The following is a 47,463-nucleotide window of genomic DNA, read 5'->3' on the forward strand; positions in this document are numbered from 1 at the left end:
CAACTCTTTTTTCTGTTATGGATTCTTGGCGAAGGATACCGGATACAGACCAGCCTATTCAACTCCCTTGCGCCGTACACCTCCCAATTACCAACTAACTAATCTAAATTCCCATCTACTTCTGATTTCTGAACTGCATTGGTGTCATGTTATAAGCTTTCTTAAACATTCGATTAAAATGCTCAACATTCTGGTAACCAACCGACAAGGCAATATTCTCTACCGTCATATTGCTGCTCTTCAAAAGTGCTTTTGCCTTTTTCATTCGAATCTTCTTAACCAGCTCACCAAATGTCATTCCTGACTTCTCTTTGATATATTTAGAAATATATGGTTTGGACAGATAGAATTTTTCTGCCAGATCATCCAAAGTAATGTCAATATAATTGGCCTGAATATAATTCATGATTTCAATCATTCTGGCATCTTTACATGGATCAGCAGATCCCAGTTCTTCTATCTTATTAACAGCTACAATTAATGCCTCAATGGAAGCACGGATAATATCTGCATCAATGCCAACGCCCCAGAAAGTCTTGCCTTTACAGATGATTCCAACATATGCTACTGCCTTAGAAGAAGATCCTTTAGTGAGTGAATGCTCCTCATAAAATGTAAGTTCATAACTAATGTTAAAATACTGCTTAATCGCGTTGCTGACAGCATCCAGACGTCCATTACCATTGGCAGTAATCACTCTACTCTCACCGGCATGATTAATCGTTACTTCTGCAGTGATTCCGTCAACTTGCTTGAAATGGCACTCATCCACATGGAAGATACTCTTCGTATTAATATAATTGTCTGCAAATATCTGATATACCCACTCTGGTGTAAGTTCTTTGTGTGCCTTGTCAGATACATCTTTTACGAGATATCCAACTTCTTCTCTCATCTTCTGTGGCAGATTAATACCATGACTTTGCTTCAGGATATAATTGACACCGCCCTTGCCAGACTGACTATTGATACGAATAACATCAGAATCATACTTTCTTCCAACATCCTGCGGATCAATCGGCAGATATGGAACTGTCCATGTATCACACTGTTTCTCTTCTCTCCAAGTCATACCTTTAGCAATTGCATCTTGATGAGATCCTGAAAATGCTGTAAATACCAAATCTCCAGCATATGGCTGACGCTCATATACATGCATTCTTGTCAAACGCTCATAAGACTCTCTAATCTTCTGCATATTTGAAAAATCAAGTCCCGGATCCACACCATGAGAATACATATTCATTCCCATTGTAACAATATCTACATTACCGGTACGCTCTCCATTTCCAAATAAAGTACCTTCAATACGGTCAGCTCCTGCCAGAACTCCAAGTTCTGCCGTTGCCACACCACATCCCCTGTCATTGTGAGGGTGTAAACATAAGATAACGTTATCTCTATATTTCAGGTGCTTATTAACATATTCCAGCTGGCAGGCAAATACATGTGGCATTGCATTTTCTACGGTTGTTGGGATATTAATAATTGCTTTATTATCTGCTGTTGGTTTCCATACATCCAGGACTGCATTACACACCTCAACCGCATAATCCACTTCTGTTCCTGGGAAACTTTCCGGACTATACTGAAATGTAAAATTTCCATCCGTCTCAGACGCCAACTTCAGAAGCAATTCTGCTCCATCAATCGCAATCTTCTTGATCTCCTCTTTACTCTTTCTAAATACCTGCTCTCTCTGTGCAACAGATGTAGAATTATATAAATGGATCACTGCATGTGGTGCGCCTTTCACTGCCTCAAATGTCTTCTTAATAATATGTTCTCTTGCCTGAGTCAGTACCTGTACTGTAACATCATCCGGAATCATATTCTTTTCAATCAAGGTTCTCATGAATTGGTATTCCGTCTCAGATGCTGCCGGAAAACCAACTTCAATTTCTTTAAATCCTATTTCCACCAGCATCTGGAAAAATTCCAGCTTCTCATCCAAACTCATTGGTTCAATTAATGCCTGATTTCCATCTCTCAGATCCACACTACACCAAATCGGCGGTTTCTCAATATATTCTTTTTTCACCCAATCATAAGTAACCTCCGGTGGCATAAAATATGTTCTTTCATATTTCTTACAATTTTTCATACAAATACCTCTCCTTCTATGACAATTCGAATAAAATTCATCAATTTAATTGTTTTATTTTAATCATAACCTATCCTAACATATGTCAACAAAAAAGGAAAGTGATGATTTTAATCACTTTCCTTGATGTATTTTAATATTATGTCATTTCATTTTTCTTCATCTGGAATCAGACGAGAATCACTTCTAATTTACCTCCAAAGAACGCTTTTTTGTAATGGTTACTTTCTCTTCATAACATTCAAATATGTCATCCACTTGCTTTTTGTTCATCTTTGGTGTGATCAGACTAACAATCGGTACAATAACCAAACCAACAATCATTGCAATTGCACCTGCATTGATTGGGGATGCAATATAATGCAAGAACATATTGGAAACTGTGATTCCAACACCTGATGCAAAGCTTGCCCATACCGCAGCTTTTGTAACGCCTTTCCAATATAATCCATACATAAATGGTGCCAGAAATGCTCCGGCAAGTGCTCCCCAGGAGATACCCATAAGCTGAGCAATAAAGGTCGGTGGATCCAATGCGATTACTACAGATAATACAATAAAGAATACAACCAATACCTGCATTGTACGTACTTGTTTCTTTTCGTCCATATCTTTCATCACATTACCTTTCAGAAAATCAAGCGTCAATGTAGAACTAGACGTCAGCACCAATGATGCCAGAGTCGACATGGATGCAGATAACACCAATACTACAACAATACCAATCAAAATATCCGGTAGCGTTGACAGCATATATGGAATAATTCCATCGTAGATCATACTTCCGTCTTCTGCATAAATGGTTGGATTATCGAATAATCTTCCAAATCCGCCGAGGAAATAACATCCACCAGAGATGACAACAGCAAATAAAGTGGAAATAACTGTACCTGTGTTGATAGATTTCTCATCTTTGATTGCGTAGAATTTGCCGACCATCTGTGGAAGTCCCCATGTACCAAGCGATGTCAGAATAACAACTCCCAGAAGATTCAGCGGATCTGGTCCAAAGAAAGAAGTAAATGCACCTGGCTGTCCCATCGTAACCGGCACATCACTTGGGATCTCTGCCATCTGACGGATTGCTGCAATAAATCCGCCCTTTCCGCTTAAAACAGCTGCAATAACAGCAATGATACCGCCAAGCATAATAATTCCCTGGATAAAATCATTGATAGCTGTTGCCATATAACCACCAAGAATAACATAAATTCCAGTAAATACAGCCATTACAAGCACACAATATGTATAAGGAATATTAAACGCCATCCCGAATAATCTAGATAATCCATTATATACAGATGCAGTATATGGAACCAGAAAGATAAATACGATTGCTGATGCTGTGATCTTAAGCGCCTTACTGTCAAATCTCACTCCAAAGAAATCCGGCATTGTCTTGGAATTCAAATGTTGCGTCATAACTTTGGTACGTCTTCCTAAGACAACCCATGCCAAAAGACTTCCAATGATTGCATTTCCCAAACCGATCCAAGTGGAAGCAAGACCATATTTCCATCCAAACTGTCCGGCATATCCAACGAATACAACCGCTGAAAAATAAGAAGTTCCATATGCAAATGCCGTAAGCCACGGCCCTACAGAACGTCCTCCTAATACATAACCATCCACACTCGTTGCATGCTTTCTTGAATAAATTCCTACCGAAACCATAACGGCAAAGAAAACAATAAGCAATAACACTTTAATAACCATATGCTTCTCCTCAACTTTCATTCCCTTTTTGTTGCTTTAAACCGCAACACTTTAACGTATTAAAGTTTAACCTGAAAGTAGTTTATCATATAGTCTATTATATGTCAATGAAAGAATGCTCTGTTTATTTCAATTTCTCCACACGTTCCTGAACAGTCTTATTAAAATTCTCTACTTTTCTGCTGTATACACCATTCATATATTTAGAACTCAACATAAAATCTGCCGTTGCCAGATTATTCGCAACCGGAATATCATATACAACCGCAATACGCAGTAATGCTTTTACATCTGGGTCATGTGGCTGAGCTTCCAGTGGATCCCACAAAAAGATCATAAAATCAATCTGCCCTTCTACAATCTTTGCACCAATCTGCTGATCACCTCCAAGGGGACCACTATTATATCCTTTTACTGGAAGTCCTGTCTTCTCAGATATTAATCTTGCAGTCGTTCCTGTTCCACATAAGAAATGTCCTTTTAAGATCTCCTTATTCTTATCACACCACTCTACCAGTTCTTTTTTCTTACCATCATGTGCGACCAATGCAATATGTTTTGCTTTTCCAGTCTCAAATGTTACATAGTTATCATCTAACATATACTACTCTCCTTTCTATGAGTCCTTCCTATCGTACTACATTTTTTCACCATATACAAGAAATTATCATTCTTCTCCCGCTTCTGCATAGTATTTCATAAGAGCCTGCGTTCCAAGATTGCCGTAGCCGGCAGCCTCTAATTCTTCATAGTTTGCAAGCACGAGACTCAACACTTCCAAACTCAGTTCGCTCATATTAGCCTCTGTAAGCGCAAGTTTCATATCCTTTACAAAATGTTTCAGAAAAAAACCTGGTTCATAATCTCCTGCCAGAATCTTTGGCCCGAATATATCTAACTGCTTACTTCCTGCAGCTCCTGTAGATACCGAATCCAGGAATACTTGTGGATCTAATCCTTTTGCTTTTGCATAAGTCAGAGCCTCACAGACACCAGACAAAGTTCCTGCAATCATAATCTGATTAGCAAGTTTGGCATGCTGTCCACATCCTGCATTTCCTTGATAATTTATATTTGTTCCCATTGCCTGGAATAATGGCATACATTTTTCAAAATCCTCTTTCAGACCGCCAACCAATATAGAAAGAGTTCCTGCCTTTGCCCCGGTATCTCCACCAGTAACAGGTGCATCAAGTACGTGATACCCCTTTTCTGTCCCCTCTTTATATATCTTCTCAGCAAGCATCGGACTTGTTGTCGTCATATCAATCAGATATGCTCCTGACTCTGCACTATCCAGAATATTTCCTTCCTCAAAGTATACTTCCTCAACATCCTTTGGAAAGCCTACAATTGTAATTACTGCTTCACAATCTTTTACACAATCCTGAATCGACTCATGGAAATTTGCCCCTTCACTGATTACATCCTTTACCTTTTCTTTATTTCTGGCATAAATATGAAGTTCAAATCCCGCCTTCATGAGATTACGCACCATAGATTTTCCCATAATGCCAACGCCAATAAAACCTATTTTATTCATAATACATTCTCCTTTCTCTATCTCTTTTCTACTATCTCTCCTTGTCTTTTATAGATACTATTTGCCGGCACATAGCCTCTGACACTTGAAAGCGGATAGATATTGGAATGGCTTCCTACCACACTTCCAGGATTCAAAACAGTTCCACATCCAACCTCCACCTCATCGCCAAGCATTGCACCAAATTTCTTGATTCCTGTCTCAATATTCTCTTCTGGTGTTTTAACCACGACCAGTTTTTTATCTGACTTAACATTAGATGTGATAGATCCTGCTCCCATATGAGCTTTATATCCCAAAATGGAATCACCAACATAATTGTAATGAGGGACCTGTACTTTATTGAATAAAATCACATTTTTTAACTCCGTGGAATTACCAACAACAGCACCTTCCCCTACGATAGCATTCCCACGAATAAATGCACAATGTCTTACCTCAGCATTTTTGCCAATAATCGCAGGTCCATGTATGTAAGCTGATTCAAACACTTTGGCAGACTTAGCAATCCACACATCATCACCTATTTTATCATAGTCCTCCTCCGGCAATGTCTCTCCCAACTTTAGAATAAATGCACTGATTTTTGGAAGAACTTCCCAAGGATAGGTCACTCCCTCAAAAATATCTTTTGCAATAGTCTCATCCAACGTATACAATTCCTCTACTGTCAATTCTTTCATATGATTCTAACTCCTTTATTTATTTTACTTTTTATTTGAATATTTTCGCCCTTGATTAGATTTTTTATAAAATTGTGCTGTTTTATCATAACAGGCACGTAACTGATTCTGATTATAAAGCTCTTTAACTCCTTGCGTCCTACTTACAATAAAATGATCCAGTTTACGCATATATTCATCTGGCGTAATCTCGCCTTCTGCAACATAATTCAATCCCTTTTCCCAGCTCGCAGTCAATTCTGGATTTAAAAGAGATTTGATAGAATGATCCACCACATCATAGATCATTTCTCCAAGCATCGTCGGCGTCACAATCTGCGTCTTCTTATTCAAAGCCAGATATTTATTATGGAACAGCTTCTTAAGTATCTCTCCTCGTGTTGCACTGGTTCCAATACCACTTCCCTTAATCTGAGCCCGCAATTCTTCATCTTCAATCAGTTGTCCTGCATTCTCCATGGCCAGGATCAAAGAACCAGAATTATAACGTTTCGGAGGTGAAGTCTTTCCTTCCTTAATATCCAGCGATTGCACTTCTAAAATCATTCCTTTTCGCAAAGATTGTATTTTTTGAAAAAAGGAAGCATCTGTATCTTTTTCCTCATCCTGCCCGTCATCCGATGTAATAGTTTTCTTCTGTCCCGGAATTCCTGCAACCTTTAAGTAACCTTCTTCTGCAAGCACTTTAAAATTTGAAAAAAAGGATTCCTCTTTCATCTTGGTCACAATTGCCACTTTCTGATAAATCGCCGGAGGATAGAATATACTCAGGAATCTCCTTACAATCAAATCATAGACCTGACATGACAGATGAGACAATGTACCTAACACATTCAATCCCTGTCCCGTCGGAATAATCGCATAATGATCTGTAATCTGCTTATCATTCACATAACGAGTTTTTTCTAACCCCTTATGACTTCCCAATGCAACAATATCTTGAAGATATGGCACCACAGGCTGATACTTCATCAGACCATTCAGATTCTTATGAATTTCCTTTGCCACGGCTGTAGACAGCACTCGCGCATCCGTTCTGGGATAAGTCACGAGTTTCTTTTCATATAATTCCTGTACGATTCGAAGTGTCTCATCCGGACTAATCTTAAAACGCTTAGAGCATTCATTCTGTAGCTCTGCCAGATTAAAAAGCAAAGGCGGATTCTTCTTCTCTTTTTTCTTTTCAATGGATACAATCTGACACTGCATAGGTTTCTCATCACTCAAATATGTAATCAGATCCTCTGCTTTTTCCCGTTCTTTAAATCCATTCTCTTTATACAAGTCGAAAGACTCAAACCAACGAGACCCTTTGACCGCTCTCCATTCACCTTCAAAACTTTGTTCCTGATCACCGATAGTACTGAGCACACGATAGAAAGGCGTTTCTACGAATTCCCGAATCTCTCTCTCCCGTCGTACAACCATTCCCAACACACAAGTCATCACTCTTCCCACAGAAATCACAGAATACTTTGTGTTCAAATAATTAGAAATACTGTTGCCATACTTTAATGTCAAAAGGCGGGAAAAATTAATTCCCATCAAATAATCTTCTTTCGCTCTCAAATAAGCTGATGCAGACAGATTGTCATATTCCTTCAGATCTTTTGCTTCCCGAATACCTCTTAAAATCTCTTCTTCTGTCTGAGAATCAATCCAGACACGGCGCCGTTCCTTTCCATGCACTCCTGCCTGCTGCTCCACCAGACGATAGATATATTCTCCCTCTCGTCCGGAGTCAGTACATACATAGATCACGTCAACATCTTCTCGGTTAAGAAGTCCTGCAACAATCTTATATTGCCTGGACACTGCCGGAATGACTTCATATTTAAACTCCTTTGGTATAAAAGGCAGAGTTTCCAAACTCCACCTTTTCAAATTCGGATCATACTCTTCTGGGTAGCTCATTGTTACCAGATGTCCTACACACCAGGTAACAATTGCCTCGTCTGACTCCAGGTATCCGTCTTGTCTTCTAGTCTTTATCTTCAGTGCCTTGGCAAATTCCTGTGCCACACTCGGTTTCTCTGCAATATACAGTGATTTCCCCATAAATCTTATCAAAACTCCTTATCTTTTCAAGAGCCCTTTCAACCATCTGCCCAGTCCATTTTCCTGCTCTGGCGTCTCCTTCTTGGCATGGATTGCCTCTTCCATAAAGACAGCCTGTGAATCAATCATTGGCTCTGATGCTTTCTTCTTTACAAAAGCTCCGTTGCTCTGTAAGATTCTGGCCTTGATATTATCACCAAGCATCACTTTCAGATAATGGTTGATCTGGCTTTTTATATTATCATCCAATACAGGGCAGGCGACTTCTACTCGCTTCTCCGTATTTCTCGTCATCATATCTGCCGAACCAATATATATCTTTTGATTTGCCCCCGTACCAAAACTAAAAATACGCGGATGTTCCAAAAATCTTCCCACCACGCTCATTACTCTCAGATTATCTGTATAGCCTGGTACTCCTGGAAGTATACAGCATATTCCTCTGACAATCAAGTCGACTTTCACACCAGCCTTTGACGCTTCAGAAACCTTACGGATAAAATCTACATCCGTAAGAGAATTCATCTTCATAATAATTCGTCCATTGTTTCCTTTTTTAATCTGCTCATCTATCAAATATAATATTTTCTGCTTCAGACTTGTAGGTGACACGATCAGATAATCATAGTTTCCATTTAGATTACCTATGGACATATTCTTGAAAAATTCAGCAGCATCTCTTCCTATTGCCTGATTTGCAGTCATCAAAGACAGATCTGTATACATAGTCGCAGTTTTCTCGTTATAATTACCAGTTCCAATCTGTGTAATATACTGTATCTCATTACGGTTCCGGTAAGTAATCAGACAGATCTTAGAATGTACCTTATATCCCTCAAATCCATAGATGACCCGACATCCTGCTTCTTCCAGACGCTCCGACCAATCAATATTATTCTGCTCATCAAATCTCGCCCGCAATTCAATCAATACAGTGACTTCTTTTCCATTTTCTGCCGCTGCACACAGATATTCTACCAGACGAGCTTTCTTGGCCAGACGATAAATTGTAATCTTAATCGTCAAAACATTTGGATCCACGGAAGCTTCTTTAATCAATTTCAAGAAAGGATTCATGCTCTCATAAGGATAAAACAAAAGGATATCCCTTTTCTTTACCTGCTTCATCACACTTCCATCCTGCACATGAGCTGAATTCTGCGGAGAAAATGGCGTGTATGTCAAAGACCGTTTCATAGACTCTGGAAGATTTCCTGCAATCGAAAAAATATAATCCAATTTCATTGGCATCTTGGTACGAAAGATCTGTGCCGGTGTAATGTTAAATTTTTCGCAGAAATACTTCTCCATATCCCCAGTCAGTTTCTCGGCGATTTCTAATCGTACAACCGCCATTTTGCGGCGTTTATGAAGAGTCTCTTTCATCAGCAGCCTGAAATCATCATTAACCTCCAGCGCCTCATCATCCGGTGATACATCTGCATTTCTTGTAACACAAATATAATTGGCATCCGACACCTCATACTGTTCAAAGACAAGATTCAAATATTCCATGATTACCTTTTCCATGCGAATATAACGGATATCATGCCCAGGCAAAACCAAAATATCTGATACGAACTGTGGAACCGGAACGATTCCAAGAGTCGTCTTCCCTTTTTCTGATTCCTTATGCTTTAAATTTGCCGTAACATAGATGGCTTTATTTAACAAATGTGGGAACGGATGATTCGCATCCACAATCTGCGGAGACAAAATCGGCAGAACCTGCTCTTTAAAATACTTTTTCACATATTTCTTCTCAGACTGTTCTAATTCTTTAAAATCCAGACCACAAATTCCATACGGCGACAATTGCTTCTTAATCTCCGCATATGTCTTATCCCGTTCTTTATAAAGAGGTGCAACTGCCCCATAAATCTTTTCCAATTGTTCTTTAGGCGTCATACCAGTACGGCTGTCCTTATTATTCGCATCTGTCTGTGCCATATCAAATAAACTTCCGACACGAATCATAAAAAATTCATCCAAATTACTGGTAAATATTGCAACAAATTTCATTCTTTCCAAAAGCGGAACCGTTGGATCCTGTGCTTCCTCCAGGACTCTCTGATCAAACCGAAGCCAGGATAATTCTCTGTTTTGCGTATAATTGTATATCTCTTTGTCCATATCTGCATACCTCGCATTTTTCACTATAACATCTTTTTTTATTTTAACACTTCACCATCACAAAAGGAAGAATGAAATGGGAATTTAGATGAGTGAGTTGGTAATTGAGAGTGTACGGCGCAAGGAAGCTTGGTAGGCTGGTTGCTATCCGTCTATCCAAGCTTCCTTGCGCCTGACATTCTCAAATACTGAACGAACTCATCTGGAGGAATTCCTGGCGCGAAGCGCAATGGGGAGCGATGTTTTATACTATTTATCATTATTTCAATGGAAGAATCAGTTAGTTATTCTGCCAGTTTTTTGACATATCTTTGCTATGATCTTTCCCTCTGCATAACGCGCAGGAATTCTCCCGGATGAGGAAGTTGCGGATTTGGGGGATGTCAGGCGAGAAGATGGATGGGATGGCTGCCATTCGTTGGACAAGCGATAGAATCCGTTATGGGAAAAGAAGCAGATATTTTGTGCGATGATTTGGCCTCAAGCCAAATCTGAAAAGGCTGCTGAGCCTCGAAATCATCAGGATTTCGGGGTGAATCAGCCTGGTCACAAAATATCTGCTTCTTTTCCTGTTATGGATTCTTAGCGAAGGACTCCGCAATGGCAACCATCCCATCCGTCCTCTCGCCGTACACACCCAATTACCAACTAACTAATCTAAATTCCTACTTCGCCTGAATGTATCCTTTGGCTGTCAGGGATTCTGCGCACAGCACTGCTCCGCCTGCTGCACCACGTACGGTGTTGTGAGACAGTCCAATAAACTTATAATCATAGATGCTGTCTTCTCTCAGACGTCCGATAGACACACCCATACCATTCTCATAATCTACATCCATCTTTACCTGTGGGCGATTGTCCTCTTCCAGATACTGGATGAACTGCTTTGGAGCACTTGGGAGCTCTGCTTCCTGTGGAAATCCTTTGAAACTCTCTAATTTTTCGATTAACTGCTCTTTGGTAGGTTTCTTTTCAAAGTTAATGAATACAGCTGCTGTATGTCCATTTAATACCGGGACACGCAGACACTGACAAGTAATCTTTGGTTCTTTTGCCAATGTAATCTGACCGTCTTCTAATGTTCCAAGTACACGGAGTGGTTCCTGCTCACTCTTTTCTTCCTCTCCACCGATATATGGAATAATATTCTCTACCATTTCCGGCCAATCCTTAAACGTCTTGCCTGCACCAGAAATTGCCTGATAAGTGGTTGCAACAACTTCTTTTGGTCCAAATTCCTTCCATGCTGCCAGACAAGGAGTATAGCTTTGGATAGAACAATTTGGTTTTACTGCAATGAATCCGCGTGTTGTTCCAAGGCGTTTTTTCTGTGTCTCGATCAGACCAAAGTGCTCAATATTGATTTCCGGAATTACCATTGGTACATCCGGTGTCCAGCGATGTGCACTGTTATTTGATACGACAGGGGTCTCAGTCTTTGCATATGCTTCTTCAATTGCACGAATTTCATCTTTTGTCATATCTACTGCACTGAACACAAAGTCTACTGTTTCAGCAACCTTCTCTACTTCATTCACATTTAATACAATCAGATTTTTAACAGCCTCCGGCATCGGAGTATCCATTTTCCAGCGTCCTCCTACAGCCTCTTCATAAGTCTTTCCTGCAGAACGTGGACTGGCTGCCACTGTTACAACTTCAAACCAAGGATGATCTTCAAGCAATGAGATAAAACGCTGTCCAACCATTCCTGTTGCTCCTAAAATACCTACTCTTAGTTTCTTTTCCATCTTCACTCTCTCCTTCTCTTAGTATTCATCCATATATTTCTTATATACATCAACCACTTCATCCATTGCACTCTTACCTGGTGCACCAATGGTAATTCGTTTATTTACACAAGTTTCCAGACTAATTGCATCATAGATATCTTCCTCAAATACAGGAGATATCTTTTTATATTCTTCCAGCGGAAGCTCATCCAACGCAATCTTTTTCTCCAGGCACAATAATACCAGCTGCCCAACGATTCCGTGTGCATCTCTAAACGCAACTCCATGGTTTACCAGATAATCAGCAGCGTCCGTTGCATTGGTAAATCCATGTCTTGCGCTGTCTTTCATCCGTTCCTTATTAAACTGCATCGTCCGAAGCATTCCTGTAAACAAAGTCAGGCAGCCCTTAGCAGTATCAATTGCGTCAAAAGCCCATTCCTTATCCTCTTGCATATCCTTATTGTATGCAAGCGGAATCCCCTTCATCGTTGTAAGCAATGCATTCAATGCTCCGTATACTCTGCCCGTCTTACCACGGACAAGCTCTGCAATATCCGGATTCTTTTTCTGTGGCATGATACTACTTCCAGTGCTGTAAGCATCATCAATCTCAACAAATTTATATTCATTGGAATTCCAGATAATCACTTCTTCCGAGAACCTACTTAAATGCATCATAATAATAGATAATGCGGATAATAGTTCTAACAAATAATCCCTGTCAGAAACACCATCCATACTATTGAGCGTCGGTCCATCAAAGCCTAACAAGCTTGCAGTATATTCCCGATCCAGAGGATATGTCGTTCCAGCCAATGCCCCCGACCCCAACGGACACGTATTCATACGCTTATAGATATCTCTCAGCCGTTCATGGTCTCTTTTGAACATTTCAAAATAAGCACCCATATGATGCGCCAGTGTAATCGGCTGTGCTTTCTGAAGATGTGTAAATCCCGGCATATATGTATCTGTATTTTCTTCCATAATTGCAAGAATTGCATGTAACAATTCTTTCACCAGACTGTCCAGGAGATGAACCTCATCTCTTGTATAAAGTTTCATATCTAAAGCCACCTGATCATTCCGGCTTCTTCCGGTATGCAGCTTCTTACCCGGTTCCCCGATCCGATCGATCAATGTTGCTTCAACAAAACTATGAATATCCTCATATTTCTCCGAGATATCAAGCTTTCCATTCTCTACATCACTTAAGATTCCTTCCAGGCCTGCGATGATCTGCTCTTTCTCATTATCTGTTAGAATCCCCTGCTTTGCAAGCATCATGACGTGCGCAATACTGCCCTTGATATCCTGCGCATAGAATCTCTTATCAAATGAAATCGAAGCATTAAAATTATATACTAACTGATCCGTTTCTTTTGTAAAACGTCCACCCCATAACTGTGCCATATGGATTTCTCTTCCTTTCGTAAAAATATACTGTAAACGATTTTATCATATTTTTGCATAAAATCAAATGATTTCGTACTTTTTTGTATTTTCATAAATGAATTGCCACTATTATACTCAACGGTTTTCTTCCCGAATAGAAAACTCACATCCACAATAATTCTGTCTATAAAGACCATATACTTTTGATAATTCAATTGAACGTTTATATCCATTCCTCTTTTTAAAATCAGACTGCAGATAAGAAACGCCGTATTCTTCTGCAAGTCTCATTCCAATCTCATTTAACCGTTCTGCGTTCTTCATCGGACTAATACTCAAAGTCGTTGTAAAATAATCAAAAGCTCCTTGACTGGCAATCTCAGCTGTCTCTCTCAATCTCAATTCATAGCATTTCATGCAGCGTACTCCGCCTTCTTTCATATGTTCCATTCCCTCAGCCATCTGATAAAAACGCTCTTTATCGTATTGCCCCGCTATGAAAGAAACCGGATATCTGGTCCTCATCTTCTCAATCAGCGTCTGCTGCTCCAGAATCCGTTTTGTATATTCACTCTCTGGGAAAATATTAGGATTGTAATAAAATACTGTAATTTCGAAAAAATCACTCAAATATTCCAACACATAACTGCTGCATGGAGCACAACAGCTATGCAATAACAAGCGCGGTACCTTCTCTTCTCTCTCCAGACGCTGAATTGTTTTTTCCAGTTCTTTCTGATAATTCATAGGAATCCTTTCTCCTTATAGTAGACCGTGGTATTATACTTTTGCATTATAGCTTTTTCCATCGGTTCTGACAAGGTCAATCCGTCACGAATTTCCAATATTTACATAAAATAATATATAGTCATCCAAGGAGGTTCCTATGGAACAAGTATTAGAATTAAAACATATCCACTATGCTTACCACACCCTTGAAGGAGAGACTCCCACTCTTACGGATATATCCTTTTCACTAAACAAAGGAGAATTCGTATCCATAGTAGGACCTTCCGGCTGTGGCAAATCTACACTTCTCTCCCTGATTGCCGGTCTGCTGACACCAGAAAAAGGTCTGATAAAAATTAATGGAAAATATCTGCGGGAAAGTACTACAAATGTTGGCTATATGTTACAGCATGATGAACTTTTTGAATGGAGGACCATCTATAACAATGTAATTCTTGGTCTGGAGGTACAGCATATGCTGACAGCCCGAACAAAAGAAAAGGCTCATGAATTACTCAATATGTATGGTCTGAAACAATTTGAGAATTCCCGTCCTTCGGAGTTATCCGGTGGAATGCGTCAAAGAGCTGCATTAATACGTACCTTGGTGCTAGAACCTGATATCTTACTTCTGGATGAACCTTTTTCTGCTCTGGATTACCAGACACGCCTTAATGTTGGTGATGACATTGGTCAGATTATCCGCCACGAAAGAAAATCTGCACTTCTTGTCACCCATGATTTGTCAGAAGCAATCTCATTGGCAGATCGTGTCATCATCCTATCCGGACGACCAGCAACAATAAAACAGACCATACCGTTAATTTTTACTCTGGATACCGACACTCCGTTAAACAGACGTAATGCCCCAGAATTTAAAACATATTTCAATCTAATCTGGAAGGAGTTGAATACAGATGAGTGATCTATCTCAAGGTCAACAGCAATACCTTTTAAATCACCGAAAACATCAGCGTATTGTACGAATTTCCAGAATCTTGATTCTTCTAAGTTTCCTCTTTATCTGGGAATTCACGGCAAATATAGGAATCATTGATTCATTTATTTTCAGCAGCCCGTCCAAAATTGCTCTGTGTTTCTGGAATATGGTGCTTGATAAAAGTATTTTTCTTCACATAGGAATCACACTGTATGAAACCATCATAAGCTTCCTCTTAGTTACTGCCATCGGAGTCTTGGTGGCAGTTGCTCTATGGTTCAGTTGTAAGCTTTCTGAAATTTTAGATCCTTATCTGGTGGTACTGAACAGTCTCCCAAAATCAGCTCTGGCTCCTTTACTCATTGTATGGCTGGGTGCGACAAAAACGACAATTATTGTTGCCGGTATGTCAGTGGCGATCTTTGGAAGTATCTTAAGTCTATATACCAGTTTTACAACCGTAGATCCAGGAAAGATCAAATTAATCTACACCTTACAAGGCAGCCGCTTTCAGGCATTGACAAAAGTTGTCATTCCAAGTTCAATACCTGCGATCATCAGCAATATGAAAGTAAATATCGGGCTTTGCCTGGTAGGTGTTATTATTGGAGAATTTCTGGCAGCAAGAAATGGTCTTGGATATCTGATTATCTACTCTAGTCAAGTATTTAAAATGGATTGGCTTCTGATGAGCATCGTTCTTCTATGTATTATGGCAATGCTTCTCTATTCGCTGATCAGCATTCTGGAGACATGGTGCACAAAACATTATTAGCAGAGTTCTTCGATAATGCAACACAGGAGATGCAACACATCGCACCTCCTGATACATATTTCTTATATCTTATCTATTTTATTGCGCAGCTTCATCATCTTCTTATCCAATGCAGCGATCTCTTCGGAATACCCTTTTAATTCCTTCGCCACTTCCTCTGCTCCAGACACATTCTTCTTATAAATCAACTGATAATCCAATACAGACCAGAAGTCCATAGCCGACGTACGGATCTGAATCTCCGCTCTTTTTATCTCAGAATGTTCCCCGAGATAAATCGGAATCTCAACAATCATATGAAGACTCATATAGCCATTCTTCTTCGGCTTTTCGATGTAGTCCTTAATCTTAATGACTTCTACATCACTCTGTTTTTGAAGCATTTCTGCAACCTTATACACATCATCAAGAAATAAACACACGATACGAATCCCAATCAGATCATTCAGCTTTTTCTTTGCTGCCGCAAAATTCCTTTCATAATCTTTTCGGAGCAATTTTGCGTGAATACTGTCTGGTTTTTTCAGTCTGCTGCTGACCTCCCGAATAATTTCTCTGCCATACTCACGTGACAATTGTTCATTTATTATATTGATTTTTGCTTTTAATATTCCCACTACATATTGATAGCGCAGTTCATACTTTTCTTTTTCCATATCTGCAGCAATCTGCTCTATCTCTTGTTTTACTTCCTTTTTAATCTTACATTCCTCCAGTCTATATCCTGTTTCCTAATACTATTATAATGCAAATCCTATGTTACAACTATCAAATTTATGTTAAAAAAAGAAAAACTACAACTCTAATCTAAGAGCTGTAGTTTTATTTTAAGCTGGAAATCGGACTTGAACCGACGACCCCTTCATTACGAGTGAAGTGCTCTACCGACTGAGCTATTCCAGCGTTCTGCTGCTACGATCAGCAGTCACAAATATTATTATAGCGAATTTCAAAATATTTGCAAGAACTTTTTTCTATATTGTTATATATTTTACTCATGTAATCTTCGAATCATCTTATACACAATCTCACTTTCAGTGACCAGAGGTTTTTTGTGCGCGAAGAAAATGATACCGTCAGTCGGTGCTAACACTTTACATATTTCTTCCCCTTCATATGGATCTAAGATCTCTCCTAATACATCTCCCATATGAACCTCTTCTCCCGGCGATTTCAGACGACGGTAGATTCCAGATGCATTGGTTTTAACAATCGTTAGTTCCTCTTCTTTAATGATGCTGGCAATATAGCCATTATGACTGTTATATCTTAGAATTCCCATCCTTGTCAAAAAACGCAGAACTGCTGATACAGCCTGACGTGCAGATTCCTCATCTACGACATCAGTCTCACTGGTATAGACTGAAAAAGCACTGGTCTCCCATACTTGCCAGTTATAGTTCAATGTCGTTGTATCAATAGGTTTTGGTTTTCTTACCACTACATACGGAAGCCCAAACAAAGTTGCCAAACTCGTATTCTGATATCCGGTCTCCATCATGCGAACATGAGGTACAAAATCTCCCGGAAGATAAAAACTGGCGAACTGGATTCCATAGCTGTATTCTTTTACGCATTCAAACACACCCGCTGCAATTCGCTGTGTTGTCTCACCCTTATCATATCCTGGGAACATACGGTTAATATCTGTATTATCCACTGCCCAGAATCGTTTCCCAATATTCATGGCATGATGATTCACAGAAGGAATTACCATGATCTCATTATCCGATACAATCGCACCATGCATTTCCAGCTCTTTCAATTTTTTCACCAATTGAGAACACACATATAATTGCTGTACCTCATTTCCTCGAATCGCTCCAACAATACAGACAGATTTTCTTCCGCTGCCAAAACGATATCCCGTAACTTCCAGTTTCTCCCTATATGGAGAGTCCAATGTATAGATGACTTCTGTTTTCATTCTTCCGCACCTCCAAGGATCCGATTCAAAAGAGAACCACTGTATACAATCGGATATTCTCTCCGGGTAAATACTTTTCCTGTAATTGGTGCTTTAACCTCCTCCAGCACACTTCCTGTCAGTGGATCTACAATTTTTCCCAACACATCTCCTCTCATTACTTCATCAAAGATTCTGGCATCAGGAAGATAGATACCTGGATGATCTGCATTTACAAATCCGATTGCCCGGTCTGAAGATATCAGCGGCTCTCTGACAGATTCAACCGAACCACTCCAGATTCCCATTTCTTTCATAAGATTTAAAATTCCATCCACCAATTGATATCCATAATCTTTTGTTATTCGCATGCCAACACCCATCTCAACAACCAGAGTCGGTACGCCGATCATATTCAAACTATATGCCAAAGTAGACTCCAATACCGTTGCTGCCGCATGTATCCACACAAAATCTACATTTAGCAGCCTCGCATATGGTACAAGTTGATCTGCTGTTTCTTCATTAATTCTTACCTGCGGCATTTCTTCCAGATAAATATTGCTGGCATGAATATCGATGCACATATCTGCCCCCTTTAGATCAGACATCAGACGACTTACCATTGTTTCCATCATTGGTCCTTCTTCGCTTCCAGGAAATATCCTGTTCATATCCAGGTCAAACATGGGAATTCCCCGGGTAATCGAATCAATTCCCAAGGGATTAAATGCCGGATATATATCTACAATTCCATGCAGGTATTCTGGGTGTTTCTGAATCCTTTGATTTAACTCATAACACACGAATTGACCTTCCAATTCATCTCCATGCGTTCCTGTTACGATCCCAATTCTTTTCATATTATCGGATGTCTCTTCCGGCATCAGACGATTCTTTTTTATTTCCAGACGTTCATCTACCGGAAGTCCCATAGACACTACTGTCTCGACCATCTATATTTCCTCCACATTTACATAGATTTTCTGTGACTGGCAGGCCTGTCCGCGAAACAATCCCTTATCCAGTACACAATCCCCATAATCTCTTCCATGGGCCAATTTTATATAATAATCATCTACATGCAGATGATTCGTCGGATCCAGTCCATACCATCCTTCTCCTGTATAGATTTCCACCCAGGCATGGGTATAGCCTTCTCCGATCATAAGTCCATTTACATATCTGGCAGGAATCCCCTTCATACGGCACAACGCAATCATAATATGTGCATAGTCCTGACAGACTCCTTTTCGCCCTTTCCATGCTTCACCCGCTGTCGTATGAATATTGGTACTTCCAGTAACATAAGAAAAATCCTGATAGATTGCATCCATAATCTGCACAGCGGCTTTCAGATGATCTTTCGATGTGATTTTCAAAGAATTCCCATATTTTTTTAATTCCTCAGAAGGCTCTGTAAACCTGGAAGGGAATCTATACATTGGATGAAGCGGACAACGTTGCACCTGCATTCCAGACACAATAGCCATCCCCTCCACTTCATATGCAAACCGCATATGGTTATTCGCATAATGACCCACATATTTATGATTGCCAAATCCATCAATGACTTCATCCAGGCTATCTGTTGGGCTTACATATCTACTTGTAATCTGTATCTTCTGTACATCATTTGACGTCGGCACACAACGCAAAGCAAAGTAATGATCACATACAGGCTGATCGAATCTTAACTCCATCCTGTATGTGAACTGTAATGACTTCATGTTATCTCACCTCAATAATATTTCCCAGACAATCGAGAAGTTCCTGATCTCTTCCTGCCATTTTTTCTGGACAAGATAATTTATCATGAATCATACCTGCTATTTTTTCTAATGTTGACGCATCATAATACATCGGTGTTTTATGCAGACGATTCGTAAGTTTACTGAATTCTTTCTCGATATCTTTTGTGTGATACTCCAAACGAATATATAAATCTAACCTTTCTACATATTTTCCGCATTTCATAATATTGCGGCACTCTTCATCTTCCACATAATCGTCTACGCATCCCCAGAATGCCAGAAGATCATCAAGCACTGACTGTAATTCCAGAAGCGGCGCCATCTCACGCTGCTCTTTTTCAAATACGTCCAGTGCCATCTGCATATAACTGAGCACATTACTGCTCAGTTCATCCCGAAGAACAATTGCATTGTCAAAAGCCCTGTTCATATTCGAATACAAAGAATCCGGATTATCTTTTCCATAAAGATAAGATTCAGCAAACTGCTGATTTGATGTATAGATATCAGGAATATTCAATCTTTCACAGTAATATGTATAGCTTCCTTCCGGTGCCTCTATCATATCATCAAAAACCCGAAAAAATTTTCTCAGTGTCGTATATACACGTTCTGTGTACCTTCCTAACCAATACAAATGATCCAGTTTTTCTATTGAGATAATACCCATGTGTCTTTAAATCCTCCTCCCTGTGATGAATTTACTACGAACGAATCCGGATTCCTGGAAAATCTGGTTAGCCCACTCGGCCAAACTTGTGTTTTCTCGCCAGATAATACAAAAGCTCTTAGATCTGCTTTCCTTGGAACCCGTTCGTCTCCCTCTATAATGTGAAGATCCTGAAAATCAATCACTTCTTGTGCTATAAACCTTCGGGCTTCTTTCTGAACTAACGCTTTCATATCTTCCAGCTTTTCTTTTGTCAGTTCATTTCCAAAGATAACTCCGTAGCCTCCAGCTTCGGCTACATCTTTGATAACCAGCTTGTCCAGATTCTCCAGGACATATTTACGGTCCTCTTCATAAAACGGAAGATATGTCGGCGCATTCTTAAGAATCGGTTTTTGATCCAGATAATACCGGATCATCTTCGGTACAAAATAATAGATACCTTTATCATCCGCAATTCCATTACCAGGTGCATTTACAATCGCTACATTTCCCGAGCGATATACATCCATGATATTTGGAACACCAATCAATGATTCCGGATTGAACGTCATTGGATCAAGATATTCATCTGAAATCCGTCGATAAATGACGCCTACTTTCTGTTTTCCACCACGGAAATCCCTGTAATATAATTGATTTTTTTCTACGAACAAATCACTGCACATTGCCAGCACACTTCCTGTTCGTTCTGCAAGATAAGAATGTTCAAAATATGCGGCATTGTATCTTCCGGGTGTCATTATGACCCTGATGCCGCCTGTATTAACATATTCCATCGTATCCGTCAGCATCTTTGCATAATTACGATTGTCAATGATCGGATTCGTCCGGAAAGTCTCCGGTGCTACTCTTCGTTCCAATTCACGCGCAATCAGAGGATATGACGCACCTGAAGGTATTCTGAGATTATCTTCTAATATATACCAGCTTCCATCCTTTCCCTGTACCAGATCAATTCCTGAAATATGGCTGTATATATTCTTCGGAGGGCAGGCACCTTCACATTCCGGAAGGTATCCGGAAGATGAAAACACGAATTCTTCTGGAATCACTCCATCCTTAATTATCTTCTTTTCTCCATACACATCTTTCAAAAACAGATTCAGTGCATCTACTCTCTGAATAAGTCCTTTTTCCAACAATGCGAAATCATTTTTCGTAATAATTCTCGGTATCGCATCGAAAGGAAAAAGCTGTTCATGAAATGTCTGATTTTTGTAAATTCCAAACTTGACCCCATAACGTGCCAGTAATTTGTTAATTCCTTCGACATGATTCACTAGATATTCCATATTTCTCACCTTCCTAAATGAAAAAATGTTCTCCTTACAGAGGATTAACCGTAAGAAGAACATCCTTGTCCGTAATAATAACAAAAGGCACCTGATTTTTCAGGCACCTTTGCTTACTATTATATTACTCGTCCGTTTAAAATTTGTCAATTATTTTTCGCCATATGCACAGACAGCTTTGGATATGGTATCTCGATACCCTGAGCATCCATCGTCAACTTAATATTCTCTAGCACACGCCATCTGGTCTCCCAGTACACTTCACTCTTCACCCATGCTCTGGCACCGAGAACTACCGCACTTTCTGCCAATTCATCCACAAATACAAGTATTTCTTCATCCTTCTCGACACTTTCATCGTTTCGCAGAATTTCTTCAATCAATGATTTTGCCTGCTTCAGATCTGCTTCATAAGAAATGGATACTTTAAGATCAAGTCTTCTTTCGTCCTTTGCCGTTGCATTGGTAAGACTACTATTCGTCAACATACCATTTGGAATGACAATGGTTTTATTATCTATCGTACTAAGCTTTGTATAGAAGATCTGAATCTCTTTCACTGTTCCTTCATTTTTATTGGTGTCTTCAATAATATAATCACCAACTTGGAATGGTTTCAAAATCAGTATAAGAACACCGCCAGCAAAATTAGACAAACTGCCCTGCAATGCAAGACCAATTGCCACACCACCAGAAGCGACCACCGCTGCCACTGAAGTCGTATCAACTCCCAATTCCGATACCAGACTAAATATCAGCAAGAAATAAAGACCAAATTTTAAAACAGAATCTACAAACTGTTCGACACCTTTATCGGCATTGGATCTTTCCAAAGATCTGCGTACAATCTTTCGAATCCATTTGATAATCATTCTGCCAATGAAAAAAGCTACCAACGCCATCAAAACTCTGATTCCGAAGCCAATCATCGAAGGAACACTGTCCTGTATATACTGGACAAACTGATTCATCTCTTCTACCGTATCTTGTGTAACTTCTGCCACCTCATTCGTTGTCTCTGTTGCCATCTTTTCCTCCTGTTATGCTTTCAAAGCCAGCAGTGCACTTAAGTTTCCTCTTTTTTCCCCAGTTGTTCTATGAGAAAAAAAGATATCTGGATTACAATGTGTACAGACATTCGTCACTGCTATATGTTCTTTCTTAATTCCTGCCTCCATCAATACAACCTGGTTTGCTTTCCAAAGATTCAACTGGTATTTTCCATTTTCTTTTTGATAGAATAATTCTGAACACAAACTTTTCTCAAAATTATTCCGAAACTGCTCAATAACTTCTTCGCTCACTTCGTAACAATCCTGACAAATTGATGGACCAATTGCTGCAATTACATCTTCCGGCCTCGTTCCATAAGCATCTCTCATCGTCTCTACCGTAACTTTTCCCATCTTATGAACAGTACCTCTCCATCCGGAATGACTCAATCCAATCGCTTTCTTCACAGGATCCACAAAATACAATGGAACACAATCTGCGTAAAACGTTACCAGACAGATTCCCGGTACGTTCGTCACCAATCCGTCCGTTTCCAAAAAACGTCTGCCTCTGTCTTTTGGTTCCACTACTGCAACATTCGTCGTATGTGTCTGATTCGTATAAGTAAAACTATCTGCATCAACTCCAATTGCCGTTGCAAGTCTCCTCTTATTCTCTTCAATCGCCTTCGGATCATCACCTCTGGTTGTGCTGATATTCATCGTTGAGCAATATCCAGTACTGACACCTCCAAGCCTGGTTGAAAAACCATGCGTTACAACACCAGTATGCTCAAGCAGTGGATAAGTAAGGAATGGCACACCATTGACCTCTTTTTCATCAAAAATGTGTTCATGATTTTTATATTTTAATCCCAGACTCATTTCTTGATTCTCCTATTCTCCAATATAATCAAAAGCATTTTTATACAGTGTAATTACATTACCTTCAATGCTCACCACATCAAAGCGGCAGCTTATATCCTGCAGTCCATGCAGCATAATATAGTACAATGCACATTTAGAAATCACTCGTTGTTTTCTGTAGTCAACAGCTTCCGCCGGGTGCCCACTTCCAGAGTCTGAGCGATATTTCACCTCACAGAACACCAGATATTCTCCATCTCTGGCAATGATATCAATCTCTCCCATGCGGCAGCGATAATTATACTCCAGAACTTCATATCCCTGCCCTTCTAAATATGCTCCTGCTTTTTTCTCATATTCTGTACCGATTTCCCGTCTGTTCTTTTTCATATACCTCCGATTTATTATACGAAGTTCTTAATAAATGTTGTTCTATGAATTGGGGAAGGTCCCAACTCCTTCAGACCAGCAATATGCGCTTTTGTTCCATAACCTTTATTACTGGCAAAATCATACCCTGGTATCACTTTATCATATTCTACCATCATGCGATCTCTTGTTACTTTTGCGATAATACTGGCCGCAGCAATAGATATACTTTTTGCATCCCCTTTGATAATCGGAACTTGCAAAATATCTACCTCTGGTATCGTAACAGCATCATTCAGCAAAATATCCGGATGTACCTTCAGATTGGAAACAGCGATTCGCATAGCCTCATATGTCGCCTGAAGAATATTAATCTCATCAATTCGTGCCGGACTAACAATTCCAATTCCTGTTGCGACCGCTTTTTCCATAATCTCATCATACAAAGCTTCTCTCTTTTTCTCCGACAACTTTTTCGAATCGTTTAAATATAAAATAGTCTCATTTTTCGGCAAAATTACAGCTCCTGCCACAACCGGGCCTGCAAGAGGGCCTCTTCCTACCTCATCAATTCCGCAGATATACTGGCACTGACTATACTCTCTTTCGTATACACTCATACTCTCTATGCGCGCCAGTTCCTTCTCTAATTTTTCCTGCTGCTTGCGGAGTCTATCCTCTTCTCGTTTATTCATGCTTAATAACTCCCATTTCATCAAACGGATAGATCCGAACCCATGCTCTTCCTATCAGATTCTTACGTTTCAACACCCCAACGCTAGGATCTCTGCTGTCAGAGCTGTGATTACGGTTATCTCCCAATACAAAATACTCATCGTCTCCCAGTGTAATTGGTTCTGCTGCAATTCCGGGTGAATTCATCGCCTCTGCGCCATAGATATCACTGTCCAGAAGGTTTCCATCAATATAAACGTATCCATCAATTACCTGGACCGTCTCCCCTGGAAGCCCGATAATACGTTTGATATAATATGTATTTTCCTCATATTGGTATGGAAATACGATAATATCATAGCGTTTTGGTTCTCTAAAACGATACGTCAGTTTATCCACGATCAGATTATCACCGTCACTTAAGGTCGTCTCCATGGACGAGCCACTTACTCTGGTCCTCTGCCCCACAAACGTAATGATCACGTATGTAAGTCCAATAATAATCAATATGTACAGAAGCCATCCTAGCAATTCTCGGATAATGCCTCTTTCTTTCTCTTCATTTCTTTTATCCCTTGCCATATTATAATCCCCTTTCTGGTTCACTAGTAGATTCTATCACACTTCCTGCGGATATTCTAGTGTCAGTCTCCCCAGCCTCCCATTTCGGAAATCATCCAGCAGCAAAACTGCCGCCTTTTCAGTATCTAACTCATTTCCTCTTATCAGACAATGTCTGCTCTCTGCAATCTGTCCAAGCATAATATATACATCTGCAGCCGAATCGACATGATACTTTTCTTCCAGTATCCCCGGATAATATTCATTCAAGAATCCAATCAACTCTGCCGCCAGTTCCTCTGTATTCAAGATTTCATCCTTAATGGATCCGATAAATGCCAGTTTTAAACCAACACTTTGGTCTTCAAACTTTGGCCACAGAATTCCCGGTGTATCTAAAAGTTCTACCTGTTTATTCAGTCGTATCCACTGTTTCCCTTTTGTAACGCCTGGTTTATTTCCAGTCTTAGCACATGCTTTTCCTGCCAGAGAATTGATAAAGGTCGATTTCCCTACATTTGGAATTCCAACCACCATTGCACGAACAGGTCGGTTTAGAATCCCTCTCTTTCGATCTCTTTCAATCTTCTCCTTACACGCTTCCTGAATCACGCCATGGATAGACTTCATTCCACCGCCTTTTTTGGAGTTGACTTTCACTACAGAAAACCCCTTTTTTCGAAAATATTCTGCCCATGCATCATTCCATTTTTCTTCCGCAAGATCAGCTTTATTTAAAAGAATCAATCTCGCTTTATTCTTTCCCAGTTCATCAATATCTGGATTTCGACTACTGACTGGTAATCTCGCATCCACTAGTTCAATGACCAGATCAATTAATTTTATATTCTCCTGCATCATACGTTTTGCTTTCGTCATATGACCAGGATACCACTGAAAATGCATACTTTTTCTCCTCTATCTGATAAATCCAAAATCTTTCTTAGGTGACAGGACAAACCATGCCTTCCCGTATATATACTCCCGTTTTACATTACCGATATCTGCATTCCGGCTGTCTTCACTGCTCTTGCGATTATCTCCCAGCACAAAATACTCATCTCCGTCAAGCTGTATCTTCTCATTGACAATTCCTACATCATCAATATCGGTAGTTTCATAATCTTCTTCCAGTTTTTCACCATCAATATAAATATGGTTCTCCATGATTTCAACTGTTTCGCCCGGAAGACCAATAATTCTTTTAATATAGTAGTGGGCATTTTCATTTCCTTTTGGTTTAAATACAATGATATCTCCTCGTTTTGGAGTTGTAGCATTATATACTATCCGATTGACCAATACAACATCTCCATTACTCAACACTGGATTCATAGAATCTCCAACTGTACTTACCTGCTGTCCAAAATACCACACCGCTACAAAGGCCAGAAGACATACTACTGCAATTTTAAAAATCCATTTCCCAACAATAGACAACTGATGCAGATTCATACGGAACTTCTTTTTTCTTGATTTTCTGACCGGCTTTGTTCTCTTCCTTACCCGTCCAAATCCAAGTTTTTTTCGTCTACGCTTCATAGTTTCCCCTTATAACACAAAAAGGACAATATACAATATGTACTTGTCCTTTTCTCACTGTTTCTTATTTTACTAATTCTCTTACTTTTGCTTTCTTACCAACGCGATCTCTTAAGTAGTAAAGTTTAGCTCTTCTTACTTTACCTCTTCTTACTACTTCAACTTTTTCAACATTTGGTGAATGCAGTGGCCATGTCTTCTCAACACCGATTCCGTTAGAATTCTTTCTAACTGTGAATGTTGCTCTTGCTCCGCCACCCTGTTTCTTCAGGACAGTTCCTTCGAAAACCTGAATTCTTTCACGGTTTCCTTCTTTGATTTTTCCATATACTTTTACAGTATCTCCAACGTGGAATTCAGAAACAGAATCTTTTAACTGCTCTGCTTCAATGTTCTTAATAATATCGTTCATTATGTGTGACCTCCTTATTTACTTGGATGTTCTTAATACTTCATTGTACCAGAGGACCATCTTTTTTCTTCACAACACGCTATATAATATCATATTTATACCTATTTCGCAAGGGTTTTTTGCTTTTATTTACTCTAATCTGATTCTTTCCATTTCAATCATCAGAGAATCCGCCAATCTGCGTTCTGCTTCCGTCAATTCAGCTTTTTCCAACAGATCCGGTCTATTCTTCGCAGTTCGAATAACGGATTGCTCCCTTCTCCATTTTTCAATGTTCGCATGATGTCCGGACATCAAGACTTCCGGTACTCTTTTATCATGCCACACTTCTGGGCGGGAATATTGGGGATATTCTAACAGATTGTCCTGAAAACTTTCAAACTCTGCGGATACATCATTATGAAGCACTCCTGGCACAAGTCTGGAAATTGCATCTACCATGATCATAGCCGGAAGTTCTCCTCCTGTCAGCACATAATCACCAATGGACACGTAATCCGTCACAATTTCCTCTAACACACGCTCGTCGATTCCTTCATAATGTCCACAGAGAAAGACCAGCTCTTCTTCATTTGCAAATTCCTCTGCCATATTCTGGTTAAAGGTCTTCCCTTGTGGTGAGAGATAGATGACTCTTGGCTTTTTCCCAATCTTCTCTTCTACAGCCTGATAACACTGGTATACCGGCTCCGCCTGCATCAACATCCCGGCTCCACCACCATAAGGATAATCATCGACACTATTATGTTTATTGAAAGCATAATCTCGGATATTAACAGCTTCTATCGAAAGCAATCCTTTATTCATTGCCCGACCAATGATGCTGGTATCCAGTCCTTGCATTACCATTTCTGGAAATAATGTCATAATATAAAACTGCATCCATTTTCTCCTTCTAAATCAAACCATTCATCACATGAATCTTCATCTGTCTATTTTCTATGTCCACATCAAGAATGCACTCCTTGATTGCCGGGACCAGGACTTCTCCTTCTGAAGGATGTTCAATCACATACACATCATTAGCTCCTGTTTCCATAACATCCTTAAGGATTCCAAAATTCTCCCCTTCGTCGGTGATTACTTTCATGCCAATCATATCTGCAATAAAGTATTCACCTTCCTCAAGCGGAACAGCATTCTCACGCTCAATCAAAAGCGGACATCTTTTATATCTTTCAATATCATTTATATTATCAAAGCCTTTAAATTTTAAGATCACAAATTGTTTAAAAAACTTTACACTCTCAATTTCCAAAGGCAGTGTTTCTTTCCCTGTATCTAACATCACATGCTTCAGCTTTTTAAACCGTGCAGCATCATCCGTTGTCGGAAATACTTTAACCTCTCCACGGACTCCATGTGTCTGAGTAATTACCCCTACCTGTAATAATTGTTCCATATAATTCTCCTTAAGATATAAACAGGGACAGACAACAATCTCTCGCGCCTGTCCCCGAATGAAAGGGGCTCTCCCCATTCATATTAATCCATAATATCAACGATGACCTTCTTGTCTTCTTTGGCTGCCGCTGCTTTTACGACAGAACGGATTGCTTTGGCAATACGTCCCTGTTTTCCAATGACCTTTCCCATATCAGAATCTGCCACATGTACTTCCAGGATCGTTGTCTTTTTTTCTTCTCTCTCGTTCACAACAACACTGTCTGGATCGTCAACTAATGCTTTCGCAATTACTTCCACTAATTCTTTCATAACGCGCACCTCCAAGGCAAGAATTATTTTTCAATGCCTGCTGCTTTAAAAATCTTGCTTACAGCTTCTGTAGGCTGTGCACCGTTACTTAACCATTTCTTAGCTGCTTCCTCATCAACTGTAATTGCACTTGGATCACAATTTGGATCATAAGTACCAATCTCATCAATGAATCTTCCGTCTCTTGGAGACTTAGAATCAGCTACGATGATTCTATAGAAAGGAGCCTTTTTCTGTCCCATTCTTCTTAATCTGATTTTTACTGCCATTGTATTTCACCTCCACAATTTTTTCATTATTTAATATCTATATAACGCGATATACGCGATATATCATATTTAGAACGGCATACGGAATTTGCCTTTTCTGCCGCCTTTTCCCATCATCTTCATCATCTTTTTCATCTCGCCAAACTGTTTAACCATACGATTAACTTCACTGATGTCAACACCTGCACCTTTGGCAATCCGATGCTTTCTGGATGGGTTCAGAATGTCTGGATTTCTTCTCTCTTCCGGTGTCATAGAATAGATGATTGCTTCCATCCTTGCCATATTTTTTTCTGCCTGTGCTGTCTGCTCATCATCAAGGCCTTTCATCTTGCCAGCCTTTCCTCCAAGAGCGCCAAGTCCAGGCATCATACTCATGACGCTTCCAAGACCTCCCATGCTTTTCATCTGCTTAATACTTTCCAGATAATCTTCAAAATCAAATTGATTTTTCTTCAGCTTCTGGGTCATCTGCTTTGCTTTTTCTTCATCGATCTCTGCTTCCGCTTTCTCGATCAGAGTAAGCACATCTCCCATTCCCAGAATACGTGAAGCCATTCTGTCCGGATAGAACTGTTCCAGATCTGACAGTTTTTCTCCCATACCAACATATAGAATTGGCTTTCCGGTGACTGCTTTTACTGACAACGCTGCACCGCCTCGTGTATCACCATCCAGCTTTGTAACAATCACACCGTCTACACCAATCTTCTCATTGAAGTCTTTCGCCACATTAACTGCATCTTGACCAGTCATGGCATCAATAACCAAAATTGTCTGATGAACGGTAACTGTCTCTTTAATTTCTTGTAATTCAGCCATCATATCTTCATCTATATGAAGTCGTCCGGCCGTATCCAGAATCACGATATTATTCCCGTTTTTCTGAGCATGTTCTATGGCAGCTTTGGCGATATTAGATGGTTTATGATTCTCTCCCATGGCGAATACTTCTACACCTTGCTTTTCACCATTCACCTGTAACTGCTTGATTGCTGCCGGCCTGTAGACATCACAGGCTACAAGCAGTGGCTTTTTGCCTTTTAATTTATATTTTCCTGCCAGTTTTGCAGTAGTCGTGGTCTTACCTGCTCCCTGAAGACCAGCCATCATAATGACGGTAATTGCACTTCCCGGCTGCAGCTGGATCTCAGTAGTCTCTGAACCCATCAGCTTGACCAGTTCTTCATTAACGATCTTGATTACCATCTGCCCAGGATTCAGACCATTCATAACATCCTGGCCAATTGCTCTTTCCTGAACACTTTTAATAAAATCTTTAACTACTTTGAAGTTTACATCTGCTGCAAGCAAAGCACGCTTGATCTCCTTTAAAGCTTCTTTTACATCATCTTCGGTGAGACGTCCCTTACTTCTCAGATTTTTAAAAACGTTTTGAAGTTTTTCTGTCAAACTGTCAAATGCCATACTATAACTCCTCTATAATCTCATCGGATATCCTGCGGATGCTGACAATCAGTTCTTCTGCATTCTCTTCATGATAATCATCCAGCAAATTGTCTATCTTTTTTACCTTTTCTTTGATAGCCAGAAATTTTTCAATCAGATGAAGCTTATCTTCATATCCCTTCAAAGTCTGATTACAACGTCTGATCAGATCATGAACTCCTTGACGGCTGATACCAGCTTCTCTGGCGATCTCTCCAAGTGACAGATCTTCCAGCACGAATTGCTCATAGATTTCTTTCTGATGATCCGTCAGCAATTCTCCATAAAAATCAAATAATAAGGCTTGTTCCAGAATCTCATTCACATTTATCACCTGTGATATCATACACCAAAGCACAATAGGTGTCAAGTGTTTTTTCTTGACACCTTTGTTTTTATCACTTTTTTCTAATTTCCCCCGAGAATCTGGTCAATTCGTATGCATCCCCATCCTTGTACTATGCCATTTGGCTGTCGTTCACAAGTATCATGTAGCTTTAATTTCAATTCTACATTTCCTGCTTCAGGATATTTAGAAAAGTATAATGCCGCAGCTCCAGCTACTACCGGAGTCGCCATTGATGTTCCACTTTTTCTTGTATATGCATTTTTTCTTTTCGGGTATGCATAATTACAAGATACTATTTGATATCCCGGCGCCACAAGATCCGGTTTCACTACACACTGCCTGGTTGGACCGATTCCCGAACAATTTCGTTTCATAAATGGTTCGCTCATCACACCGACTGTAATGACTTTTCTGCTATTTCCCGGAATTGCAATTGTTCCTTCTCCAGGACCATGATTACCTGCTGATACGACCACAGCAATCCCTATATCCCACAATCGTTCCACCGCCCCCATTAATTCCTTTGCTTTTGTCTCGTCAAGATCTATTTTTGCACCGACTGAAAGATTGACAACCTTGATCTGATATCGCTCTTTGTTCTTCCTGATCCATTGTAGCCCTTCTAAAATCTGGATGATACTTCCTTCTCCCTTTTCATCTAATACTTTTACAATTATGAGCTCTGCCTCTGGCGCTATCCCGCTATAATATCCTTTTGACATTCTCCCATCACCAGCAAGAATTCCTGCCACATGCGTTCCATGACCACTGTCATCATAGATCTCTAATCTATGATTCACACAATCTTCAAATGCCAGAACTCTTCCTTTAAAATCAGGATGAATAGCCATTCCTGTATCTAATACAGCCACTCTTACCCCCTGGCCAGCAACATGTTCTTTTATTATCTCAGGACACCAATAATGAATCCGTTGTTTTACTTTATACATATATAAATATCCTTTTTTATCAGAATATTCATTATATTCTCAATCCGATACTTTCTCATGGCCTGCCAGACTTTTTCAATATTCAAATTGATTTCTCTCATAATTTGTCGTAAGATAAATATATTCTATATTCACGTATATGATTAGGGGATTTTAAGGGGAGAATATAATGAACGACAAGAACTATTATGATATATTGGGAGTTTCTATGAAAGCTTCCTTAGATGAGATTACTGCCGCCAAGACTGCTCTGGCTAAGCAATATCATCCAGATGTAAATATAAAAAAAGGGATTGACACCACAGAACAGATGCAAGAGATCTTAGAAGCATATCATGTTCTGTCCAATCCCGAAAAACGTGCAGAATATGACCGAGAAATTTCCGGCAGCAAAAAAGTTATGCAAACTTTTGATCTACACAATATGGAAGAGACAGACGAGGAATCTTCTCCAACTTTTGTCACTTATTGGAAAGCTGCCAATTCTCTGTATGACATTGTTGTAGAAAGTGACGCACTTTTCAAATCAAAGGACAACTCCAGCCGACTGGCTCAATTGTCCATGCAGGCACTAAAATATATTGTTCTGCTTCGCAATGCTTCTATTCCGGAAAGATATTGGCATCCTGATATCATGAACTGGCTGCTTTTTCGCTGGTTCCAAAACCGCAATTATACCATTGCTTATCTATTAACACTATATGACGATTATGCCAAAGAAAGTATCTCTGCAATCGACAAATTAAAATTACAAAAGAAAAATTATCAGTTTCAGCATTCTGTAAAACGCTTGGTAAAATATTGATTTTACATTTTCACACATTGGAATCTACCGCATATTATGTACTGTAAACATCATAAATGGAGGATTCAATATGAGTGATTTAAGTGCTACAAATTGTGGATGTGGCTGCGATTCAGGTTCTGGAAGAAACAGAGGAGACTGCGGATGTGGATTTGGCTTTGGCAACAATAGCTGTATCTGGATTATTATTCTTCTTGTATGCTGTGGCGGCTTTGGCAATGGACGCAGTGGATGCGGATGTGGCTGTAACGACAGCTGTATCTGGATTATCCTGCTTCTGATCTTCTGTGGCGGCTTTGGATGCGGATGCAACGACGATTTTGACTGTGGATGCTAATCTTCTTAGATCAGCTGAGGGCGGAGATTACTCCGTCCTCTTTCTTTTTTTCTCACATTCTTTCATTTTACGATTCTCTTTTTTGATTTCATCCTCCGGAATATCCAGACGCTTTTTCAACATACATTTTTCATCAATCTCATAAACAGCATTCCCATCAATAATCAATTTTCTACTCATTGTTTTCCCTTCTATATCAGATATATGTCTTCAATATAATATATGAATCTTTTCATATTTAGTTTTCTCACATTTCATAAATTCCATTCTCTGAACATATATATTTACAACGTTATTTCCAGGAGAGGAATGTATGGAACGCAAGCCCCCAAAACTCATGACACCCTTTGACAGTCTGATTACACCACCTTATTTATACACATTAAAACTAATAATTCCATACACGCCACCTTCCACCCAAAGGTTTCTTGCATGCTACATCAAATTCCTGGAATTACGTTATACATTGGAACATTTTCATGGTTTTCCTTCTCGCTCCTCTTTGAAAATACTGGAAGAGCTCAAAGATTATATGAGTCCCAGTGAAAAAGAGATGATGGAACAGATGGAAAGCATGATGAATATGCTGGAAATGATACAAAGTATACAGACAATGGGCGATTCAGCCTCTGGATCTGAAGAATTCAATCCTATGGAAATGATGAAAGGAATCCTGACCCCAGAACAACAACAAATGTTCCAAATGTACAATACAATGTTTGAAAACGAAACAGAATCACCTGATTCAGGCAATCAGAAAGGAGAAACGAACTATGAATGAATGGATAAACAATCCAGCAATGAACACAATTGATCCAATTAAATTAGAGCTTATTAAAACGGCAGCACGACAAACACAAGGAAAAAGCGGAAAAGCTCTGGCTCCAGTTATGCTGGCCCTCATTACAAATGCAAACAAAAAAGGAATTCATTTTACCGCCGATGAAGTCTCACTAATCATATCCGTTCTAAAAGAAGGAAAGCCAAAAGAAGAACAAGAACAAATTGAAAATATGCTAAAAATGGTGACTTCTTATATGAAAAAAGGGATCTAGGTAATTGGTTAAAACCAATTACCTAAAATCCCTCTTCCTTTCTCATCAATCTTATCTCTCGCCGTTTTTTAGCTTTTTCCCAATCCTCGCGATCAGCTTCCGTCTCTAATTCCAATTTCGGAACCGGTGCCGGTCTATCATTCTCATCCAGTGCAACCATAGTAAAAAATGCATGATTAATCGGAGTTCTCCCACCATCAATATCTTCCACATAAGTATCTACCTTCACTTCCATGGAAGTATTTCCTACATAAGTTACTTTCCCTTTGATTACAATGACATCTTTCTGGTAAGCACCTTTTAAAAACCTCAGATTATCCACGGATGCAGTAATCACATTCATGTGTGCATGACGCTTTGCCACCAATCCCGCAATCTCATCAATCCACTGCATTAATATTCCTCCAAAAAGGCGGCCTGCTGCATTTAAATGATTCGGTCTAACCATATGGACTGTCTGAACCATGGATTCAGATACCTTTCGACTCTCTATACTCATACGCAATTCTCCCTTTACATTTTCTGCCATCTTTCACTTCTTTTCTTGACAAGCTCTTTTATTATAGCATAAGATTTGATATACTAAAAATAGTTTATGACAATTTAAGGGAGAATAACAATATGAGGAATATAAAATTAACGATAGAATACGACGGAAGCCGTTATCAGGGATGGACACGCCTCGGAAAAGATGAATCCAACAATACTATTTCTAATAAAATTATAGAAGTTTTAAAACGAATGACAGATGAATATACTATTGAATTAAACTGCGGTTGCCGTACAGAAGTCGGAGTACACGCCTATGCCCAGATTGCGAACTTCAAAATAGATTCCGAAATGGATGTTCAGGATATCAAACATTATCTGAACCGTTACCTTCCAATGGATATTGCCATCATCGATGTTGAGGAAATGCCCGAGCGATTCCATGCACAACTTAATGCTACTTCCAAAACTTATGTATATCGTATGACTATTGATGATGTTCCAAGCGTGTTCGATCGCAAATATATCTATCACTGTTATAAGATTCCAGACAAAAAATTGATGCAGCAGGCAGCAATGCTTTTAATCGGTAAACATGATTTCAAAAATTTCTCTTCCGCAAAAAAATCAAAATCCACAGTGCGAGAGATCTACGAAATCGAAGTTTATGGAGACACCGAAGAGATGCAGATCCTGATTCATGCAGACGATTTCCTCCATAATATGGCACGTCTGCTTATCGGGACATTGCTGGATATCGGCCTTGGCAATCGTATAAAAGAAGACATAGAAGATATCTTTGCTGGAATCCAGAATCCAAGTGCACCTTGCGATCCAAAAGGTCTGTATCTTCAGGAAATTACCTATTAAATTGATAAAGGAGAGGATACTTTTGAGTATCTTCTCCTTCATTAATTATATTCATTCCACTTCAACAATAATTGCTCCCAAATCATCCAGCCTTTTTCTTTCTCTTAAGTCAAACTTTTTATCCGTAACAACTCCCGTATAATCCCCTAAATCATTAATCTTTGCCATCGCCTGACGGTCAAATTTTGACTGATCTACCACGAGATAGGATTTTTCACATTGTTTTGGAGTTTCCCTCTTCAACCACATTTTCTCCATTGTAGGGGTTGTTACTTCAAATGATGCATTGATAGACGCCGCTCCAAAGAATCCGACATCAAATTTAAAATCTGCCAACATATCCGTAGCATATCTGCCAAACATACTGCCTGTTGACTTCTGAATATTTCCACCACAAATAAATAGTTCTGCATCGCTACTTTTTAACAATTGCGCAATCTCCAAATCATTGGTAACGATCATAATTCCCGGGATATCCTTAATTAACCTAGCAATTTCATAAGTAGTCGTGCCCGCATCCAGAAACACCGTATCACCTTCTTTCACAAATGAAAGGCAGGTTCTTGCAATCTTCTTTTTCTCTTCTTTGTGGCTGGTCTGTTTATCTGCATAAGTCACTTCCTGTTTTGCAACTGCTCCGCCGTGACACCTTTCCACCTTATTATCTTCCTGAAGCTTCATAAGATCCCGTCGAATCGTCATAGGACTCACGTTTAACTGCAGTGCCAGTTCTTCCACCTGGACACTTCCATTCTCATGTATAAGTTCTACAATTATGGATTGTCTCTCTGCTGCCAGCATCTGACTTCTCCTCCCTGACTTTTATGTTAATATAGACTAAAAATGCAGTGGAAACATTCGTCCCACTGCATTTATTTTAGCTCATTACATAAAAATACTCAATACCAATACTTCCACAACACCGACTGCCCATGCAACCGTAGATGTTACAGACCAAATCGTCAACTGGTCTTTCGCTTCACTTACTCCAAGAGTTCTGTTAACAACCCAGAAATAACTATCATTAAAGTATCCAAAGAACAGTGAACCTACACAACATGCAACTGCTCCGAGTATAGGATTTACACCAGATGCAATGATAATTGGTGCGGAGATACTTGCTGCCGTTGTCATAGCAACTGTACCGGATCCCTGGATGAATCTCATCGCTGTAGAAATCAATAATGGAAGAATAATAATTGGAATTGCTGTCTGAGCAAGTCCTTCTGCCATAAAGTTACCAAGACCAGAATCCTTGATAATCTGTCCCAGTGCACCGCCACCGCCAGTTACCAACATAATAATACCAGCGGACATCATACCTTTTTCCATCTCTGAAACACATGTATGTCTGTCTAATTTTCTTCCCAATGTAAAGATTGCAAGTAACAGACCGATTCCAACCGCCACGATAGGCTGTCCTAAGAAAATCAGGATTTCCATAATACCAGTAGTCTTACCTAATGCAGATGCCACTGTATTGATAAGAATTAAGATAATTGGTGCAATCAAAGGAAGGAAGGATTCAAATGTTCCAGGAACACCAGACATATCCATTGCAAATGCAGCTTCATAATCAGGTTCACGATATTCTGCTTCAACGATCTCACCTTCATCATTGACAACGCGATAATATTTCTTAGACAAGAATAATCTTGCATAAGCTATACATGCAATTGCCATTGGCAAAGCAAGAACAATCGTCAGCAGAATGAATTTTCCAACATCTACGCCAAAGATACCGCAGACTCCAAGTGGACCTGGTGTAGGCGGAACTAAAGAGTGTGTAATAACCAGACCTGCTGCAAGTGCAACACCAAGGCCGATTACAGACTTCTTTGTTGCTTTTGAAATAGCTTTTGCGATAGGTGCAAGTACTACGAAACCAGAATCACAGAAAATCGGAATAGATACAAGGAAACCTGTTAAAGCCAGCGCCTCTTCTTCTCTCTTCTTACCAAACAACTTTAAGAATGTATGCGCCATTCTCTTTGCTGCTCCTGTCACTTCAAAAATCTGCCCCATCATAACACCGAAACCGATGATGATACCAATACTTCCAAGTGTTCCTCCAAAACCAGATGTAATTGAGTTGATGATGCCGAATGTCTTCTGGACACCATCTACCTCAATCGTTGTGTTTGCAAGTGGCATGCCACCTACTACACCAACAATAATCGTACAGATGATCAATGCAAGAAATGCCTGTACTTTTGTCTTCAATACCAAGAATATCAGGACAGCAATACCAATTGCCAGACCAATTAACATTCTTTCCCCACTAAGTCCGTTTACCATAATAGAACTCCTCTTCCTTTCTCAATATTATTTTGTAAAGTTAGGTGCGTATTTTGCTGCCAACAAAATAGCTTCGATCATGCTGACGGCGCTTACGATTCCTTTTCCTGCAATATCAAATGCAGTGCCGTGATCAACAGATGTACGAAGAATAGGCATTCCATTGGTAATTGCAATCGTCTTTTCGAAATCAAGTGTCTTTGTTGCAATATGTCCCTGATCATGATACAGAGATAATACACTGTTGTAACGTCCCTGAGCAGCCTGATGGAATACAGAATCTGCTCCAATCGGGCCCACCACGTTATATCCTTCTGCCTGTAACTCCTCGATCGCCGGTGTAATCTCATTCACCTCTTCCCGGCCAAACAACCCGTGCTCTCCACTGTGCGGATTCAGCCCGGCAATCGCCATCGTTCCATCTGTTACACCGAGCTTCTTCAGAGCTTCCATACATCGTTTCACATAATCCTTAATTCGGTCTTTGGTGATCATATCCAACATCTCTCTTAAGGATACATGTCTTGTCAGGAAGAACACTCTCATTCCATTCGTCTCGAACATTGTCAGAGGATCTTCTGTATTGGTAAGGGCACCAAAAATCTCTGTATGTCCAATATAATTGATTCCTCCTGCACGTAAAGACTCTTTATTGATCGGTGTCGTCGCAACAGCATCAACCTTGCCATTATTCGCAAGCTCAATACTTTTTGCAATATATTCATATGCAGCTTTACCGCACATTCCATTGACCTTGCCAAACTCAAATTTGGCCATGTCAACATTGCCTAGGTTAATCAGATTCAAGATTCCTTCACGAAAATCCCCTTCTTCCGGCTCATTGATCTCATGAATTGTAAGATCAGCTCCAACAATTTGAATGGCATTTTCCATGATTGTCTTATCTCCGACAATGATACAATTTGCTGCGTCAAATACCTCTTTAGAAGCAATAGACTTTGCAACAATCTCCGGTCCAACTCCAGCCGGATCTCCAATTGGTACTGCGATTAGTGATTTTCCCATAATTTCTCATCCTTTCATTGATAAATTTTAGATTTTAAATATATAGTTTTTCTTTCAGATATGTAATACACTGATTAATTGCATTCCGCCCACCCTGACTTCCACCTTTGGTGATAATGTGGACACCTTCAAACTCGCCTTTCAAAAACTGTCCGTAAGCAGCAAGCGGCAGGACTTCGTCTAACAGGCACAGCCCGGCAGTCTTAAATCTCTGGCATACAGCGACTGTCACATCTCCTCCACTGGTATATAGACCTTTAAATGTAGGTTCTTCCTTAAAAATACGATATGTGATTTCTGCAAATGCATGATTGATCATTCCCGTCACTGTATCCAGAGAACATTGATACAGTTCCATATATAGTTTAAAATCAATTCGATTTTCCGGATATATCCCATCACCAGTTACTGTACAGACCACATTGCGCTCACATGCCTCCAGAATCTCTTTTACTACACGTGAGATCTCTTCTTCCTTCTGCGTCTCCGTACCAATCAGTGCTTTTGTATTCACAAAGACATTATATGTTCTCTGTGACAGCCACAATTCTTCCATCTGTGCTGTCGTATTCGGATTCACACTTCCTACCACAGCCAGAATCTTATTCTTCTCTTTCTTCTCTGTCGGTACGATCAACTTCCTGGAAAGTGTAGCTGTAAATACTCCTGGATCCACTGCCACAACTTTTAATTTACTAGTAATAACTGCGTCCGCGATCAGATCCAGATCTTCCTGCGTCACACAATCCAATACCAAAATCCGGCTTCCATCAGCAACATACTGATTCATCAGATCTGCCAGATAATGCTTACCATGCATCAGATCTTTTAACAGGATAGAAGAAACCTTATACTTACTCTGCTGCTCAAAAAGAACCGCCGCTTCCGATATCTTTACCGGAGTTTTCGGATCAATGGCAATGTCCGTCTTATGCAGTGGCAAGCCATTCACCAGCATATATCCTCCAATTACGATTCTGCCTGAAGACGGAAAACAAGGAGCAACAATTGCAACATAATCATCTCCAAGACAATCCAGCATAGCATCCGTCTCACTTCCGAGATTTCCTCTTAATGTACTGTCAATCCTCTTCGAATACACCTTCACATCATCATCTTTTAACAAATCACACACATTATGTACCCTGTTGTATGCAATCTGTGCATCTACGCCCCTGCTGTCTGTCGGATATAACACACAATCACAATCTGATAAAGTTGACAACTCAATGCGTTCAGTATTCATGACTGTATACGCTTTATAATTCATCTTTTTCAGAAGTACACCGGTGGCATTGGCTCCTGTAAGATCATCTGCTATTACAACACACTGCGGCATAATCAGCCTCCTTTCCAAAAGCACACCACTTTTGTTCATTTATGTTCTAATTGTACTTCAAATGTTCATTTATGTCAATTTAATCTATTATTTATCAATACACTTTGTCTAATCGCACAAATTATTTGTTCATTTTTGTTAGTTTTCAACAACTACTTATCCATTAAGACTTCAACCGCTTCTTTTAAGGTTGAAATCTCCCCAACATTCCCTGGAAAGATCACATATGGTGTCAATGGGAATTTACTTTCTTCCCCTGTCTGCCATACTGGAATTCCAGGTTTAATCTGTCCCAGAACACTGGCTTTCTTAACAGCAAGTGCTTTTGTTCCTACATCGCTGGATGTGATTCCACCTTTTGCGATTACGAAACTTGGCGTAATACTCAAACGGCCCACCAATGACTGCACTGCATCAGAGATTTTTACAGAAAGTCTTAATTCATCTTCTTTATCTCCTGTATCTGCGGTAATCAACGCACGTGTCGTATAACAACATACAGTCTTTCCCGCTTTCATGCATTCTTCTTCTTTATCCAGACATCTCTGTACTTCAGCTTCAAATGCAGCATCGTCTTTCACCAGTGTCGCATCTAATTCAATAAATTCAATATCGGATAATTCTTTCAACGCCTCTACCTGCTTCGTTGTTTTATCCGTATGGGAACCAACCACAACGATTCCACCATTAGTCGTTTCTTTTACTACCATCTGCTCTCTGGTAAGAAGTGGCTGATCTGTAACAGCACCCATAACTTTTACGATTGCCGCTGCTGTACGGAACATAAACACTTTTCCTCTTGCCATTGCTCGATATAATGCTACGCAGAAGACCTTCACATCCACATAATCAACCGCATTTACGATGATTTTATTAAAACCTTTAACTTCCATTAACTGTGACTCAATTTTGTCGATATTCATATCGTGAATATCTTCCAGAGAAATACAAGTTACATCAGAAGCTTTATATGCTCCTTTTGTCTTTTCTTCAACATACTCCGGCATAGTTGCAGCTGAATATCCGAATGTCTTATCCTTCGCAAATTCTGTCTCATTCGCCGGGACAAGCTCCACGCCATATTTTACATAATGAACATTCTCAATCGTAAATCTTCCGCCTTCTTTAAAAAACGGACAAAGGATCTCACCATCAATCGTCTTTCCTGTATTTTTCTCATAATTACTTTTCAGAAGCTCTGTCTCTAATGGGTAGTGTCCTCGTAAAGTACTATCACTTCGACTGATGAAGATATATTCTTTTCCAGTTTCTTTTGCCACTTCGTCTACAACAGCAGCAATCTCATTGTGAGCTTTTGTTGTCTGCTCTACTGTAAATCCTCTGGAATTGGTCAGAACATAGAACAGATTGTTCTCTTCTTCAAAGCCCTGACGAATACTATCCTTATCCCAGTTTGTATATACAGAGATATCATGTACCGTCTGAACACCTGTCGGATCATCATCCAAAACTACGATTTTTTTATTGTTTTCGTCAATTTCTTTTTTCAATAATCCGTCGATATATGTTTCATCAATTTTTTTGTAAGAAGTTAAGACCTCTGTACTGATAGACATGTTTATACACCTCCTTAATCAACTTTTTTCACTTCAACACCAGCAAGTTTCTCAAAATACTGTACAATTCCGCCGTGATCATCATTCATATGTCCGTGAATCTTCAGTGTCTGAAGGATTTCATATAACTGTGCTGTATATGGAATAGGCACATCTATAGAATGTGCTGTATTCACAACATTTTTGATGTCTTTATGATTGATACGGATTGGTCCGCCTGGTTTAAAATTACGTTCAATGATCATAGGAATCTTTGCATCCAGAACTGCACTTCCTGCAAGACCTCCGCGAATTGCTTCATATACTTTCTGAGGGTCTGCGCCAGCCTTCGTTGCAAGAACAAATGCTTCTGATACAACTGCAATCGTATTGTTTACAATAACCTGATTTGCAAGCTTTGTAACACTGCCGCTTCCTGATTCTCCGATTAATAATGCAGAGGAACCCAAGATATCAAAATATTCTTTAAATGCATCAAAATCTTTCTGATCTCCGCCAGCCATAATTGCTAAAGTTCCAGCAACTGCTCCAGGTTCTCCTCCAGACACAGGCGCATCCACAAAGCCAACTCCTTTTTCCTTTAATCCTTCATAACATTCTTTAGATTCCACCGGTGTAACAGAACTCATATCACACACTACACTGCCAGCTTTGATTGTAGATGCAACTCCACCTTCACCAAATAAAATCGATTTTGAAATAGCTCCGCTTGGAACCATAATGATGATTCTCTCACACTGTTCACCTATCTCAGCATAGTCAGCCTCAACAGCTCCTGCTGCTACGACATCTGCAACAGCCTCTTTGTTCAGATCAGAAACCATCAATTCAACACCTGCTTTTAACAAGTTTTTTGCCATTGGTCTTCCCATAATACCAAGTCCGATAAATCCTACTTTCATTGTCTTTCTTCCTTTCTCTTTCATTGTTAATTTGTGTTTGATTTTGAAATAATCCGTTCATTATTTCTGTTTCTATCTTCACTCTACTACATACCGGTATACCGGTCAAGATGTTATTTCCTTTTCTCCTTTTTTGCCAGTTTAAGCTAATCAATTTTGTGCATTTTGCTCATTTTGTTAATATTTTGTCGTTATCTATTTAACACTTTTATACAATAATATTTTTCCCTATTTTCCCACTACTATTGACCACTTTTTTTGATTATTGTATGATATTTACATAGTTTTAGACGATTACATTCGCTATTTTTGTTAAAAAAATATTTATCAATAAATAAAGGAGTTACTATGATCCCATTAAATGAACAAGCATACCAGCATTTACGTAATATGATTACAACCAATCAGCTTTCCTACCAGGAAATCTATTCTGAAACAAAACTTTCGAAGGAATTAGGTATATCACGCACTCCATTTCGAGATGCAATTCATCGCCTTGCTCAGGAAGGATACATTGATATCATTCCAAGTAAAGGATTTACACTTCATCAGTTAAGCCGCAAGGATGTATATGAAACTTTCCAGGTTCGCTCTGCATTGGAATGTTACTGCACTTTTCAGATTGCCCGGGATGCAGATAATAAAAAGGCAAAAAAATTATTCAAAGAATTACATTTTATTATGGAAAATATGAAAGAAATTTTAGATACGACACAGTCGATTGAAGATTTTTCTGAATATGATTTCCAATTCCATACGAAAATCATATCCTATGTTGAAAATGAACAGTTTTCTTCTATTTTTGATACTTTTATGTACCGTATGCAAAAACTTGCAGCCCTTTCTCTTGCTCACAAAGGGCGTATGAAAACTACCTATGATGAACATCTTGCCATCTTACGCACGATGGAAGACGGAGACGAAAAACACATTTACGAAGTGACATTACAGCACATGGAGACACCACGCGAGATCAATCTGGAGGATCTATAGAGAAGGACTAGCGCTCCTTCTCCATAACCTGATCCTGTCCGAATCCTTTTATCATAAACCCATACCGGGTATAGAATTCCTGTGCATCTTCTGTATGCAAGATTCCCCACAGATCTCCTACATCTGCCATAATTGCATCCATAAGTATGGTCCCTAACCCCTGATGCCTGTACTTTTCATCTATAATAACATCCATCAGATAAAATGTAGTGACATGATCCGTGATGATTCTGGCATATCCTACCATAAAATCATACTTATCAAAAACCCCATAAGATACAGAATTCTCCATTGCTTTAAATATCATAGACTCAGGACGTTCTTTTGCCCATTCTGATTGATGGAGCAATTCGACCACTCTTTGTTTATCTATTTTCTCAGGATCTTTAGTGATATAAAATCCATCAGAATTTCTGCTTTCTATTTGCTTTGTATTTTTTTCTGCCTTAGATATCTTATCGACAGAATCCTGTTCTATCATTTTTCTTAAAGCCTGAAGATAAGGGGAAAACTTTACCTGATACTGACCATATGTCATCTGAAGATCATACTCCAGCAAAAGCCAAGTATCTATAGAAGCTTCATTATGCTGAATCAAAGTCTCCATCTTATCCAGCGCATGAACAATCTTAGCCTCTTGCGTGTTGTTATCCTCTAATTCAGAGAATAATTCTTTCAATTCTTCTCGTTCTTTTTTCGGAAGTATTGACGCAATCTGCTCAATAGCATCTGCTTCTTTTTCATTGTCCTGTGCATTTTTCAAAAAACAAGGCACATCTCCATGCACCGCTTCACCAAGATCATGGAACAGGCACATCTCCATTACTCTATCCATATCACATTCTGGGAATTCTCTTCTTATAAGCCATGCAAATACACACAGACGATAGGTATGCTCTGCCACACTTTCTCTTCTTCCCGTAGAAGTCCAGGAATGTCTGACCTGACACTTTAATTTTTCAGCGACAGCCATAAACTCCAGTAAGGTTCTGTTATCCATGACTCTATCCCTCTATGATCTTTACATAAAATCTACGATTACGAGGGCCATCAAATTCACAAAAATAAACATCCTGCCATATCCCCAAAATCAGCTCACCTTGATTCAAAATCAATGTCTGAGAAGGACCGACACACGTAGTTTTAATATGCGCATGGGAATTTCCCTCCATATGTTGATAATATCCTGTCTTTGTCGGAAATGCTTCCTCAAATCCACACAACATATCATGCACTACATCCGGATCTGCATTCTCATTGATGGTAAATCCAGCTGTAGTGTGAGGTGAATAGACAACTACGATTCCATCGGAAACACCACTTTTTTCAATATCTTCCCGAATCATATTTGTTATCTTTGACATTTGCTGCGCTTTTTTCGTTGAAATGTGATGTTCGTATAAATGCATATTTTATCCTCCTTTTACCCTTCCAAATATTCTTTTAACGCCTGAAATTCCTTCTTCATTAAACGATATCCATGCTCATAGAAATGCATCAAAGTATCATAATCTTTTTCTAATCTTGATACCGTCGGAATCAGAGGTCTCAGCACAAATATCTTTCCTTCTCTCTCCAGCTGTTCTACCAGCTTCATCTGCTTATTGTATTCACTATTACGCCGGATCGTTGTCCGTACAAGATTTGGATAAGATTTGTAAGCTCTCCGATAAAGATCAGCCATACCTTTTGAGACAGGTTTCTTCCGATATCCAGGATTCCTGGTCAGAATCAGAATGATTTTTTCATTTTTCAGTTCCATTGCTCTTTTTACCGGGACAGAATCTGCCAGCCCACCATCCAGATAAGGGCTTCCATCCACATTCACAATTGGAGAAACCAGTGGCATACTGCTGGATGCCCGGCAGATCTTCATCAGACGATCGCCGTCTTTTTCTTCTGTCATATATTCCGCCTGCCCAGTATCACAGTTCGTCGTCACAATTTCACATCTTATATCTGAAGCAAAATAAGTCTCAAAATCGAATGGAAATATTTCATTCGGATATTTGTCAAAGATCATATCCATATTCATAAGACTTTTTTCCTTTATGAACTTTCGAAAGCCATAATAATAACTATACTCTTTCTCTTTGTGTATCATACAGTCTCTGGTTCTTCCAATCTGTCTGGAGACATAATCCACCGCATTGCATGATCCGGCAGATACTCCGATCACATGAGATACATACAGTTCCTGTTCCATCAGATAATCCAGAACACCAGACGTAAATACCCCTCTGGTCGCTCCTCCTTCAAGTACCATTGTTGCTTTTACCATAATCTATACCCCACTTTCTTATCTGCTATTATATACCTATTTTTCAAGCAGGAAAACTGAAATTTTTCTGAACTTGCTATTTCCTGTTATATTTGTTAATATAGGCAATGTATGTAATTATTAACGATATTGAAATCATAAGGAGCAGATACTATGATCAGTACAAGCAATGTAACATTACGTGTTGGTAAAAAAGCCTTATTTGAAGATGTAAATATTAAGTTCACGGAAGGAAACTGTTATGGATTGATTGGTGCCAACGGTGCAGGAAAATCTACTTTTCTCAAAATTCTTTCCGGACAGCTGGAACCAACTAAGGGAGAAGTTATCATCACTCCAGGAGAACGTCTCTCTTTCCTTCAGCAAGATCATTTTAAATACGATGAATATCCTGTCCTAGACACTGTCATGATGGGAAATGCAAGACTTTATGAAATCATGAAAGAAAAAGAAGTCATTTACGCAAAAGAAGATTTTACCGATGAAGATGGAATCAAAGCCAGTGAATTAGAAGCTGAATTTGCCGCTATGAATGGCTGGGAAGCAGAATCTGATGCTGCAACTTTATTAAACGGACTTGGAATTCCAACTGAGATGCATTACGAATTGATGAAAAACTTAAATGGTCCGGAAAAAGTTAAAGTGCTTCTTGCGCAGGCATTGTTCGGCAACCCAGATATTCTTCTTCTGGACGAGCCAACCAACCATTTGGATCTGGATGCCATCGCATGGCTGGAAGAATTTCTGATCAACTTTGATAATACAGTTATCGTTGTATCTCATGACCGATATTTTCTGAATAAAGTCTGTACCCAGATTGCGGATATAGACTATGGCAAGATCAAGCTCTATGCTGGTAATTACGACTTCTGGTATGAATCCAGCCAGCTGCTGATCCGTCAGATGAAGGAAGCCAACAAGAAAAAAGAAGAAAAGATCAAAGAACTTCAGGAATTCATCTCCAGGTTCAGTGCCAATGCTTCCAAATCCAAGCAGGCAACCTCCAGAAAGCGTGCCCTTGAGAAAATACAGCTGGACGATATTCAGCCATCCAGCCGCAAATATCCTTATATTGACTTCCGTCCGAACCGTGAGATTGGAAACGAAGTCCTTACCGTTGAAGGATTAAGCAAGACAATCGATGGAGAAAAAGTATTGGATAACATCTCTTTTACCCTGAATCACGATGACAAAGTTGCTTTTGTAGGAAGCAACGAGCTCGCCAAGACAACACTGTTCCAGATTCTCGCCGGAGAAATGGAACCGGATGAGGGAACTTACAAATGGGGAATTACAACCTCGCAGGCATATTTTCCACTGGACAGCGGAAGTGAATTTGATAATGATTACTCAATCGTAGAATGGCTGACCCAGTACTCCGAGGAAAAGGACGTAACCTATGTACGCGGCTTCCTTGGACGCATGTTGTTCTCTGGTGATGACGGAGTGAAAAAAGTCAATGTACTCTCTGGTGGTGAAAAGGTAAGATGCCTCTTATCTAAAATGATGATCTCTGGAGCCAATGTACTGATTCTGGACGAGCCAACCAACCACCTTGACATGGAGTCTATCACCGCACTGAACAACGGTATGACCAAGTTTCCTGGTGTCATCCTCTTCTCTTCCAGAGACCACCAGATCGTACAGACGACCGCCAATCGTATTATGGAAATCGTTCCCGGCGGTAAACTGATCGACAAGATTACCACCTATGACGAATATCTGGAAAATGATGAAATGGCAAGAAAGAGACAGACCTACAGTGTACAGCAAGAAGAAGATGATTAAGTGGGAATTTAGATTAGTTAGTTGGTAATTGGGAGGTGTACGGCGCAAGGGAGTTGAATAGGCTGGTCTGTATCCGGTATCCTTCGCCAAGAATCCATAACAGAAAAAAGAGTTA

General features: G+C 39.6%; 51 protein-coding genes and 1 tRNA gene. 9 read left to right on the plus strand and 43 right to left on the minus strand.

From position 1 onward, the window contains the following. Window positions 1–115: 115 nt before the first annotated feature. The 10 genes from ACQRD1_RS11790 to ACQRD1_RS11835 form a co-directional block, all read right to left on the minus strand. Complete coding sequence (locus ACQRD1_RS11790; RefSeq protein ID WP_427787619.1) at window positions 116–2,104, minus strand: 2-isopropylmalate synthase; 1,989 nt, start codon at window positions 2,102–2,104, stop codon at window positions 116–118. Between the two features lie 186 nt (window positions 2,105–2,290). Beyond that, a complete protein-coding gene (locus ACQRD1_RS11795) occupies window positions 2,291–3,820 on the minus strand; it encodes a sodium:solute symporter family protein (protein ID WP_235233526.1) in 1,530 nt (509 codons plus the stop codon). A 124-nt stretch (window positions 3,821–3,944) separates the two neighbouring features. Next, complete coding sequence (locus ACQRD1_RS11800; RefSeq protein WP_235233525.1) at window positions 3,945–4,421, minus strand: methylglyoxal synthase; 477 nt, start codon at window positions 4,419–4,421, stop codon at window positions 3,945–3,947. A gap of 66 nt (window positions 4,422–4,487) precedes the next feature. Further along, entirely contained in the window at window positions 4,488–5,363 is an 876-nt protein-coding gene (locus ACQRD1_RS11805) for an NAD(P)-dependent oxidoreductase (protein ID WP_235233524.1), read from the minus strand. 17 nt (window positions 5,364–5,380) lie between these two features. After that, window positions 5,381–6,046 (minus strand): UDP-N-acetylglucosamine pyrophosphorylase, encoded by a 666-nt coding sequence (locus ACQRD1_RS11810; protein WP_235233523.1) that lies wholly within the window; start codon window positions 6,044–6,046, stop codon window positions 5,381–5,383. A 24-nt stretch (window positions 6,047–6,070) separates the two neighbouring features. Further along, the gene (locus tag ACQRD1_RS11815) at window positions 6,071–8,104 is read right to left on the minus strand and encodes a DNA topoisomerase (protein WP_235233522.1); all 2,034 of its coding nucleotides are present in this window, start codon (window positions 8,102–8,104) and stop codon (window positions 6,071–6,073) included. Window positions 8,105–8,122: 18 nt separating this feature from the next. Beyond that, on the minus strand, window positions 8,123–10,237 hold the full coding sequence (ppk1, locus tag ACQRD1_RS11820) for a polyphosphate kinase 1 (protein WP_235233521.1): 2,115 nt from the start codon (window positions 10,235–10,237) through the stop codon (window positions 8,123–8,125). A gap of 665 nt (window positions 10,238–10,902) precedes the next feature. Next, window positions 10,903–11,988 carry an aspartate-semialdehyde dehydrogenase gene (gene asd, locus ACQRD1_RS11825; RefSeq protein ID WP_235233519.1) on the minus strand — a complete coding sequence of 362 codons (1,086 nt, stop codon included), beginning with the start codon at window positions 11,986–11,988 and terminating at the stop codon, window positions 10,903–10,905. Window positions 11,989–12,006: 18 nt separating this feature from the next. Beyond that, window positions 12,007–13,386 carry an argininosuccinate lyase gene (gene argH, locus ACQRD1_RS11830; protein WP_235233517.1) on the minus strand — a complete coding sequence of 460 codons (1,380 nt, stop codon included), beginning with the start codon at window positions 13,384–13,386 and terminating at the stop codon, window positions 12,007–12,009. Between the two features lie 117 nt (window positions 13,387–13,503). Continuing rightward, window positions 13,504–14,115: an epoxyqueuosine reductase QueH gene (locus ACQRD1_RS11835; protein ID WP_235233516.1), complete on the minus strand. Its 612-nt coding sequence runs from the start codon at window positions 14,113–14,115 to the stop codon at window positions 13,504–13,506. A gap of 139 nt (window positions 14,116–14,254) precedes the next feature. Between ACQRD1_RS11835 and ACQRD1_RS11840 the strand changes: the two genes are divergently transcribed. Both ACQRD1_RS11840 and ACQRD1_RS11845 read left to right on the plus strand, forming a co-directional pair. After that, window positions 14,255–15,022, plus strand: a complete 768-nt coding sequence (locus tag ACQRD1_RS11840) for an ABC transporter ATP-binding protein (protein ID WP_235233514.1) — start codon at window positions 14,255–14,257, stop codon at window positions 15,020–15,022. After that, window positions 15,015–15,812 carry an ABC transporter permease gene (locus ACQRD1_RS11845; RefSeq protein WP_235233512.1) on the plus strand — a complete coding sequence of 266 codons (798 nt, stop codon included), beginning with the start codon at window positions 15,015–15,017 and terminating at the stop codon, window positions 15,810–15,812. The genes ACQRD1_RS11840 and ACQRD1_RS11845 overlap by 8 nt, the downstream gene beginning before the upstream one ends. A gap of 62 nt (window positions 15,813–15,874) precedes the next feature. Here ACQRD1_RS11845 and ACQRD1_RS11850 read toward each other — a convergent pair whose 3' ends face one another. The 22 genes from ACQRD1_RS11850 to ACQRD1_RS11955 form a co-directional block, all read right to left on the minus strand. Beyond that, window positions 15,875–16,468, minus strand: a complete 594-nt coding sequence (locus tag ACQRD1_RS11850; RefSeq protein WP_235233511.1) for a GTP pyrophosphokinase — start codon at window positions 16,466–16,468, stop codon at window positions 15,875–15,877. A 174-nt stretch (window positions 16,469–16,642) separates the two neighbouring features. Further along, a tRNA-Thr gene (locus ACQRD1_RS11855) sits at window positions 16,643–16,715 on the minus strand. A gap of 88 nt (window positions 16,716–16,803) precedes the next feature. Then, window positions 16,804–17,739 (minus strand): M14 family metallopeptidase, encoded by a 936-nt coding sequence (locus ACQRD1_RS11860; RefSeq protein ID WP_235233510.1) that lies wholly within the window; start codon window positions 17,737–17,739, stop codon window positions 16,804–16,806. Continuing rightward, window positions 17,736–18,674 carry a M14 family metallopeptidase gene (locus ACQRD1_RS11865; protein ID WP_235233508.1) on the minus strand — a complete coding sequence of 313 codons (939 nt, stop codon included), beginning with the start codon at window positions 18,672–18,674 and terminating at the stop codon, window positions 17,736–17,738. The genes ACQRD1_RS11860 and ACQRD1_RS11865 overlap by 4 nt, the downstream gene beginning before the upstream one ends. Then, a complete protein-coding gene (locus tag ACQRD1_RS11870) occupies window positions 18,675–19,448 on the minus strand; it encodes a transglutaminase-like domain-containing protein (protein WP_235233507.1) in 774 nt (257 codons plus the stop codon). Between the two features lies 1 nt (window position 19,449). After that, the gene (locus ACQRD1_RS11875; protein WP_235233506.1) at window positions 19,450–20,142 is read right to left on the minus strand and encodes an alpha-E domain-containing protein; all 693 of its coding nucleotides are present in this window, start codon (window positions 20,140–20,142) and stop codon (window positions 19,450–19,452) included. Beyond that, window positions 20,124–21,437, minus strand: a complete 1,314-nt coding sequence (locus tag ACQRD1_RS11880; protein ID WP_235233505.1) for a circularly permuted type 2 ATP-grasp protein — start codon at window positions 21,435–21,437, stop codon at window positions 20,124–20,126. The genes ACQRD1_RS11875 and ACQRD1_RS11880 overlap by 19 nt, the downstream gene beginning before the upstream one ends. A 146-nt stretch (window positions 21,438–21,583) precedes the next feature. After that, the gene (locus ACQRD1_RS11885) at window positions 21,584–22,465 is read right to left on the minus strand and encodes a mechanosensitive ion channel family protein (protein ID WP_235233504.1); all 882 of its coding nucleotides are present in this window, start codon (window positions 22,463–22,465) and stop codon (window positions 21,584–21,586) included. A gap of 12 nt (window positions 22,466–22,477) precedes the next feature. Next, window positions 22,478–23,314: a peptidoglycan editing factor PgeF gene (gene pgeF / locus ACQRD1_RS11890; RefSeq protein WP_235233503.1), complete on the minus strand. Its 837-nt coding sequence runs from the start codon at window positions 23,312–23,314 to the stop codon at window positions 22,478–22,480. A 12-nt stretch (window positions 23,315–23,326) separates the two neighbouring features. After that, window positions 23,327–23,686 (minus strand): YraN family protein, encoded by a 360-nt coding sequence (locus tag ACQRD1_RS11895; protein WP_235233501.1) that lies wholly within the window; start codon window positions 23,684–23,686, stop codon window positions 23,327–23,329. A gap of 14 nt (window positions 23,687–23,700) precedes the next feature. Next, the gene (locus tag ACQRD1_RS11900) at window positions 23,701–24,360 is read right to left on the minus strand and encodes a ribonuclease HII (protein WP_235233499.1); all 660 of its coding nucleotides are present in this window, start codon (window positions 24,358–24,360) and stop codon (window positions 23,701–23,703) included. Then, window positions 24,353–24,922 (minus strand): signal peptidase I, encoded by a 570-nt coding sequence (lepB, locus tag ACQRD1_RS11905; protein ID WP_235233497.1) that lies wholly within the window; start codon window positions 24,920–24,922, stop codon window positions 24,353–24,355. Before lepB (ACQRD1_RS11905) ends, ACQRD1_RS11900 begins: the two co-directional genes overlap by 8 nt. A gap of 36 nt (window positions 24,923–24,958) precedes the next feature. Further along, on the minus strand, window positions 24,959–25,807 hold the full coding sequence (gene ylqF / locus ACQRD1_RS11910) for a ribosome biogenesis GTPase YlqF (protein WP_235233496.1): 849 nt from the start codon (window positions 25,805–25,807) through the stop codon (window positions 24,959–24,961). Between the two features lie 12 nt (window positions 25,808–25,819). After that, on the minus strand, window positions 25,820–26,443 hold the full coding sequence (gene lepB / locus ACQRD1_RS11915; RefSeq protein WP_235233495.1) for a signal peptidase I: 624 nt from the start codon (window positions 26,441–26,443) through the stop codon (window positions 25,820–25,822). A 64-nt stretch (window positions 26,444–26,507) separates the two neighbouring features. Continuing rightward, window positions 26,508–26,855, minus strand: a complete 348-nt coding sequence (gene rplS / locus ACQRD1_RS11920) for a 50S ribosomal protein L19 (RefSeq protein WP_235233494.1) — start codon at window positions 26,853–26,855, stop codon at window positions 26,508–26,510. Window positions 26,856–26,984: 129 nt separating this feature from the next. Continuing rightward, window positions 26,985–27,737 carry a tRNA (guanosine(37)-N1)-methyltransferase TrmD gene (gene trmD, locus ACQRD1_RS11925; RefSeq protein WP_235233492.1) on the minus strand — a complete coding sequence of 251 codons (753 nt, stop codon included), beginning with the start codon at window positions 27,735–27,737 and terminating at the stop codon, window positions 26,985–26,987. A 13-nt stretch (window positions 27,738–27,750) separates the two neighbouring features. Continuing rightward, window positions 27,751–28,257, minus strand: coding sequence for a ribosome maturation factor RimM (rimM, locus tag ACQRD1_RS11930; protein ID WP_235233490.1), 507 nt, complete (start codon window positions 28,255–28,257; stop codon window positions 27,751–27,753). Between the two features lie 83 nt (window positions 28,258–28,340). Then, window positions 28,341–28,571, minus strand: a complete 231-nt coding sequence (locus tag ACQRD1_RS11935; RefSeq protein ID WP_235233488.1) for a KH domain-containing protein — start codon at window positions 28,569–28,571, stop codon at window positions 28,341–28,343. A gap of 23 nt (window positions 28,572–28,594) precedes the next feature. Next, complete coding sequence (gene rpsP / locus ACQRD1_RS11940) at window positions 28,595–28,840, minus strand: 30S ribosomal protein S16 (RefSeq protein WP_235233486.1); 246 nt, start codon at window positions 28,838–28,840, stop codon at window positions 28,595–28,597. A 69-nt stretch (window positions 28,841–28,909) separates the two neighbouring features. Then, a complete protein-coding gene (ffh, locus tag ACQRD1_RS11945; protein WP_235233484.1) occupies window positions 28,910–30,268 on the minus strand; it encodes a signal recognition particle protein in 1,359 nt (452 codons plus the stop codon). 1 nt (window position 30,269) lies between these two features. Further along, window positions 30,270–30,635, minus strand: a complete 366-nt coding sequence (ylxM, locus tag ACQRD1_RS11950) for a YlxM family DNA-binding protein (RefSeq protein WP_235233529.1) — start codon at window positions 30,633–30,635, stop codon at window positions 30,270–30,272. A gap of 62 nt (window positions 30,636–30,697) precedes the next feature. Then, on the minus strand, window positions 30,698–31,588 hold the full coding sequence (locus tag ACQRD1_RS11955; RefSeq protein WP_235233482.1) for a S8 family peptidase: 891 nt from the start codon (window positions 31,586–31,588) through the stop codon (window positions 30,698–30,700). Between the two features lie 169 nt (window positions 31,589–31,757). Between ACQRD1_RS11955 and ACQRD1_RS11960 the strand changes: the two genes are divergently transcribed. After that, window positions 31,758–32,393 (plus strand): DnaJ domain-containing protein, encoded by a 636-nt coding sequence (locus ACQRD1_RS11960; RefSeq protein ID WP_235233481.1) that lies wholly within the window; start codon window positions 31,758–31,760, stop codon window positions 32,391–32,393. 70 nt (window positions 32,394–32,463) lie between these two features. Then, window positions 32,464–32,730, plus strand: a complete 267-nt coding sequence (locus ACQRD1_RS11965; protein ID WP_235233478.1) for a chorion class high-cysteine HCB protein 13 — start codon at window positions 32,464–32,466, stop codon at window positions 32,728–32,730. Between the two features lie 27 nt (window positions 32,731–32,757). On the opposite strand, the gene ACQRD1_RS11970 is transcribed toward ACQRD1_RS11965, so the two are convergent. Beyond that, the gene (locus ACQRD1_RS11970; protein ID WP_235233477.1) at window positions 32,758–32,910 is read right to left on the minus strand and encodes a hypothetical protein; all 153 of its coding nucleotides are present in this window, start codon (window positions 32,908–32,910) and stop codon (window positions 32,758–32,760) included. Window positions 32,911–33,043: 133 nt separating this feature from the next. On the opposite strand from ACQRD1_RS11970, the gene ACQRD1_RS11975 reads away from it, so the two are divergent. Further along, complete coding sequence (locus tag ACQRD1_RS11975) at window positions 33,044–33,511, plus strand: hypothetical protein (RefSeq protein ID WP_235233475.1); 468 nt, start codon at window positions 33,044–33,046, stop codon at window positions 33,509–33,511. Next, window positions 33,504–33,785 (plus strand): hypothetical protein, encoded by a 282-nt coding sequence (locus ACQRD1_RS11980; RefSeq protein ID WP_235233473.1) that lies wholly within the window; start codon window positions 33,504–33,506, stop codon window positions 33,783–33,785. The genes ACQRD1_RS11975 and ACQRD1_RS11980 overlap by 8 nt, the downstream gene beginning before the upstream one ends. Window positions 33,786–33,807: 22 nt before the next feature. Here the strand turns inward: ACQRD1_RS11980 and ACQRD1_RS11985 are convergent, their stop codons facing one another. Further along, complete coding sequence (locus ACQRD1_RS11985) at window positions 33,808–34,284, minus strand: acyl-CoA thioesterase (protein WP_235233471.1); 477 nt, start codon at window positions 34,282–34,284, stop codon at window positions 33,808–33,810. Window positions 34,285–34,406: 122 nt separating this feature from the next. Between ACQRD1_RS11985 and truA the strand changes: the two genes are divergently transcribed. Then, window positions 34,407–35,144: a tRNA pseudouridine(38-40) synthase TruA gene (gene truA / locus ACQRD1_RS11990; RefSeq protein WP_235233470.1), complete on the plus strand. Its 738-nt coding sequence runs from the start codon at window positions 34,407–34,409 to the stop codon at window positions 35,142–35,144. Between the two features lie 51 nt (window positions 35,145–35,195). On the opposite strand, the gene ACQRD1_RS11995 is transcribed toward truA, so the two are convergent. The 6 genes from ACQRD1_RS11995 to garR all read right to left on the minus strand — a co-directional run bounded on the left by ACQRD1_RS11995 (window position 35,196) and on the right by garR (window position 42,286). Continuing rightward, a complete protein-coding gene (locus ACQRD1_RS11995) occupies window positions 35,196–35,945 on the minus strand; it encodes a DeoR/GlpR family DNA-binding transcription regulator (protein ID WP_235233469.1) in 750 nt (249 codons plus the stop codon). A gap of 84 nt (window positions 35,946–36,029) precedes the next feature. Beyond that, entirely contained in the window at window positions 36,030–37,442 is a 1,413-nt protein-coding gene (locus ACQRD1_RS12000; RefSeq protein WP_235233468.1) for a GntP family permease, read from the minus strand. Window positions 37,443–37,469: 27 nt separating this feature from the next. Beyond that, on the minus strand, window positions 37,470–38,468 hold the full coding sequence (gene pdxA / locus ACQRD1_RS12005) for a 4-hydroxythreonine-4-phosphate dehydrogenase PdxA (RefSeq protein ID WP_427787627.1): 999 nt from the start codon (window positions 38,466–38,468) through the stop codon (window positions 37,470–37,472). Between the two features lie 34 nt (window positions 38,469–38,502). Further along, complete coding sequence (locus ACQRD1_RS12010) at window positions 38,503–39,807, minus strand: four-carbon acid sugar kinase family protein (protein ID WP_235233465.1); 1,305 nt, start codon at window positions 39,805–39,807, stop codon at window positions 38,503–38,505. Between the two features lie 152 nt (window positions 39,808–39,959). Next, window positions 39,960–41,384 carry a four-carbon acid sugar kinase family protein gene (locus ACQRD1_RS12015; RefSeq protein ID WP_235233463.1) on the minus strand — a complete coding sequence of 475 codons (1,425 nt, stop codon included), beginning with the start codon at window positions 41,382–41,384 and terminating at the stop codon, window positions 39,960–39,962. A gap of 14 nt (window positions 41,385–41,398) precedes the next feature. Next, window positions 41,399–42,286 (minus strand): 2-hydroxy-3-oxopropionate reductase, encoded by an 888-nt coding sequence (gene garR, locus ACQRD1_RS12020; protein ID WP_235233462.1) that lies wholly within the window; start codon window positions 42,284–42,286, stop codon window positions 41,399–41,401. Between the two features lie 348 nt (window positions 42,287–42,634). Here garR and ACQRD1_RS12025 point away from each other — a divergent pair, with 348 nt between their 5' ends. Continuing rightward, complete coding sequence (locus ACQRD1_RS12025; RefSeq protein ID WP_235233461.1) at window positions 42,635–43,279, plus strand: GntR family transcriptional regulator; 645 nt, start codon at window positions 42,635–42,637, stop codon at window positions 43,277–43,279. 7 nt (window positions 43,280–43,286) lie between these two features. Here the strand turns inward: ACQRD1_RS12025 and ACQRD1_RS12030 are convergent, their stop codons facing one another. From ACQRD1_RS12030 to ACQRD1_RS12040, 3 genes are read right to left on the minus strand one after another with little or no spacing between them, the layout of a single operon-like run. Continuing rightward, window positions 43,287–44,279 (minus strand): GNAT family N-acetyltransferase, encoded by a 993-nt coding sequence (locus tag ACQRD1_RS12030; RefSeq protein ID WP_235233460.1) that lies wholly within the window; start codon window positions 44,277–44,279, stop codon window positions 43,287–43,289. 4 nt (window positions 44,280–44,283) lie between these two features. Further along, the gene (locus ACQRD1_RS12035; RefSeq protein ID WP_235233457.1) at window positions 44,284–44,688 is read right to left on the minus strand and encodes a secondary thiamine-phosphate synthase enzyme YjbQ; all 405 of its coding nucleotides are present in this window, start codon (window positions 44,686–44,688) and stop codon (window positions 44,284–44,286) included. A 14-nt stretch (window positions 44,689–44,702) separates the two neighbouring features. Continuing rightward, the gene (locus ACQRD1_RS12040) at window positions 44,703–45,560 is read right to left on the minus strand and encodes a patatin-like phospholipase family protein (RefSeq protein WP_235233456.1); all 858 of its coding nucleotides are present in this window, start codon (window positions 45,558–45,560) and stop codon (window positions 44,703–44,705) included. A 153-nt stretch (window positions 45,561–45,713) separates the two neighbouring features. On the opposite strand from ACQRD1_RS12040, the gene ACQRD1_RS12045 reads away from it, so the two are divergent. Next, window positions 45,714–47,348 carry an ABC-F family ATP-binding cassette domain-containing protein gene (locus tag ACQRD1_RS12045; RefSeq protein ID WP_235233455.1) on the plus strand — a complete coding sequence of 545 codons (1,635 nt, stop codon included), beginning with the start codon at window positions 45,714–45,716 and terminating at the stop codon, window positions 47,346–47,348. Window positions 47,349–47,463: the final 115 nt, after the last annotated feature.

It is taken from the genome of Bariatricus sp. SGI.019, assembly GCF_050315235.1.
Taxonomy (GTDB): Bacteria; Bacillota; Clostridia; order Lachnospirales; family Lachnospiraceae; genus JAFBIX01.

Coding starts and splice junctions, on each gene's coding strand:
- ACQRD1_RS11810 (WP_235233523.1), bottom strand. CDS start 6,046: ATGAAAGAATTGACAGTAGAGGAATTGTATACGTTGGATGAGACTATT.
- ACQRD1_RS11980 (WP_235233473.1), top strand. CDS start 33,504: ATGAATGAATGGATAAACAATCCAGCAATGAACACAATTGATCCAATT.
- ACQRD1_RS11965 (WP_235233478.1), top strand. CDS start 32,464: ATGAGTGATTTAAGTGCTACAAATTGTGGATGTGGCTGCGATTCAGGT.
- asd (WP_235233519.1), bottom strand. CDS start 11,988: ATGGAAAAGAAACTAAGAGTAGGTATTTTAGGAGCAACAGGAATGGTT.
- ACQRD1_RS11795 (WP_235233526.1), bottom strand. CDS start 3,820: ATGGTTATTAAAGTGTTATTGCTTATTGTTTTCTTTGCCGTTATGGTT.
- argH (WP_235233517.1), bottom strand. CDS start 13,386: ATGGCACAGTTATGGGGTGGACGTTTTACAAAAGAAACGGATCAGTTA.
- ACQRD1_RS12035 (WP_235233457.1), bottom strand. CDS start 44,688: ATGCATTTATACGAACATCACATTTCAACGAAAAAAGCGCAGCAAATG.
- ACQRD1_RS11845 (WP_235233512.1), top strand. CDS start 15,015: ATGAGTGATCTATCTCAAGGTCAACAGCAATACCTTTTAAATCACCGA.
- ACQRD1_RS11840 (WP_235233514.1), top strand. CDS start 14,255: ATGGAACAAGTATTAGAATTAAAACATATCCACTATGCTTACCACACC.
- ACQRD1_RS12015 (WP_235233463.1), bottom strand. CDS start 41,384: ATGTCTATCAGTACAGAGGTCTTAACTTCTTACAAAAAAATTGATGAA.
- ACQRD1_RS12025 (WP_235233461.1), top strand. CDS start 42,635: ATGATCCCATTAAATGAACAAGCATACCAGCATTTACGTAATATGATT.
- lepB (WP_235233497.1), bottom strand. CDS start 24,922: ATGGCAAGGGATAAAAGAAATGAAGAGAAAGAAAGAGGCATTATCCGA.
- garR (WP_235233462.1), bottom strand. CDS start 42,286: ATGAAAGTAGGATTTATCGGACTTGGTATTATGGGAAGACCAATGGCA.
- ACQRD1_RS11800 (WP_235233525.1), bottom strand. CDS start 4,421: ATGTTAGATGATAACTATGTAACATTTGAGACTGGAAAAGCAAAACAT.
- rpsP (WP_235233486.1), bottom strand. CDS start 28,840: ATGGCAGTAAAAATCAGATTAAGAAGAATGGGACAGAAAAAGGCTCCT.
- ACQRD1_RS11870 (WP_235233507.1), bottom strand. CDS start 19,448: ATGAAGTCATTACAGTTCACATACAGGATGGAGTTAAGATTCGATCAG.
- ACQRD1_RS11860 (WP_235233510.1), bottom strand. CDS start 17,739: ATGAAAACAGAAGTCATCTATACATTGGACTCTCCATATAGGGAGAAA.
- truA (WP_235233470.1), top strand. CDS start 34,407: ATGAGGAATATAAAATTAACGATAGAATACGACGGAAGCCGTTATCAG.
- rimM (WP_235233490.1), bottom strand. CDS start 28,257: ATGGAACAATTATTACAGGTAGGGGTAATTACTCAGACACATGGAGTC.
- ACQRD1_RS11815 (WP_235233522.1), bottom strand. CDS start 8,104: ATGGGGAAATCACTGTATATTGCAGAGAAACCGAGTGTGGCACAGGAA.
- ACQRD1_RS11880 (WP_235233505.1), bottom strand. CDS start 21,437: ATGGAATATCTAGTGAATCATGTCGAAGGAATTAACAAATTACTGGCA.
- ACQRD1_RS12000 (WP_235233468.1), bottom strand. CDS start 37,442: ATGGTAAACGGACTTAGTGGGGAAAGAATGTTAATTGGTCTGGCAATT.
- ACQRD1_RS11865 (WP_235233508.1), bottom strand. CDS start 18,674: ATGGTCGAGACAGTAGTGTCTATGGGACTTCCGGTAGATGAACGTCTG.
- ACQRD1_RS11805 (WP_235233524.1), bottom strand. CDS start 5,363: ATGAATAAAATAGGTTTTATTGGCGTTGGCATTATGGGAAAATCTATG.
- ACQRD1_RS11875 (WP_235233506.1), bottom strand. CDS start 20,142: ATGGGTATTATCTCAATAGAAAAACTGGATCATTTGTATTGGTTAGGA.
- ACQRD1_RS11935 (WP_235233488.1), bottom strand. CDS start 28,571: ATGAAAGAATTAGTGGAAGTAATTGCGAAAGCATTAGTTGACGATCCA.
- lepB (WP_235233495.1), bottom strand. CDS start 26,443: ATGAAGCGTAGACGAAAAAAACTTGGATTTGGACGGGTAAGGAAGAGA.
- ACQRD1_RS11895 (WP_235233501.1), bottom strand. CDS start 23,686: ATGAAAAAGAACAGACGGGAAATCGGTACAGAATATGAGAAAAAAGCA.
- ACQRD1_RS11885 (WP_235233504.1), bottom strand. CDS start 22,465: ATGGCAACAGAGACAACGAATGAGGTGGCAGAAGTTACACAAGATACG.
- ACQRD1_RS11970 (WP_235233477.1), bottom strand. CDS start 32,910: ATGAGTAGAAAATTGATTATTGATGGGAATGCTGTTTATGAGATTGAT.
- ylxM (WP_235233529.1), bottom strand. CDS start 30,635: ATGATATCACAGGTGATAAATGTGAATGAGATTCTGGAACAAGCCTTA.
- ACQRD1_RS11900 (WP_235233499.1), bottom strand. CDS start 24,360: ATGAATAAACGAGAAGAGGATAGACTCCGCAAGCAGCAGGAAAAATTA.
- ACQRD1_RS11850 (WP_235233511.1), bottom strand. CDS start 16,468: ATGGAAAAAGAAAAGTATGAACTGCGCTATCAATATGTAGTGGGAATA.
- ACQRD1_RS12010 (WP_235233465.1), bottom strand. CDS start 39,807: ATGCCGCAGTGTGTTGTAATAGCAGATGATCTTACAGGAGCCAATGCC.
- ACQRD1_RS11985 (WP_235233471.1), bottom strand. CDS start 34,284: ATGAGTATAGAGAGTCGAAAGGTATCTGAATCCATGGTTCAGACAGTC.
- ACQRD1_RS12040 (WP_235233456.1), bottom strand. CDS start 45,560: ATGGTAAAAGCAACAATGGTACTTGAAGGAGGAGCGACCAGAGGGGTA.
- ffh (WP_235233484.1), bottom strand. CDS start 30,268: ATGGCATTTGACAGTTTGACAGAAAAACTTCAAAACGTTTTTAAAAAT.
- ACQRD1_RS11960 (WP_235233481.1), top strand. CDS start 31,758: ATGAACGACAAGAACTATTATGATATATTGGGAGTTTCTATGAAAGCT.
- ACQRD1_RS11995 (WP_235233469.1), bottom strand. CDS start 35,945: ATGCTGGCAGCAGAGAGACAATCCATAATTGTAGAACTTATACATGAG.
- ACQRD1_RS11955 (WP_235233482.1), bottom strand. CDS start 31,588: ATGTATAAAGTAAAACAACGGATTCATTATTGGTGTCCTGAGATAATA.
- ylqF (WP_235233496.1), bottom strand. CDS start 25,807: ATGCATTTTCAGTGGTATCCTGGTCATATGACGAAAGCAAAACGTATG.
- ACQRD1_RS12030 (WP_235233460.1), bottom strand. CDS start 44,279: ATGGATAACAGAACCTTACTGGAGTTTATGGCTGTCGCTGAAAAATTA.
- ppk1 (WP_235233521.1), bottom strand. CDS start 10,237: ATGGACAAAGAGATATACAATTATACGCAAAACAGAGAATTATCCTGG.
- trmD (WP_235233492.1), bottom strand. CDS start 27,737: ATGCAGTTTTATATTATGACATTATTTCCAGAAATGGTAATGCAAGGA.
- rplS (WP_235233494.1), bottom strand. CDS start 26,855: ATGAACGATATTATTAAGAACATTGAAGCAGAGCAGTTAAAAGATTCT.
- ACQRD1_RS11790 (WP_427787619.1), bottom strand. CDS start 2,104: ATGAAAAATTGTAAGAAATATGAAAGAACATATTTTATGCCACCGGAG.
- ACQRD1_RS12045 (WP_235233455.1), top strand. CDS start 45,714: ATGATCAGTACAAGCAATGTAACATTACGTGTTGGTAAAAAAGCCTTA.
- pgeF (WP_235233503.1), bottom strand. CDS start 23,314: ATGAGTCTGGGATTAAAATATAAAAATCATGAACACATTTTTGATGAA.
- ACQRD1_RS11835 (WP_235233516.1), bottom strand. CDS start 14,115: ATGAATTATCAGAAAGAACTGGAAAAAACAATTCAGCGTCTGGAGAGA.
- ACQRD1_RS11975 (WP_235233475.1), top strand. CDS start 33,044: ATGGAACGCAAGCCCCCAAAACTCATGACACCCTTTGACAGTCTGATT.
- pdxA (WP_427787627.1), bottom strand. CDS start 38,468: ATGGGAAAATCACTAATCGCAGTACCAATTGGAGATCCGGCTGGAGTT.